Here is a 57,671-nt window from a genome sequence, read left to right on the forward strand (position 1 = left end):
GTTCCGAAGTTAAAAAGTTTTTGGCTGGTGGTGGCATAGTTATTTTCAATCGACTCTGCATTTATATTATGCAGCTTAAATGCCGATTAGCTTAGGCTTGACTGCTGACTCAGGAGGCTACCAATTAATTGCTGTTAAAATTGTTACCTTCGCAAACTCTTGATCGGCAGTCACCAAAGTTGCTGAATTTTGGCTCGCCATTGCTGCAATAATTGCATCTGGTAGTTTCAACCGATATTGCTGGCGAATTTCAATGATTTTCTTAATCAAAACAGCATCACTCGCCACTAAATTGACAACCTCAACTCGTTGCAAAAACTGCTCAAAAAGCTGACGATCCTCTTGAATCAGCCCAGAAAACACGCGCGAGAAATTCAATTTTGCTAATAACTGAAACTCCAATCCAATCAGCATCTTGGAGTATTGAATAAGTTGAGAATTTCCTTGAATTTGACAAACTAATAGAAACTAAGCACAATTCTAATCACTTTGTCCCTAGTTCTCTCATTTCTTGGTGGCGCATGAGCATAATATCAGTTTTTTTTCTCAAAAACTTCCGCCTGCACTCTTTATAGTGTGAGGGCATTTTTCTGGAAAATCATCCAGCCACAATTAACGGTTTTGTGTGTGCGTAGAGCCCAAACCAGCCCCAGTCTCGCACATTTAAAATAACTATATCCAGCTTGAGGCTGGACAATAGCTAGAGATATTTTTGAGATTCAATGTTTACTTGGTTTTTAACTTACTAAATCAACTAAGGCGTTGCTCTGAAAACGGACAATAGATGAAACTGAGCAACCCCGATAATTCTCAGAGGTGAATACTGATAGTGTGATATTAGCTTGACCAGGATCTAAGATGCGTTTTACCTTGCAAATTTGCATTTTATTGTTGCAGTAAGCAACAATGCGATCGCCAGCCTTGACTTCCAACGCTTGAATTTTCAATTAATACCAACCTTGCCAGGAATTTGCTTCGTTAAAGAAAAAATATATTGTTATATTTCACTTTCCTCAACAATAGCAATGTTTATTTAACTATAACACAAAAATTAAAGTTTTTAATCTTATCAATTTAATCTTGATGATGTCAAGTTTATTTATGCTCAAAACACTATCTAAATGCTGGATTTTCAGAAAATAAGGATAAAATCCCGACCTTCGCGCAGCCTCTAGACCGGAAGCCTCATCTGAAAAATCCAGATGGTGGGAAACCTCCGCTCCAATTCTCTGGAGCTAAATTTTTTCGAGTCCAGATTTTTTCCTTCTATGTTTTTGTTACAATCGATGAAATTTTTACATAAAAATACCACTATGGCTTTATATGCTGAATTACATAGACATCTAGGCGGCTCGGTCGTACCAAGAGTTTTATGGCGATATTTCGAGCGACATTCTTCGGAGTTGATTTCGCGCTTTGCTGACTATTCACAATTTGAAGATTTTTACACCCGTCCACGCAACACCTTGGATGAGTATCTAGAATTACACACCCTGGTAGAAAGTGTGCAAACTGTGGAGACTTTGCCTTACTTTATCTATCGCTTGGTGCGGGGTGCTTACATCTTTGAAAATTTGGCTTATCTAGAACTGCGCTACACTCCCTATTTGCGGACACCTGAGCATCTGAGTCAATCAGAAAGAATTGACAAGATGGCAGAAATCGTGCAAGTAGTAGGGCTTGCTAGCCACCAGCCAGAATATCCGATTGTTACTAGCCAAATTCTCTGTATGCACACGCGCCTACCTTATGAGGTGAACAAGGCGATTGTTGATTTGGCGGCACAAAATAAGCAGTATGTCTGTGCAGTAGATGTAGCCGGGGGTGATACCTATTATGCCGATCGCTTAGAAGAATGGATTAGCTTATATGATTATGCGCGATCGCAGGGCGTTAAAACCACCGGACATCTATATGAAACCACTGCTGGCTGTTACCCTGAACTGTTACCCTATCTCATGCGAATCGGTCACGGCATCCAAATTCCCCTACTGTATCCAGAGCTACTTAATGATGTGGCGAAACGCGGACAGTGTTTAGAGGTTTGCCCCACAACTTACCTGAAAACTGGTACTTTGCAGGATATCCGTCAACTCAAATTAGTTTTTGACCGTTGTTTTGAAGCTGGGGTAGATATTGCTATCTGTACTGATAATGCTGGATTGCACAATGTGCGTCTACCGTTTGAGTATGAGAATCTCTTGACTTACAACATTATCAGTTTTGCACAACTACAAGCTTGTCAGGATGCAGCTTTCCGTCATGCTTTTGCTTGGCCTTACACTCAACGTCCCGCATCTCTGTTAAATGGGTTACTGAAACCTGAACCACCTAAAGTTTTGGCAACCAGTGATAGTAATTAACTACATCTAGAGGTAAGCAGAAAGTCAGATGATTTAATGTTAATTAATGTTGCACTCAGGTGTTTTTTTCATGCTGTAGAGAAAGCTGTAATGCACAGTAGATATCTTGCAAAAGTCAATTTTTTAGGGATTAAACCACAGATTTACGCAGAGAATTTATCGGTGTTTATCTGTGGTTTCCTTTTCGCTAATTCAGAGTTTTGTTAGAAGTCTAATGTGCAGCACAAAAAAGCAGCAATTATGCAATAAATAGACTTGGATTGATATACCTGGGTTAAGTTTAAGCAGCAACACCTTCTGTAGCACCACCGACTGAAATCCAAGCTGTAAGACCACCTTGAATTTCCGCTACCTCAACAAACCCTTCTGCTCTCAGAATTTGTGCAGCCTGGGTTGATTGTTCATCACTGTCGCCATAAATATAAATATGGCGTTCTTTATGTAGAGCATATTTGGCTTTAGATGCCAAATCGTCTAATGGGATGGGTATTGCTCCATTGATGCGACCGTGATTGTAGGTGTGGCGATGCCTAACGGCGGGCTGCGCCTACGCGCACATCAACAATTGTAAAACCTGGTTGACCCCATTGCAAACGGGTCTTTAACTCATGGACATCAGCAACTGAATTATTACTCATAAGTTTTTTTGGCTTATCATCTCACAAGCAATTTATCAAAAATCCCCGTTTAATTGAGTTTTCTTTACAATTAATAAAAATTTCTCGTTAATTCGCCTTCTTAAGCTGTTGCGCCTTTAATTTGCACTAATATTTTTTCAAGATGATTGTGGGGTGGGCATCCTGCCCGCCCTGATAATGCAAGTTATATACGTAACAGCTTATCTCCTCTACTTAGCTTGCACCCAGAAGCTATAAACTATAATTTATGGCATCTACTATTCAAGCTCTACCAACAGAAGTCGTATATCTCATTACAGCTGGTGAGGTAATCGACTGTTTCGCTTCTGTGGTGCGGGAATTGGTAGAAAATTCCCTAGACGCAGGTGCAACGCGAATTGTGGTTTCTTTATGGCCACAGCAATGGCGAATTCGTGTTGCAGATAATGGTTGTGGAATGAATCTAGATGATTTACAACAAGCAGCCACAGCCCACAGCACCAGTAAAATTCGCTCTAGTGCCGATTTATGGAAAATTAACAGTTTAGGATTTCGTGGTGAGGCGTTACATAGCTTAACAACTCTGGCAGATTTAGAAATTTTGAGTCGTCCTGTGGGTGGAAAATTAGGATGGCGAATTAGCTATGGCGATGGTGGGGAAGTTGTGCAAGTTGAAGTAACTGCGATCGCACCTGGTACAGTAGTGACAGTTTCTCATCTTTTCGGTAATTGCTCATCTCGTCGTCAGGGATTGCCCACAGCAGCACAGCAAATGAAAGCCGTGCAAGCCACAATTCACCAAATCGCTATGTGTCATCCTCACCTCACCTGGCAGATTTGGCAAAATGATCGTCAATGGTTCACCATCTCTCCAGCTTCGACAACTGGGCAACTGCTACCGCAGATTTTACCGCAAGTGCGACAAGGTGACTTGCAAGAGGTGAAACTCGAAATACCCAACCCTCCCAACTCTTGTACAGACGCGATTAATCGTGTCTGTACTCCCCACTCCGCACTAAACTTAGTGGTAGGACTACCCGATCGCTGTCATCGTCATCGCCCAGATTGGGTACGTGTAGCTATCAACGGACGGATGGTTAAGACACCGGAATTAGAGCAAACAATATTATCAGCATTTCATAGAACATTACCACGCGATCGCTATCCAATTTGTTTCCTACATCTTGCCATTTCTCCCGATCAAATTAACTGGAATCGCAATCCAGCAAAAACAGAAATTTACCTCAACGAAATCATTTATTGGCAAGAGCAAATTACCCAAGCAATTAACCAAGCACTCAGCATTTCTTCTAACAATCTCAAAGAAGCTGTCCACACCACACGCGTTAGTAAATTACTCAAAGCCGCAGAAGCCAAAGGCAGCTATAATTTCAATTCTCAAAATCCTAACGAAAATCCTAACCCTTCTACAGACGCGATTAATCGCGTCTCTCCTAATTCCTTGAAGGCTGTCGCTCAAGTTAGCAACACCTATATTGTGGTGGAACATTCAGGTGGTATGTGGTTGGTAGAACAGCACATTGCCCATGAGCGAGTTTTATATGAGCAATTATGTGATAATTGGCAACTTGTCCCCGTCGAACCGTCAATCATTCTTTATCAATTGTCACCAGCGCAAGTATCGCAACTGCAACGCATCGGTTTAGAAATAGAACCCTTTGGCGAACAACTTTGGGCAGTGCGAAACATCCCTGCACCTTTGCAACAGAGGGACGACTGTGCAGAAGCAATTTTAGAGCTTAGTTGGGGAGGCGATTTACAAACAGCCCAAGTAGCCGTCGCCTGTCGCAGTGCCATTCGTAATGGTACACCCATGAACCAACAAGAAATGCAGACACTTTTAGATAATTGGCAACGCACTCGCAACCCTCGCACCTGTCCCCACGGACGCCCAATTTATTTATCCTTAGAAGAATCAGCTTTAGCCCGGTTTTTCCGGCGTAATTGGGTAGTTGGTAAAAGTCATGGAATTTGACTTTTTATTTAAATTACTTTAACTGTTAATAATTGTCGGTTGCCAAATTATTTGTCCGTGTTGACAGATAAATGTCCACATTATCTTGAAGCTTGGTTCGCTCAAGTTTTCGGTCAATCTATGCTTTCAAAGAGAAGAACCGTGTTTTCTGCTTCAAATAAGGACACGGAAATTGCATGAAAAATTTTGGGCTAATTTCTCACAAAGTCAACACCCTAGTATGAGGGTCATTATCTGCTTCAGTATTAATTTGCTCGACTTGTTCAAAACCTATTTGTTACTTGTCTACCTACTGGACGTTATTTTTGTAAGCATGCTAATATCAACATAGTTGTTGAAGGTACATAAAACTCTAAATGCATTTACGTATAAACACATAAGACCTTATCTCAAATTTAAATAAATTCATGGCTAAACTAGGGACATTCTTTAATATCCGCCCCAGAGTATCAGTTCTTGCTTGCGCTATTGCTAGTGCAGTGCTTGGTGTAGGATTTAGCCTAACTAAGAGCTTGTCACAAAACAACCTTCCTTCTTTTTAGTTATAAATACTTTCTCAGTAACCTTTTTAGGTCGCAAATTGTAAAAATTCTTTCTTAACAGGCTCTAAGCAATCTTTTGACGCTGAAATACTTCCCCCCTCACCAGTTATTGTTCTCTCGTGTCCAGTAAAAGAGCAGACAGCTACCTTAATTCTGAAAAACGTTATGACCCACAACTCTAAAACCTCTCAAGTGGAAGCAGCGTTGTTAATCGCTCCTTTCATTGAAGATTGTCGAGTACTGTTGAGAGAAACAGAAACTAACAGCCAACAACTAGTAGCTTACATAGTTTCAAAAGAAGGCTTTTTTCCACAACAGTTGCAATCTCATTTACAAGCATTTTTACCCGCCGAACTGTTACCATCAGCCTATGTATCGTTGTCTAGCTTACCAGTTTTGGCTACAGGTGAGGTGGACGAACAAGCTCTGACGCTGCTGAAGATAATTGACTTTAATGTAGTGCAGAAATGGGAAACACAATTGCAAGCACTGCCCGAAATTGACCAAGTGGCGGTGGTAGTTCAACAGCAGGCTCAAACTTTACCGCCGTTACATCTGATGGATTTGCTTCCTGATTGGAAAGCCGCCGTTATAAGTAGTGACCTAACAAATAAAACAAAAGCCCATCTGAGAGAGATAAGCAAAGACAAGTTGCAGTCAAACAGGCCAGCCATTAGTCAGGGTGAAGCGTTACATCTAGATGAAGATGCGCCAAAAAATTTAGCACAAGTATTATACAGAGCAGCCAAAGATAGCCCAACCCAAAAAATCGTAATCATCAACTCAGATAGTAGCCAACGTACTCAAACATATGAAGAATTACTCAATGAGGCACAGCGAATCAAAGCAGGATTGAGCAAGCAGGGATTAAAGCCTCAAGACAAAGTAATTTTCCAACTACAGGAAAATCATGATTTTATCGCCGCATTTTGGGGTTGCGTACTGGGGGGATTTGTTCCAGTACCAATCGCTGTTGCACCCAGCTATGAACTCAGCAACGCAACCACCAGTAAACTAGAGAATGCCTGGCACATGCTAGGGCAACCAACAGTACTCACCACAGCAAAGCTAGCACAAGCAATTAGTTCTTGGTCACAAGGATTAAACTTAAAAAACTTGCAAATTCAACTCATAGATGACTTGCGTCGCTGTGAACCAGACCAGAATTGGCATATTAGCCAGCCAGAAGATTTAGCAATCTTACTACTGACCTCCGGCAGTACAGGCATACCCAAAGCAGTGATGCAGACTCATCAGGCTTTATTAAGCCGTTCGGCTGCTACGGCAATTATGAATAACTTTACCAGCAATGATATCTCTTTGAATTGGTTGCCACTAGACCATGTAGGAGGTTTAGTAATGTTCCATATTCGTGATGTGTATGTTGGTTGTCAACAAATTCACGCTGCAACTGAATTAGTTTTGGCAAATCCTTTATTATGGTTGGATTGGATAGAGCAGTATAAAGCCACGATTACTTGGGCGCCAAACTTTGCTTATAGCTTAATTAACGATAGGGCGCAAGAACTCATTCAGCGCAGTTGGGATTTGTCTTCCATGCGATTTATTCTCAACGCTGGCGAGGCAATTGTAGCCAAACACGCCCGTAAGTTTTTGCAGTTGCTTGCTGGTCATGGGTTGTCTGCAACTGCCATGCATCCATCATGGGGGATGTCTGAAACCTGTTCTGCGGTGGTTTTCTCTGATAACTTTTCTCTAGACTCAACCACAGATGATGATTCGTTTGTCGAAGTGGGAGCGCCAATTCCAGGGTTTGAGGTGCGAATTGTAGATACACATCAACAAGTTGTAACAGAGAAAACAATTGGAAGCGTACAGGTCAAAGGAACTTCCCTTACCTGTGGTTATTATCAAAACCCAAAAGCGAACCAAGAAGCTTTCACCGAAGACGGTTGGTTGAATACAGGAGATTTAGGATTTCTCCACCTTGGATGTTTGTCGATTACTGGTCGTCAAAAAGATGTAATTATCATCAATGGTATCAACTACTACAGTCATGAAATCGAAGCAATAGTTGAAGAGCTATCTGGCATAGAAGTTTCATACACTGCTGCCGTTGCGGTGCGTGGTGCTTTTGACAACACTGATAAATTAGCAATCTTTTTCAGTTCAGTTATTGCCGATCAAGCAAACCTTGTTAAACTCACTGGGGAAATTCGTAGCCAGGTTGTAGAAAAGATTGGCATCAATCCTGATTATCTAATTCCTGTTGAAAAAGAACAAATACCTAAAACTTCCATTGGCAAAATCCAGCGATCGCAACTGAAAAATTCCTTTGAAGCTGGTGAATTCCATCATATCCTCAAACAACTTGATATTTTACTCGCCAATGCCAACACCATTCCTGACTGGTTCTACCAAAAAGTTTGGCGGTGTAAAAAAGCTAGGATATTGAATCCTAACCCTTGGACAAACCTGACTCTAGTATTTCTCGATGAATTAGGATTAGGGACTTTTTTATGCCAGCAACTAAAACAACAAAATCTGCCTTATGTGTGTGTTTCTTTGGGTTCAGATTTTGCTCAACTCAGCGCCAACTGTTATACTTTAGCTCCCGAAAATCCAGATCATTATCAGCGTTTGCTCTCGACCTTAAAAGCAGATAATCTAGCGATCGGACAGATTCTTCACTTGTGGAATTATCAGGAGTATAGCGGTGAAATCAAGAGTTTAGAAGCGCTTGAGGTGACACAAGACTTAGGAATTTATAGTTTGTTATTCCTCGTTCAAGCCTTAGCAAAAATTCAGGGTTCTGAACATACAGTTAAATTGTTGTTTGTTTCCAGCTACACCCAGACTACACAGCCAACAGACAAAGTAGCTTATGAAAAATCCCCAGTTTTAGGTGTCGTTAAAACTATTCCCCAAGAAATACCTTGGTTGAACTGTCGTCATCTCGATTTACAGCCAAACCAGGTAGAAGAAAATGGCAATTTTATCCTGCAAGAACTTCAGGTTGTATCAAAAGAACAAGAAATTGCTTACCGCGACGGAAAGCGTTTAATTGCAGGTTTGGAAAAAGTAGATTTCCAAAAGCACTCAAAGCAAGAACTTGTCTTCAAACAAGGAGGAATGTATTTAATCACCGGCGGACTTGGCGGCGTTGGTGTTGAAATTGCTAAATATCTGATTAAGTCCTTTAACGCCAAATTGCTTTTAGTCGGTCGAACTCCTCTACCTAATCAAAACCTTGTATCCGACATCTCTACAGACATATCAGCAAAAATTCAGGCTTACCAAGAATTAAAACAGCTTGGGGACGCAGTAATTTATGAAGCGGTGGATATCTGCGATCTCAGCAAATTACAACAAGTGGTAGAACAGACAAAGTTACGCTGGGGATGCAAACTCGAAGGAGTAATCCATTTAGCAGGAATTTACCACGAGCATTTACTCTTAGATGAAACACGGCAGAGTTTAACCGCCATACTTCGTCCGAAAGTATTCGGTACTTGGGTGCTACATCAGATATTGATGAACCAAAAGCAAGGAGTTTTCATTAGCTTTTCATCTTTGATGAGTTTCTTTGGCGGCGCTACTATTGGCGGTTACACTGCTGCTAACACTTTTCTAGAAAGTTTGAATCAATATCAGCGCTGTGTTGGTTTATTGCAGAGTTATTGCTTCGCTTGGACAATTTGGCGAGAAATAGGGATTAACAAAGGTTATCAAAGGCAAGACCTAACCCGCGCCCAAGGTTACTATGACATGAAACCTCAGCAAGGAGTGTATTCTTTAATAGCTGGTTTATACCATGACCAAACACCGCTGTTTGTTGGTTTAGACGGCAGCAATCGCAAAATTCGCCGCTTTTCTGGGGAGTTTAGTGAGTTAGAGAAATTAACTGCCTATTACACCAACAGCAATGATTTAGAAGTCCTGGGGTTATCAGATGTGATGGTGCAAGATTGCTTCCAAGCAACTGTCAACTGTGACTTTGTGCAAATCCCAGAAATGCCACTGACTGCAAGCGGGGAAATTGATCGCAACTTACTGATTAAAGGCATAACTCACACAGGTGACGGTTTAGGCACAAAAGAATTTGTCGCTCCTATAAACGAGATGGAACGACAGATTGCTCAAAGCTGGCAAGAAGTTTTAGGAATTGAGCAAATCAGCATTTACGACAACTTCTTTGAACTGGGGGGAAATTCTTTGCTCGCCTTCCAAGTTATTGCTCGTTTGCGCGAGTCTTTCTCTATAGAGTTGTCCGTAAATCGTTTTTTTGCATCTCCTACTGTAGTTGATTTGCAACAGAGCATTGAAGCGTTGCGAATTGCAGCTCAAGAGTGGAATGTATCTATTGACTACGCAGAAGAAAACATAGAAGAAGGAGTACTATAAATGACAACTCTAGAATTTGTTTCTTACTTGAATAGTTTAGGCATCAAACTTTCCCTTGAAGGAAATCAGCTAAGTTATCGCGCTCCCAAGGGAGTGATAAACCAAGACCTGAAAAAAGAACTGTTGGGACGCAAAACAGAAATTGTTGCCTTTCTCGAAGAAGCTAAGAATGCAATACTCTGCAATGCCGATCCGATAGTGCGTGTGGAGCGATCGCACGGTTTACCTTTATCCTTTGCCCAAGAAAGAATGTGGTTTGTCTCTCAAGCAGAAAGCGAAATACCATATTATAACACCAATTTCGGGTTAAATTTTCAAGGTGCGTTGAATATTCCAGCTTTAGAGTGGAGTCTCAACGAAATTATTCGCCGTCACGAAAGTTTGCGGACTACATATCCCGCAAAAGATGGTAAACCTGTGCAAGTAATTGCCGAAGACTTCAAAATTACCTTGCCAGTGATGGATATGCAAGGTTTACCAGCAGCAAAGCTGCAAGAAATCATTGACGAAGAAGTTAGCCAGCTTTTTGACTTAAGTAACGGCCCTTTATTGCGAGCTAACTTGCTGCGCTTAGGATCGCAATCCCATACGCTGATCTTGACTATGCACCACATCATTATAGATGGCTGGTCAATGTCGATATTCTTTAAGGAACTGTCTACCTTTTATCGCAGCTTCATAGAAGGAAATCCTGTATCCCTCCCCGAATTATCCATCCAATACGCTGATTTTGCAGTTTGGCAAAGACAATGGTTAACTGGGGAAGTATTAGAAAAACAACTAAACTACTGGAAACAACAGTTAGCTGGTGCTACACCCTCCATAGAAATACTCCCAGACAAACCACGCCCTTCAGTCAAGACTTACCAAGGTGATAGCAAGCAATTTGAAATTGATCGCAATTTGACCGAGCAACTCAATAGCTTAAGCCAAAAGCTAGGAGTGTCTTTATATCAGATATTGCTTAGTGCTTACGTAATATTACTTTATCGTTACAGCGGACAAGAAGATATATGTGTTGGCTGTGCGATCGCCAACCGCAATCATCGGGCTCTTGAACCAATTGTCGGCTTTTTTGCCAACACTCTAGTGCTACGTAACCAGATTCAAGGAAACCCTACTTATTCTCAATTCCTCACTCAGCTACGGCAAGTTGCAATGTCTGCTTATGCTCACCAGGATGTTTCCTTTCAACAAGTAGTAGCAGCCTTGCAACCAGAACGCTCTCTAAGCTACCATCCTCTCTTCCAAACCATGTTTGTCTTAGAGAATTTCTCACTAGATGCATTCGAGTTAGCTGATGTCACTTTGACTCCGCAAATGCTAGATTCTGCAACAGCTGGCAGTGATTTGGGCTTGTTGATTTGGGAGACAAAAAACGGACTACTAGGTTGGTGGCAATATAGCAGCGATTTGTTTGACGCAGACACCACTACTAGGATGGTAAATAATTACCAGACTTTACTTGCAGCTATTGTTGCTAATCCTAACCAAACTATTGGTGAATTAGGTTTGCTAACAGAGGAAGAACAGCATCAACTGTTAGTAAAATGGAATCTTCAACTAAATGAATTTACGGCAAATCAATGTATCCATGAGTTGTTTGAAAAGCAAGTACAACTCCAGCCCAATGCAATAGCAGTAGTTTGGCAAGACCAGCAATTAACCTACCAAGAGTTAAACGCCAAGGCAAATCAACTCGCGCACTATTTGCGAAAACTAGGAGTTGGCCCAGAAACTGTAGTTGGCATTTGTGTAGAGCGTTCGTCGGAGACGTTGCCGGAGGCATCGCTTTTAACGATCATCGGGTTGTTGGGTATTCTCAAGGCAGGAGGTGCATATGTGCCTTTAGACCCAACTGAGCCAAGGGAGCGATCGCTATTGATTTTAGGAGAAACTCAGTTATCAGTGTTGTTGACTCAAGAGCATCTAGTACAACATCTTCCAGAACATCAGGCGCAGGTAATTTGCTTAGACTCACATTGGCAGGAGATTGCACAACAAAGCGAGGAAAACCTGCCTCATCAAACAACACCCGCAAACCTTGCCTATGTCATATACTCGTCACAGCGAGGGATTTTAGTAGAACATGGCGCAGTTAGTCAACGTCTGAATTGGCTGCAAAAAACCTTTGCTTTGTCACAGTCTGATGTAGTGCTGCACAAAGCTCCTTTAACTCAGGATACCGCCGTTAGGGAAATCTTTTGGCCTTTGGTTGTGGGAGGACGTTTGCTCATTGCTGCCCACAATCAAGACAATCCAACAGACTTAGAGCATTTGATTGTTAGTCAACAAGTGAGTGTAATTAATTTTGTTCCCACTGCGCTGTCAGCTTTGATTACCTACTTAAGTAAAGAGAAAAAAGTAGAATTGCGATCGCTACGTTTAGTGTTGTGCAGTGGCGAACCATTGCAACAATCTGTAGTTGAAGCGTTCAGAGCGCATTTTACAGCTGAGTTACACAATCTTTACGGCTTACCTGAAACTGCGGGAGAATTGACAAGCTTAAAAGTTCAATCCCTCGGCACACAACCAACTCTGCCCATTGGTCATCCCACTTACAGGTCTGTTTACATTTTGGATCAGCACTTGCAACCAGTACCAATCGGGGTGAAAGGGGAAATTTATGTCGGCGGCACAAATTTAGCTAGGGGTTATCTCAACGTTGATGAAGAAACAGCCCAACGCTTGATCAAAAATCCCTTGGAACAAACCTCTGATCAGTGGTTGTTCAAAACAGGTGAATTGGCACGCCGTCTTAACGATGGTACCTTAGAACTACTAGGGAGCATAGAGAGGCAGACTTGGATTAAAGGTTATCGGGTAGAACTCGCAGAAGTGGAAACAGCCTTGTTAGCGTCTCCTGCTGTAGATGATGCTTGGGTGCTGGTGCAGGAAACAGAAACAGCAGGGCCACAACTAATAGCTTACGTAGTTGTGTCAGGAACCTTCTCTCCAGAGCAACTACAATTGCACTTGCAAACTCTTTTACCGACTCACTTACTCCCCTCTGCCTATGTACCGATATCTGCTCTACCCCTCACACCAACTGGACAAGTAGATGAACAAGCTTTATCCCGTCTAGAAGTTATTGACTTTGACTTGGTGCAAAGATGGGAAGAAAAACTACAAGCATTGCCGGAAATAGATAAAGTCGCAGTGGTGGTGCAACAGCAAGTTCCTGCCCTCCTACCAATCCATTTGTCTGATTTGCTTCCTGATAATCAAGTCACCACCCGCGAAAAAAGCGATCGGCAAGTCCTCACGTCAGCGTATTTAAAGGAGGTGAGCAACAATAAATCAGGGTCAAACAGACTAGCTATTAGTCATGGTGAACCACTACATCTAGATGAAAATACCCCAACTTTAGTACAAGCCCTACACCGAGCAGCTAAAGATAACCCAAGCAAAGGAATTGTTTACATCCAATCAGATTGCAACCAACGTACTCAATTATATGGGGATTTGCTCTTGGAGGCACAGCGAATTCTCGCAGGTTTGAGAAAGCTGGGTTTAAAGCCTCAAGACAAGGTAATTTTCCAGTTAGAGGAAAATCAAGATTTCATCTCAGCGTTCTGGGCTTGCGTGTTGGGGGGCTTTGTGCCAGTACCGATCGCGATCGCTCCAACTTATGAGCGAGGTAACACCAACACTAGTAAGCTGGAAAATGCTTGGCAGATGCTAGGACGACCAACGGTACTGACTACAGCAAAGCTAGCTTCAGCAATTCGTTCTTGGTCAGAGGTATTAAACTTAGAAAACTTTCAAATTGAAGCTATCGATGAATTACGCCGTTGTCAACCCGACCAGAATTGGCATGTTAGCCAGCCAGAAGATTTAGCAATCTTGCTGTTGACTTCTGGCAGTACAGGCATTCCCAAAGCAGTCATGCAGAGCCATCATGCTTTGTTAAGCCGTTCAGCTGCTACCGCGATCATGAATAATTTTAGTGGTAATGATGTCTCCTTGAATTGGTTAGCACTAGACCATGTAGGAGGTTTGGTGATGTTCCATATTCGGGATGTCTATCTTGGTTGCCAACAGATTCATGCACCGACGGAACTATTTTTGCAGAATCCTCTTTTATGGTTGGATTGGATAGAGCAGTATCGAGCCACGATTACTTGGGCACCTAACTTTGCTTATGGGCTAATTAACGACCGGGCGCAAGAAATAAGCAAGCGTAGTTGGGATCTCTCTTCCATGCGATTTATTCTCAATGGCGGCGAGGCAATTGTAGCCAAACACGCCAGACAGTTTTTGCACTTGCTTGCCCCTTATGGGCTGTGTGCAACTGCTATGCATCCATCATGGGGTATGTCTGAAACCAGTTCTGGCGTGGTTTTCTCTCACAACTTTTCCCTGTCCTCAACCACAGATGATGATTCGTTTGTGGAAGTGGGAGCGCCTATTCCTAGTTTTCAGGTGCGGATTGTAGATGCACAAGAGCAGGTTGTGGAAGAGGAAACAATTGGACGTGTGCAGGTCAAAGGAGCTTCAGTGACTTGTGGTTATTATCAAAACCCGGAAGCTAACCAAGAAGCTTTCACTGAGGATGGCTGGTTGAATACGGGAGACTTAGGATTTTTACACCAAGGGCGTTTGTCCATTACTGGTCGCCAGAAGGATGTAATTATCATTAATGGTATTAACTACTACAGTCATGAAATCGAATCAACAGTTGAAGAGCTTTCTGGCATTGAAGTTTCATATACTGCTGCCGTTGCTGTCCGTAGTGCCTTTGACAACACTGATAAATTAGCAATCTTTTTCAGTCCAGTTGTTGCTGAAGAAGCAAACGTTGTCAAGTTGACTCAGGAAATTCGCAGCCTGGTTGTTGAAAATATTGGCGTTAATCCAGATTATCTGATTCCTGTTGAAAAACAGATTATTCCTAAGACTACCATTGGCAAGATCCAACGTTCCCAACTCAAAGAGCGTTTTCAAGTCGGTGAATTTAAAGACATTCTCAAACGGCTTGACATCCTCAAAGGCAACGCCAACACAGTTCCAGACTGGTTTTACCGTAAGATTTGGCAGTTCAAGGAAGCAGCAAAGAATAGCGATCGCCTTCAGTCAGGTTCTTACCTAGTTTTTGTTGATCGCTTGGGATTAGGGCAATTGATTTGTAGAGAACTGAATCAACCTTGTGTTTGTGTGGAAGCTGGTTCAAAATTTGCCAAACTGAATAGTGAAGTAGGAGGCGATCGCATCCTTCGCTATTGCATTAATCCTGATGAACCCGATGACTATCGCCTTTTACTAGAATCTTTAGCAGCCGATAACTTCCACATCGCCCAAATTCTGCACCTATGGACTTATGATGAGTATGCCGGAGAAGTTTCTACCTTAGAATCCCTGGAACAAGCCCAAAAGCAGGGAATCTATAGTTTGCTATTTTTGGTGCAAGCTCTAGCTAAAATTCAAGGTTCTGAACATTCGGTTAAGTTGCAAGTTATTTCCAGCCATGCACAGTTTACCTCAAGTGCCGATAAAATTGCTTATGAAAAATCTACTCTCATTGGATTTTTGAAGACAATTCCTCTAGAGTTGTCTTGGTTGCAATGTCGGCACATCGACTTAGAAGTTGAATCTGTGGAGGTGAATGCACAGCATATTCTGCGAGAACTTCACGTTTCTAGCAGTGATACAGAAATTGCCTATCGTCACAATCGGCGTTTGGTATCATCTCTTGCCAAAGTAGATATGTGTCAGCAACCAACTCAGGAGATTCCCCTTAAGCAGGGCGGAACTTATTTGGTAACAGGGGGATTGGGTGGAATAGGTACATATCTGTGCCAATTTTTAATCAAGGAGTACTCTGCAAAACTGATTATTGTAGGTAGAACAGAGTTACCAAATCGAAGTGAATGGTCGAAGTATATTGGCCAACAAACACATATTGGGAAGCGGATTAAAAATTATCAAGCAATTGAAGAGTCTGGTGGTGAATTTATTTACCAAGCTATCGATACATGTGATTTTGATGGATTGCAAAAAGCTGTTGCCCAAGCTGAGACAAAGTGGAATCAACCGCTCTCAGGGATTATCCATTTAGCAGGTGAAGGTAATTTAGAATACCACTGGAAAGTCATTGATAACCACTACATCACAGTGGAAACTTTGCAGACCTTTAATTCTATGTTGCGACCCAAAGTTCATGGTACTTGGACACTCTATCAACTGATTAAAAATCACCCTCAAACGGTTTTTATTTCTTTCTCTTCAATAAATAGTGTATTTGGAGGAGCTAGTTTTAGTGCATATTCTGCTGCCAATAGCTTTTTAGATAGTTGTTCTTTGTATCAGCGCTCTCATTTTCATCCTCAGACCTACTGTTTAAACTGGACAATGTGGGATGAGGTAGGTATGAGTCAGGGAAATCCAGTATATGCAAGGGATGCTGCTCGTAGTATGGGGTATCATATCATCTCCAAAGAGCAGGCATTAACTTCCTTAATCGCTGCTTTATATCGTAATCAGACACAGTTGATTGTTGGTTTAGATAGCAGCAATCGCAATATTCGACGCTACACGCACAACGAATTTTATAGCATTCAGAAATTAGCTGCTTACTTTACCAGCGATAGCAATGATTCCTCTATTGATAGCTTCTCAGAAATTGTAGTGCGCGATCGCTTTAGCACTAAGAGCATCTGCGATTTTGTAGAGCTTGAAGAAATGCCATTAACCGAAACAGGAGCAATTGAGCGAGAGCAACTGCTGACTTTAAGCACTCAGGGTAGTCAACAACCTAGTAAATGGGTAGCACCCCGGACAGAAATTGAACGTCAGCTTGCTAGTATCTGGCAACAAATTCTTAGTGTCCCACTCATAAGCATTCACGATAATTTCTTTGAATTGGGGGGACATTCCTTACTGGCAACTCAGCTAATGTCTCGCGTGCAAGATGTCTTCCAGTTGCAGTTACCACTAGGCAGCTTATTTGAGAATCCAACAGTGGCACAACTGTCTATTGTCATAGTACAAAAACTAGCTGAACAAACAGATGATGATATCTTGGCACAGTTAGAACAACTTGATGAAGAGCAAGTAAAAGCAATGCTTACAGCCGTAAATACTTGAGCCTTCCTTCAAACAAATAAGACTTACACACATTCTACAATTCTTCTCTTCTCCTTCGGAGACGCTAGCGCGAACGAGACGCTGCGCGTTAGCGTTCTCTGCGTCTTCTTTGCGAGACGAAAGCGTTGGCAGAAGCCTCTCGTAGAGAATGCGTAAGTCCTGACAATAATCCAACAGACAACAATACTTTAGTATTTTGACGTTTTCGCCAATCTTTGAATTCACAGAGGATACTCACTTGACCAATATCTCTAAAAAAATTGCAGAGTTATCTCCAGAGAAATTAGAACTTCTCTTAAAACTACGTGACAAAAAACAAGAAAACTCACAAAAAAAAGAAATAACCCCTCAAAGCAGAGAAACTGGCTTATTTCCTTTATCCTTTGCTCAACAACGCTTGTGGTTCATAGACCAGTTGATACCGGTTAACCCGTTCTACAACATACCTTTTGCATTGCGTCTTGTTGGTAGCTTAGATATCTTAGCTCTCAAGCGCAGCTTTAATGAAATCATCCGTCGTCACGAAAGCTTGCGTACCTGCTTTCAGACAATTGAAGCAAAGCCGATGCAGCTAATAGCCTGCACCTTGGAGTTAACACTTGCCACTATCGACCTGCAAGATTTACCTCAAGGAAAATGCGAGGATGAAGTCCGCAAACTGGCAACCATTGAAGCCTCCCAACCGTTTGATTTAACTCAGCTACCCTTGCTGCGTGTGAAGTTGTTGCGCCTAGCACCCACTGAGCATGTGTTGCTGTTAGTCATGCACCACATTATCTCAGACGGCTGGTCAATGGGAGTGTTCACCCACGAACTCGCTGTACTCTACGAAGCCTTTGTAACTGGCAAGCCTTCACCCTTACCAGAACTTCCCATCCAGTATGCTGATTTTAGCGTGTGGCAGCGCCAATGGTTACAACAAGCACAAACTGAACAACTCCAATACTGGCGCAAACAGTTGGCAGATATTACTGTACTACAATTGCCCACCGATTACCTGCGCTCTCCAGCGCAGTCTTTTGCTGGAGCCAATAAAATTCTCGAACTCCCCCAAAATCTCAAACAGGCGCTAGTGCAACTCAGCCAGCAACATGATGTGACTCTTTTCATGACCTTGCTTGCTGCTTTCAAAGTCTTATTGCATCGCTACACGGGTCAAACAGATATTGTAGTGGGTTCGCCAATTGCCAACCGTAATCATAGTCAAATAGAAGGGCTAATTGGCTTTTTTGTCAATTCTTTAGTGATGCGAACCGACCTTGACGGCAACCCTAGCTTCAGCGATTTGCTTACCAGAGTGCGGAAAATAGCTTTAGATGCCTATGCTCATCAGGATTTACCCTTTGAAAAACTGGTGGAGGAACTGCAACCAGAGCGCAATCTGAGTCAAAACCCATTATTTCAGGTGACATTTGCTGTACAAAATGTGCCAATCCGAGATTTACAACTAAAAGGGCTGCAACTAAGTCCGCTAGAGTTCGAGTACAACATGACCCGTTTAGACCTAGAATGGCACATTTGGGAGCATTCCCAAGGGCTTCGGGTTATAGTAGCTTACTCAACTGATTTGTTTGCTCCAGAAACTATCGATCGCATGGCAGGGCATTTTCAGACATTACTTGAAGGAATTGTTGCCAACCCACAGCAGCCCATTTCGCAATTGCCAATGTTAACAGAAGTTGAGCAACGACAGTTACTTGTAGAATGGAACTCGATTCCAGCAGATTATCCCTCTATTCAATGTATCCATCAAATATTTGAGGAGCAGGTTGAGCGTACCCCAGATGCAGTGGCAGTTGTGTTTGAAAATCAACAACTGACTTATTATGAGTTGAATTATCGTGCTAACCAATTGGCGCATTACTTGTGCTCATTGGGTGTGGGAGCCGATGTACTAGTGGGTATTTGTGTGGAGCGCTCACTAGAAATGGTGGTGGGACTGTTGGGGATTCTCAAGGCAGGTGGTGCTTATGTGCCACTTGACCCAGAGTATCCCCAAGAGCGTTTGAGTTTTATGTTAGAAGATGCTCAACTTTCGGTGCTGTTAACCCAACAGCAATTAGTAGAATGTGTTCCTAAACATCAGGCGCGTGTCGTCTGCTTAGACACCGACTGGGAAAAAATTGCTCAAAATAGCGAGTCAAACCCTCTAAACGCAGCAACACCCAATAACCTAGCATACGTCATCTACACTTCTGGTTCCACAGGTAAACCCAAAGGCGTTTTAGTCAACCATTATAATGTTGTGCGTCTGTTTGAAGCAACAGAGCTTTGGTATCACTTCAACTCTCAAGATGTGTGGACACTATTCCACTCTTACGCCTTCGATTTCTCTGTTTGGGAAATTTGGGGTGCTTTGCTTTATGGTGGACGACTTGTAGTAGTACCTTACTTAATGACGCGATCGCCAGAATCCTTCTATAAGTTATTGTGTCAAGAGAAAGTAACAATTCTCAATCAAACACCTTCAGCCTTTCGCCAGTTAATTCAAGCAGAACAGTCTCAAGCAACTGTTGGTGATTTGAAGTTACGCCTGGTTATTTTCGGTGGAGAAGCCTTGGATCTGTTGAGTTTGAAGCCGTGGTTTGAGCGGCACGGTGACCAGTCGCCCCAGTTAGTGAATATGTACGGGATTACGGAAACCACTGTACACGTCACTTATCGTCCATTGAGCAAAGCCGATTTGAATTGCACGGCAAGTGTAATTGGTCGTCCGATTCCAGACTTACAAATGTATCTGCTAGATAAGCATTTACAACCAGTGCCCATTGGGGTTCCAGGTGAAATGTACATCGGTGGTGCCGGGGTAGCTCGTGGCTATCTCAATCGTCCCGAACTGACAGCAGGACGGTTTATCTTTAACCCCTTCAACGACAATCCAAAAGCAATACTATATAAGTCTGGCGACTTAGCTCGTTATTTGCCAAATGGCGAGTTGGAGTATTTAGGGCGAATTGACCAGCAAGTGAAGATTCGTGGCTTCCGTATTGAGTTGGGAGAAATTGAGGCATTACTGGTGCAACACCCAGCCGTCTTGGAAAGCGTGGTAGTGGTTCGGGAGGATGAACCAAGCGATAAACGTTTAGTGGCTTACGTTATACCCAAGGTGGAACAATCTTCTCAAGCTGGAGAACTGCGTCGCTTTCTAAAGGAAAAACTCCCAGAGTACATGGTGCCAAATGCTTTTGTAATGTTGGAGTCGCTGCCATTAACTCTTAATGGGAAAGTAGACCGCCGTGCATTAAGACCACCAGATTTAGACAGCGAACTCAAAGACAAATATGTAGCCCCACGCACCCCCGTTGAAGAAATACTGGTACAAATTTGGGCACAGGTTCTAAAAGTAGAGCAAGTGGGCATTCATGATAACTTCTTTGAACTTGGGGGACACTCACTACTAGCAACGCAACTGGTTTCACGCATTGGCAACATTTTCAAAGTAGAACTACCCTTGCGTAGCCTGTTTGTAGCAGCGACAGTTGCCGAATTAGCGCAATCAATTCAGCAGTTGCAGCAACAAAACTTAGAACTGACCTCCCTGCCCATTTTACCAAGGGCAAGGGATGCAGAATTACCACTGTCATTTGCCCAAAATCGGCTGTGGTTTTTAGATCAGTTCGAGCCGAACAGTGCCTTATACAACATACCTTTAGCTTTGTGTCTAGTAGGAACTCTTAATCAAGCTGCCTTAGAACAAAGCTTACAAGAAATTATTCATCGCCACGAAGCGTTACGCACCAATTTAATTACAGTTGATGGAAAACCTTCTCAAATCATTCAAACACAAACGAATTGGACACTATCAATTGTTGAATTGAAGCATTTATCTACAACTGAACAAGAAATTGCTTCTAAGCTTTTAGCACAACAACAAGCTATTCAACCTTTTGGCCTGGCAACGGAAGCATTAGTTAGAGCGACATTAGTCGTGCTCAATAACACAGAACACATGTTGTTAGTTTCTATGCATCATGTTGTCTCTGATGGTTGGTCAATAGGTGTGTTTGTGCAAGAATTATCAGCCCTGTACAATGCTTATTCTCAGGGTCAGCCCTCACCTTTAGCGCCACTGCCAATTCAATATGCAGATTTCGCAATTTGGCAGCGACACTGGTTACAAGGAAATGTACTGCAAAGCCAACTGAGTTACTGGCAACAACAACTGGCTTCGGCACCAGCTTTATTGTCGCTCCCCACAGACCGGCCCAGACCATCTGTGCAGACTTTCACAGGGGCATATCAAGAGTTTGCACTCTCTGTTGAGCTAACTAATGGATTAACACAACTGAGTCAGCAGCAAGGAGCCACTTTGTTCATGACGCTGTTGGCAGCGTTTGATACATTACTTTACCGCTACACAGGTGTGGCAGACATTCTGGTTGGATCTCCCATTGCTAACCGCAATCGTAGTGAAATTGAAGGGTTAATTGGCTTTTTTATCAACACCTTAGTTCTGCGTACAGACTTATCAGGCAATCCTAGCTTTAGCGAATTACTCACTCGTGTTCGTGAAATGGCAATGGATGCATACTCTCATCAAGACTTACCATTTGAAATGTTGGTGGAAACATTACAACCGCAACGAGACCTCAGCCATACACCACTGTTTCAGGTAATGTTTGTCCTCCAGAATGCTCCCATATCGACCATAGAGTTAACTGGGTTAACTATCAGTTTATTGCCCACAGAAAGTGCAACTGCAAAGTTTGATCTGACCTTGGCAATGCAGAACACTCCTACCGGACTAGTGGGAGTATGGGAGTACAATACTGATTTGTTTGATGCAGGCACTATTGAGCGAATGACAGATCATTTTGTGACACTGCTTGAGGGAATTGTGGCGAATCCACAGCAGCCCATTTCCCAATTGCCCCTACTGACAGAATTTGAGCAACAGCAGTTATTAGTTGAGTGGAATGATACTCAGGTAGATTATCCTCAAGATCAGTGTATTCATCAGTTGTTTGAGGAGCAGGTTGAGCGTACCCCAGATGCAGTGGCAGTCGTATTTGAAAATCAACAACTGACTTACTATGAATTGAACTGTCGCGCTAACCAGTTGGCGCACTACCTGAAGTCTTTGGGTGTGAAAGCCGATGTGCTGGTAGGTATTTGCGTCGAGCGTTCTTTAGAAATGGTTGTGGGACTGTTGGGCATTCTCAAGGCTGGTGGTGCTTATGTGCCACTTGACCCAGAGTATCCTCAAGACCGCTTGAGCTTCATCCTAGAAGACACTCAAGTTCAAGTACTGCTGACTCAACAGCCACTCCTTGACAAACTACCTGAGCTTCAAGGAAACGTTGTCTGTTTGGATACTGATTGGCAAATGATTTCTCAGTCAAGCCAAGAGAATCTAATCACTGCTACCAAAGCTAGTAACTTAGCTTATGTGATTTATACCTCTGGTTCTACAGGTCAGCCAAAGGGAGTATTAGTTGCCCATCATGGACTGCTAAATCTAGTGTTCTGGCATCAACGTGCTTTTGAAATCACTTCATTAGACAAAGCCACTCAGTTAGCCGGAACAGCATTTGATGCTGCTGTATGGGAATTGTGGCCTTACCTAACCGCAGGAGCAAGTATTTATTTAGTCAAACCTGAAATCCTTGTGTCTCCAGTGGATTTACAAGATTGGTTGAAATCGAAAAAGGTCACTATCAGTTTTCTGCCAACACCGCTGGCAGAGCAATTATTGTCTCTGGAATGGACAGAAACTACAGCGTTGCGAACTATACTAACTGGGGGAGATAAGCTTCATCGATATCCATCAAAGTTAGTCCCTTTCCAGATAGTGAATAATTATGGCCCAACTGAAAATACTGTTGTCACAACTTCAGGGATAGTAGTTTCTTATGGACAGGATAATAATATCTCACCACCTATCGGTCGTCCCATAGCCAACACACAAATCTACATCCTAGATAAGTATTTACGACCAGTTCCCATTGGTGTACCAGGAGAGTTACACATCGGTGGTGCTGGGTTGGCACGAGGCTACCTCAACCGCCCAGAATTAACACAAGAGAAATTTATCCCCAACCTCTTCAGTGCTGATCCCGATTCCCGGCTTTACAAAACCGGGGATTTAGCACGCTACTTAAGTGACGGCAATATCGAATATTTAGGACGCATTGACCATCAAGTAAAAATTCGGGGCTTCCGCATCGAATTGGGTGAGATAGAAGCATTACTGAGTCAACACCCTCAAGTCCACTCAGTTGTAGTCACAGCCAGAGTGGATACTTCCAAAAATCAACGCTTAGTCGCCTACATTGTGCCACAACACCAAGCAACACCCACAACTAGCGAATTGCGGCACTTTCTCAAGCAGAAGTTGCCAGAATATATGCTGCCAAACGCTTTTGTTATCCTGGAGTCTCTACCCCTGACCCCCAACGGCAAAGTAGACCGCCGCGCCTTACCAGCACCAGATTTGGAAGTCAATCGCTTGGTCAGCTTTGTCCCACCTCGTGACACAATAGAACTGCAACTAACACAAATCTGGTCAGAGGTTCTAGAAGTTGACTGCATCGGATTACAGGACAACTTTTTTGAGGTTGGTGGTCATTCCCTTTTAGCCGTTCGCTTGATGGCTAAGATTCAGCAGCAGTTTGGGAAAAATCTGCCTTTAGCAACTCTGTTCCAAGCCCCGACGATTGAGCAATTAGCAGCTATTCTCCGACAGGATTTAGATTTCTCTGATTCCTCTGTCTCGTCATCTTTGGTAGCGATTCAACCAGGCGGTTCAAAGCAGCCTTTCTTCTGCGTACCTGGAGCCAATGGAAATGTCATTTATTTATATGATTTGGCACGTTATCTTGGCCCAGACCAACCATTTTACGGTTTACAAGCACCAGGCCTTGATGACGGAAAGTTCTACACCAGAATTGAGGACATAGCACTGCATTACATTGAAGAAATACAGGCTGTTCAACCCCAAGGTCCCTATTTGTTAGGAGGTCATTCATTTGGGGGTAAGGTAGCTTTTGAGATGGCAATTCAGTTGCAAAAGCAAGGACATGAGGTGGGTCTACTTGCCATTTTCGACACCGAAGCACCGATTGTTGGCTCCAGTAAACTAGTAACCGATGATTGGGATGATGCTCAATGGTTGACTCAGTTTTCAAAAGCGGCAGAACTTCTATTCAAAAAGAACCTGAAAGTGTCTTACGCTGATCTCCAGCCCCTTGATTTAGATGAGCAATTCAAGTATCTCCTAGAACATTTTGAAATGGCTAAGGCTTTACCTCTGGGAACGGACATCAGGCAATTTCGCAATTGGGTACAAGTTTTCAAAGCTAATTGTCAAATTGATTATGTTTCACAAGAGGTCTATCCAAACCGAATTACTCTTTTTCGTGCCAGCGAGATGATTACTGACGAGACTATTAGTGAGATGACTTTCGATATTGTAGAAGATTCAGCGTGGGGTTGGGACAAACTTTCTGCCCAACCTGTGGATATTCATTTCGTTCCAGGCAATCATATTACGATGGTGGCTAAGCCTCATGTCCAAGTCCTAGCTGAACTATTGACAAAGACCGCAACGGTTAACGGATGGCTGAGTAGTGGGACTTAGACAAAAAACACTTAAAAAATAGCCTCAAATTGCCATTGCCTTTTTTTAAAATCCTGTAATCTTGACCTTGTAGCGAAACAGTGGTGCAAAAACTTAGCAAGAAAAAGTCTAAAATCAGAGGCAACATTGTTTGAAGTACTCGATTTTGTTCAAAAGAAATGCCCGGTGTGCGGGAAAGCAATGTGGAATGAATACAATAATCCTCGACATATAAGAACGTTAGATGGGGTAATAGGCTAGACTGTGCCAAAACGGGAAATCTGTACGCTAAGAAAACCGCAACAACCTGAAATCCTTAACTATCAATAGTTTCAGAAATGCGATCGCTGATTTTGACCTTGCGAGGGGGAATTATGTCTTACACAGCTTAAGTTCGAGATCATAAAGGAATTCAGGCATTTTCATTGCGGAAAGAATCTGTTTTTGAAGCTGGTTGATGGGGGTAATAAAGACGGTAGAATCAGGGAGGAAATAAATAGTTAGGTTACAAAAAGCCTTAAGCATAAGTTCTGTCGAAGGGCGGTCAGTTTTTCGCTTGGGATTACCATCGTAAAGACCTTGCAAAGAATCTTGAGCTTTCTGGAGTGCGAGTTTAACAACAAACTCCATGAGGGTAAAAACTCGCAAAGCGATGTTTAACAAAAACATTAAGCCAGTGATTCGGTTTTGATTTTGGAAATAAATCGGTAAGGCAGGCAATGAACCCCTCTTGAAACGATGGAAACCGCGTCCCTTGAATCCACTCATCCCTAGCTGGGTGCGGTGAAAGCCGCACGCCCAGATTTAACAGAGAGGTGCCCCGGATAATACCGGGCATCGACTCTACCTGCGATCGCCGACCAACAGTAAGACAGCAAAATTATATTACTGTTTTAATTGGCACTAAGCCCGGATTTCTCATAAACTCTGAAAAAAAGGAGATAAAAACTGCTAAAATGCGTACATGTGCAATTACCTTAACCTCTCACTGATGGTTTTTACCTCCTGTACTTTGCAAGCAAGCGCATTTAAAACTCTCAAACACTCTTCTTTATTAACTGAAATATTAATTTTATATGTGATATTAAACACTAATAAATTTAATATTGCAGACTTTCTTTGCTCTATTCCGTAGGAGCGTAGTATGAAGCTAAAGTACACTTGAGCAGGTAAATCTTAATTTTTAAACAAGTATTTTTACTGAAGATAACACGTTTATTAACCGTTAATATTTAGATATCTAATTTTGTTAGATATTGTCGTTAATTTTTATCAAAAAATTGATATTAGCATCAGTTAGATAATTTTTAGAAAATGGTATTACAACCCCAAAAATATCTAGATAAAGTGAGTTGTCAGCCTGTAGATTTACTACAAATAGAAACATTTAAAGCAGCTGAATCTCAGAGAATTATTGCTATCACCGTTGAAAAAATTCGTCAGTCTCTTGACTTAGAATATATTTTTCAGACAACCACTCAAGAAATTAGACAATTATTTAACTCTGACCGCGTTGTTTTATATCGTTTCAATCCAGATTGGAGTGGAACATTGGTGTCTGAATCCTTAGCACAAGGGTGGCTACCTCTGATTCAGCAACAGATGCATCAACCAGAATTAGTAGAAAATGTCAGTGATTGTAGCCTGAAAAATTTATCTATTCCTCCAATTGTAGATACTTACTTGCAAGATACCCAGGGAGGACGCTTTTCTCAAAATGAAACGTATCGTGTTTGCCACGATGTTTACAGTGCTGGCTTTAGTAAATGCTACCTCCAAATTCTAGAGCAATGTCAGGCAAGAGCTTATGTAATTACTGCTATTTATCAAAGTCAACAGCTTTGGGGACTGCTTGCAGTTTACCAAAACGATGAGCCTCGAAAATGGCAAACAGATGAAGTATATATACTTAGCCAAATTGCTTCTCAGCTAGGTGTAGCATTACAGCAAGCAGAATTACTCAAACAAACTCGAAATCAGAAAGAAGAACTTGCCGCAACTCTTAAAGAGTTACAGCAGGCTCAAGCTCAGTTAATTCAAAATGAGAAAATGGTCAGCTTAGGGCATTTAGTAGCTGGAGTTGCCCATGAAATTAACAACCCAGTTAGCTTTATTTACGGTAATCTCAAACTGGCTGATGAATACACCCAAAATTTATTTTCATTATTAGACCTATACCAAAAACATTATCCTCAATCAGTCAAAGCAGTTGAGGAATTTGCAGATTTAATTGAACTAGATTTCTTAAGGTCAGATTTACCCAAATTATTCAAATCGATGATCGTAGGAGCAGAACGAATTCGAGATATTGTGCTTTCCCTGCGGACTTTCTCACGCTTAGACGAAGCTGAAATTAAAGCAGTTGATATTCATGAGGGAATTGATAGTACGATAATGCTCATCCAAAGCCGCCTTAAGCCTACTGACCAGCACCTACAAATTGAGGTGATCAAAGAATACGGTAACCTCCCCTTGGTTGAATGTTATGCTGGGCAATTGAACCAAGTATTTCTGAATATTTTAGTGAATGCAATCGATGCTTTACAGGATTCAGCTCTTAAAGGTCGATGGACAACAAAAAAATACAATAAGATAGATAATCCCCGAATTTATATTCGCACCCAATTCCTCGCACCAGATCAAGTCACAATTCGTATTGCCGATAATGGGCTGGGAATACCAGAAGATGCTTTAAAGCAAGTATTTAATCCCTTTTTTACGACCAAGCCTGTTGGACAAGGCACAGGGATGGGACTGGCTATTAGTTACCAAATTATCACACAAAGACATGGCGGTTCTTTAGAATGTATTTCGCAACAAGGAGTTGGTGCTGAGTTTATTATTCGTATTCCCCTCATTCAACAACGTCAAATTCTTAATATTTGAGATCATCTCCTTGAATTGCTTAGGCATCACGTAAAAATGAGTTGTATAAATTTAATTTTAAATTAGGTATTAGCCTTAATTCTCAATCAAAAATGTTTAACTTGTTTTTGCGTGGCTCCTTACAATAGCTACAATCTTAACCAAGACTACTTGTGCAATAAAAAACTGCGCGCACAATCTAGCGATCGCAAATCAGCCCGTAAATTATTGATAGACCAATTGCGCTGTGCTTCAATTTGGCTGGCAAGAAGCATCCAATGCCCAATTCTTCTGTGCATCACGTCTGCCTGTCTCTCTATCAATGCGAATGAGAAAGGCAGTTATTTCATTTTTTTAAAGAATCTTCTCCTTGATGCGACGGGCATTGGTTTCGGCGTAACCTTAACCCAATGATAATTTCTGTAAAAAATTACCAATTCCAAATAAGATATTCATAAAAGGTTACCAGCATCTAAAAACGGTAATGAGTATTAATAATCATCCAATGCCTCCGACCCTATCCTTTCCCCCGATAGAAGATTATGGGATGATTGGCAATTGCCATACAGCAGCTCTTGTCAGTAGTTGTGGTTCGATTGACTGGCTTTGCTTACCTCGGTTTGATTCTCCGTCTTTGTTTGCTCGGATTTTGGATCTAGAACGTGGCGGAAGCTGGAGTATTCAGCCAGTCACTGCTTGGTCAAGTAGTCATCAGTACTTAAATGAAACCAATGTACTAGAAACTATTTTTACGTGTGAGTCAGGACGAATTTCGCTGCTGGATTTTATGGATATTACCAACCAGGGGCAGCAACAAAACCAAATGGCACCTGGTAGGCTTCACCGAATTGTCGAGGTTAGTGAAGGGACAGTTGAAATTATTAGTACTTGCTCTCCTCGCCCTGACTATGGGCGGACAATTCCCAAGTTACTCAACTCTGGTAACGAAGTCAGGTTTGGTTCATTCACCGTGACTGGTCCGGCTCAATGGCATTTGGACACAACAAGCAATACATTTATATGTCACATTATCCTCCACGCCGGAGAGCGAGTTGCATTCACGCTTTCTCTTCAAGAGGATGCACAATTGCCAAACCTAGCACCGCTCGATGCCCTGGAATCAACAATCACTTTTTGGCGGCGTTGGGTGAATAAGTGTACTTATCAAGGAGCATACCGAGACGCAGTTGTCCGCAGTGCGCTCACCTTACAGTTGATGACTTATGCCCCTTCAGGGGCAATTGTGGCTGCACCAACAACCTCCTTGCCTGAAGAAATTGGTGGAGAGCGGAACTGGGATTATCGCTTCACCTGGATTCGCGACTCATCATTTACTCTTTATGCATTGCTATTAGCAGGTTATCTCGATGATGAGTATCAATACTTCAATTGGATTGCCCAGGCTGTGAAGATAGAAGGAACTGGAATCAAAATCCTTTACCCGATTACATCAAGTGGACAGATTGTTGAGCAAACCTTAGATCACTTGCGAGGATACCGGGGATCGCAGCCAGTTCGGATCGGCAATGGTGCGGCAGGGCAAGTTCAGCTTGATGTCTATGGTGAGGCGCTTAGTGCCTTACATTTCGCTTGGAAGGTTGGAAAGTACGATCCAACTGCAATTTGGGAACACATTTGCCCACTGGTAGATTGGGCTGCTGCTCACTGGCGCGAACCGGACAGCGGTATCTGGGAAGTACGTGGGGGTTTGCGGCATTTTGTTTACGGTAAAGTTATGCTATGGGTGGCGTTAGATTGTGGCATCGAAATGGCTGAGGCCCTTGAATTAGCTGGTGATACTAGCCGTTGGCGACAGGAGCGCGAACTAATCCACAATGAAGTATTTGAAAAAGGATGGAGCGAAAAACTTGGTGCGTTCAAGCAATCCTACGAGGACGAAACTCTTGATGCCTCAAATTTACTCATGTCTAGTGTTGGGTTCATTGATGGAACTGACCCGCGCATGGTGTCAACGATTGATGCTACTATTGAGCATTTAGTTGAGAATGGACTGTGTTATCGTTACCGAGATGCGCCAGAAGGTGTTAGGGGTAAGGAGGCATCCTTTGTCCTTTGCACCTTCTGGCTGATTAACGCGCTCATTTTGGCTCAGAGGACAACAGAAGCTCGTATTTGGTTTGAGCAAATGCTGGCGCGAAGTAGTCCGCTGGGACTATTTGCAGAAGAAATTGATTTAGAGACAGGAGCGCATCTTGGCAACTTTCCCCAAGCTTTTTCGCACATTGGCGTGATTAACGTTGCTGTTTCATTAGCACACGCAGGTAATACTGGAACAGTTGAACGTAGGCATATTGATGCAGCAAATGCTGCATCAAGAGGTGGCGGTGGTATTCAAAAACTCAAAAAGTCGGAGCGGCGTCAGCCGCCGCTCTGAACTTTTCAAGACAGACATCGCTTTGAGTTCTGCAAACTAAACCAAGTGAGAAATACTGATTATGAGCATTGATTCTTAATCTAAGTCATAGTCAAGAGTAATTTAGATGCGTTTGCCCTGAAACTTAAAGTTATTTATTAGCGATAGTCATACTCATGTCTTAAGCGCCATTCACGTCTTTCATATTGTCTATGTTGCCATTCACGACGCTCACGTTGTTCGCGCTCTCTACGTAAGAATGCCAGCCTCGCTTGTTCTCGTTCGCGCCACTCATGTCGGTGATTGTTTCCCAAAATTACTTCTACTTGAGCAGATGCACGCTCTGCTAAAACACTCGAAGTTAGCAAAACGCCTAAAACACCTGATAAGAGAATTGTTTTCATGTTCATAAAGACATACCTTTGATTGGATCACAAATCTATAGTTTTAGTCTTCTTTCCTTCACAAAAGGTTCAATTAGGGGAGACCTCTTTCAGTCCTATAGCAGTCGTGTTCTTAATTGAAAACCGTAGTTACCTCGCCTATCACTCTTTTATTACTCTCATTAGAGAATATTTAAAACCTGATTTGTCCGTGCTTGGTTCCAAACAAAGATTTTTTTGGCAATGCTCATCAACAGAGGCTTAAAAAAAATTCCAGGTCAACATCTTATTTTTCTCTCTTCAGAGATATAAAAGAGTCCTATGCCTAAACTTCTAACCCATTTGAACCTTTTTCCCATTCATCCGGTCTAATAAATACAAGCAACGAAACGGATAGAGGAGAATGCCTCAGGTATTAGTTGTGTCAGCCAAGGTTAATAAAGCAAATCAATTCATTAACGAATCAAAAAGCGAATCTGACAGTTATTTAGTACAGCAGTGCCTGCGGGGTGATACCCAAAGTTATGGTCAGCTTTACCGACGCCATCAGCAAAGAGTCAGGTCAATCCTGTACAAACTATGTACTCCAGCCTCTCTTGATGATGTAGTGCAGGAAGTGTTTGTGCAAGCCTGGAAAGGATTGCCCAAGTTTCGCCAAACAGCAAAATTCTCCACCTGGCTGTACCGAATCGCTTGGAACGTTGCTTATGACCAGCGACAGGCAGATGTTCAAAGGCGAACTCAATTACAGATTCTGAGTGAAAAAACTCCTACCCAACAGTCAGCCCCAGAGTTAATGAATATGCATTATCAAGACCTTGTACAACGGGGACTAGCAAACCTAAGTTTTGACCATCGTACGATTTTGGTTTTGCATGATTTGGAAGAAGTACCTCAAAAAGAGGTAGCAAAAATCCTGGACATTCCTCTAGGAACGGTCAAGTCACGCCTATTCCATGCTCGTGTTGCTATGCGTCAATTTCTCCAAAGCCAAGGAATACAGCTATGACTAAGTTCCCCAAAGATGATCCTGACCTAATTAATTTTTTATCTCAACATTGTCCAGAAGTTCCGCCAGCCTCGCCGGATTTAGAACAACAAATTTTACAACAGGTGAAGGCTCGTCCTCAAGCACCTTTACGCCACTATCCAAAGCTGAGATTAGTTCTGCCTGCTCTTGCTGCTGGATTAGTAGCTGTTATAGTTGGCTACCGCGCCTTGATACCTCCTCAACCAAGTGCAGCTGAACTTGCCGAATTGGAAACTTTTATTGAAAGCAATTGGCAAGCTACAGCCAGTAGCAAACATCTGGAAAGTGATATCTGGCATTTGACAGAATTAGATACTGAATAGGAGATTTTTGATGTTTTGTAGTCGTGTTTCCATTTTGGCGATCGCAATGATTACCGTTAGTAGCACTATTGCTCTAGCCAAGCCAACTTTACTTTCACGCCAAGTCATTGCCCAAACCCCCACAAGTGTACCTCAGACAAATGGTGCTAAATCTGGGGGATGGCTCAAGGATTTAAATTTGACATCCCAACAACTGCAACAGATTAAGCAAATTCATAATCAATCTAAACAGCAGATAGCCGAAAAATCACAGGTGATACGTCAAGAGCAACAAGAATTACATGACCTAATCGCAGGGACAGCTACTAAAGGGCAAGTGCTTAGTAAATATAACCAAATCAAGCTTGTAAAGCAGCAGCTTGCTGATGTCCAGTTTGAAAATACCCTTGCGATTCGGGAAATATTGAACCCAGAGCAACGGCTGAAATTTGCCGATCGGATGTACAAGAAAAATCATCCACATTAAGCACAGCACAATTAAGTCTATGACTGTAAAGCCTAAATATTGGGTGTTGTTGCTGTTTATCTTACTGGGGGGAATTGACCCCAGTTATGCAGCCTCCACACCTGTTGAGCCAAAAGTATTACATATAATTAATCGTCTGAGCTTTGGCCCTGCTCCGGGAGATGTGCAAAGAGTGGAATCTATGGGTGTAGAGCGATACATTCAAGAGCAACTCTCACCCGATTCCATTCCCGAACCGCAAAATCTCACCAGCCAACTAAACCAGTTAGATACTCTCCACTTGAATCCAGTGGAACTATCAAAACATGGCACAACTCATCTCCCAGGACAAAAACCCAGCCTTGAAGAAAGAAAAGCTGCCAATAAGTGGGCTAAACAGGTGCTAGATCAGGCAGTGCAAGCACGGTTATTACAGGCAACTAGCAGTCAGCGACAACTTCAGGAAGTGATGGTGGACTTTTGGTATAACCATTTTAACGTGGATGCTGGTAAAGGACGCGTTAGCCTCTGGGTGGGAGCTTATGAACAACAGGCGATTCGACCTTACGCTTTGGGTCGCTTTCGCGATCTGTTGGGGGCAACAGCTCATCATCCAGCCATGCAGTATTATCTAGACAACTTCCAAAATCGGGCTGACAGCCGCCCTGATGCTCAGGGGAATGTCCGAGGTTTGAATGAGAACTATGCCCGCGAGCTGATGGAGTTACACACTCTCGGCGTAGATGGAGGTTATACTCAGCAAGATGTAATTGTTCTGGCGCGGATTTTGAGTGGCTGGGGTTTCAGTCGTGCGAGTCAGCAGACAGATAATAATTTTGGGTTTTACTTCAACTCGAAGCGTCATGATTTTAGCGACAAAGTTTTCCTGGGACACACAATTAAAGGTAGTGGTGAAGCCGAAGGTGATGAAGCTCTAGATATTTTGGCTCAAAGTCCAGCAACTGCACGTCACATCAGCTATCAGATAGCTCAATATTTTGTCAGCGATCGCCCCCCCATTTCTCTGGTAAACAATCTCACACAACGTTATCTTGCCACCGATGGCAATATTCATGAGGTTCTCAACACCCTATTCCACAGCCGGGAATTCTGGGATACAAAAAACTTTAATGCCAAGTTTAAAACACCACTTCAATACGCGATCTCGGCGGTGCGGGCTACAGGTATGGAAGTGAATAACACAAGACCCATCTCCAACCTGCTGCAACAATTAGCAATGCCTCTATACCGTTGTCAAACTCCAGATGGTTACAAAAATACAGCAGATGTGTGGTTAAATCCCGACGCGATGAACCGCCGCCTCAGCTTTGCAACTGCGATCGCCAATGGAAATTTACCCTTATCAAGCATCCCAACAAATATGGAACAGGGCGACAGGACACTACAAAAATCCCCCAGTATTCCTGTAGATGCTTCGCAACTAACCAATACATTGGGCAATTCTTTTTCAGTGAAAACCCAAAAGGCGATCGCCTCTAGTTCCCCTCAAATTCGCAGTGTTTTAATTTTGGGCAGTCCAGAATTTATGCGGCGTTAGCTACAGACTTCCAAAAAAATACTCAACTGGCCGGCTTATAGCGAAATGCAGGTAAGATGCCCTCTTAGGACAGAGATAACTTGTATTTTACTAAATTGAAAACGATCGTAATTTAATACTTTTAAAGATGAAAAGACGTAATTTTCTCATCCAAAGTGGAATTTTTTCAGCTACCGCCATCACAGCCATAAGTAGCAATGCTATTGTAGCTAGATCCACGAACCCAAACAGCAACCAGAAGCGCTTAATTGTAATCTTTCTTCGGGGGGCGGTAGACGGTTTAAACGTTGTAGTCCCTTACTCAGAAACAGCTTACTATCAAGCCCGACCGCAAATTGCGATTCCCCAACCAGGGAAGGAAGGGGGGGTAATAGATTTAGATGGGCGCTTTGGGTTGCATCCAGCATTAGCTCCTCTGATGCCCGAATGGCAGGAGAATAGTCTGGCATTTGTTCATGCTTGTGGTTCCCCCGATCCAACTCGTTCTCACTTTGATGCTCAACAGTATATGGAAAACGCTACTCCTGGTGACAAACACACTCAGGATGGTTGGATGAATCGTTTACTAGGAGTAATTTCTCAAAAAACACCCATCCAAGCAGTCAGTGTTGGAGAAACAACACCCGGGATTTTTTCTGGTCGGATGCCTGTAGCTAACATCGCATCAGGGAGAAATGCTAGCAGAGCTTTGCCAATAGATCGGACTCAATTATCAGCAGCATTTGACCAACTTTATGGCGGTAATGATGCCCTAAGTCAGACCTATCGCCAAGGACGGATGGCGCATGAAGCGATCGTGAAGGACTTGGATAGTGAAATGAATTTGGCGAATAATGGTGCGCCTTTACCTGATGGCTTCGCTGGCGATGCCCAACGATTGGCTCAACTAATGGTTTTAGACCCCAGAATTGAGTTAGGGTTTATGGCTTTGGGAGGTTGGGATACCCATGTCAATCAAGGTAACACCCAAGGACAATTAGCTCGGAACTTAAAAAAATTGGGTTCAGGTTTAGCAACTTTGGTCGAAGGTTTGGGGAGCGTTTACCAGAATACGACAATTGTCGTTATGTCCGAGTTTGGTCGTACAGTCAAGCAAAATGATAACGGTGGTACTGACCACGGTCATGGGAATGTTATGTGGGTCTTGGGTGGTAAAATTCGCGGTGGTAAAGTTTACGGTGAATGGCCTGGTCTATCTACAGACCAACTTTATCAAGGCAGGGACTTGGCAATTACCACTGATTTTCGGGATGTTATCTCTGCGGTGTTGTCAGATCATCTGCATCTCAATCAAGCAAAATTGAATCAAGTGTTGCCAAATTACACCTCTACGATTAAAGTAGCATTATAAAGAGTATTGCAACCATAATGGGTGCGGTTGCTTTCAATTGCATTTTTTCATCTTTTCTTATGCATTCAGAGAAGAAAAATAAAAAGTTACATTTATACTCAGAAGCCATAGGTGGCAAGCGCTTGAGGGAGGTTTGTCTAGTTTGGTGAAGGTTGATCCTTGTCAGCGATAGCTGTTTCTACGTCTAAGGATACAAGTTTATTTAATTTTGCAATGGGATTGATCTGGTTGCAAGTTTCCCCTTGGTGTTTTATTTTCTGATAATCAACCGGGGTCTAACGTTGCCCTTAGGTGTGTAGATGTCTTGGGTGAACGGGAGCAACGCGATTTTGTAAGGTCGGACAAAAAAGGTGCGATCGCTAAAAATTAGCTTCAGTACAATACAAATATTTATAACAACAAAAATAGTATTAACACTGCTAAAGTTTGATTTTTCTTCTCAGATATAAATATAATTTATTGTTTCTGCCAAAAAAAAGGTAGGATTCCCGAATAGTAAAGGTTTTGATATCTGACATCAAAACAGGGCGTGCCTACGCTGAATGAAAAATTATATATATTCTACTTTCGATTTAAGTAAATCATAGGACTTACGCATTGACAGAAAAGCCTAAATGACAGATAGACCTTTCAAGGCTTTTAGCTAGATTTTTCAATTATCTTTTTGCGATCGCAATTAACAAAGGATGCTTTGTAAAAGCCTGAAACAATCTATTTAGGTTAATACACAAGATGATTCATTTGTACAGTGCGTAAGTCCTAGCCTAGTAAAAAATAGACTTCTTGGGTTATTTAATCGTTCGATTGAACATCTATTCCAGTTTCAACTCCAACTGATATCAGCTTATCTGACGGCGTAAACTCATCAATAAGCGTAATTATCACTGCTGCCGCAGGCACTGCAAGCAGCACACCAATAAATCCAAATAGCTTACCCATTACCAAAAATGTCACAATCACCATCACTGGATGAATATTAACTTGCTGACCCATTACCAAAGGCTGAACAACATGGGCATCTATTTGATTCATTACAAAGAAAAGTATCAACACAAATACTAGTTTTAGCGGTGAAATACTCAATGCTACTAATGCTGGTAAAAAAGCACCAATGATCGAACCAAAGTAAGGAATTATTTCAAATAATCCTGCAATAATCCCAAATGGTAGAGCTGACGGAATCCCCAAAATCAAAAGTCCAAATGTTGCTCCAACACCCAGAAATATCATCGCTATTCCTGTCCCGAAAATCCAGCCTCGTAATCTTGTCTCACAAGCCTTAAGGATTCGTTTAGACCGTTGATGATGTCGCCTTGGAACTAATCTTAAAATCCCTTTCACTAAGGAATTAGGATCGTAAGCCATGTAAAGCGCTAAAATTAACGTTGCTACCAACTCTACAGTTAAACTCAAAGCTTCACCTAAGAAAACTGGTACTCCCCCTAGTAACTGGTCGGTCAAATTTCGTAATTGTATTAGTGCTTGGGAAATGTCAGGAATAAAAGTAAATTTCTGACGCAGTTGCTCAACATCTCCTGTCAATCTATTGAGATAAGTTGGTAATGTTCTGATTAATTTTTGAGATTCAAATGTCACACTAGGTAGGACTACAGTGGCTAGTACTACAACAAATCCGATGATTAATCCAATTAGTAGCAAAACAGCAATATCCTGTGATTTGACTAACTTTTGCAAAAACCTTAATAGGGTTCGCAAAATTAAAGCAATCAATGCTGCAACAACTAAAAGTTCTAATACTGGTAGAAGTTGGTATAAAATGTAGATTACCACCGCTACCATTACTGCCAATGGCGCACCACGAGTCAATTGCGACCATCCATTCTCTGTATCTCTGGGATTCGCCATTACTATCACTTATCTTCTGTTTTAATTTTACAAATTTAGTGCCTGGGATGGCGCAGAATTTTTATTTTTAAGAGTAACTGTAAGCCTGATTAACACAAGTCTCGTTTTTCTCTTTTGTTTGTGCCCATATAGTCAAGTCAATTTTAATTTGTTCAGATATTTCACTTCATAGCTAAAATTTTATTTTATTTACCCTCACATAAATTATCTTTCTTGAGAAATAAGTTTACCATTTTTTGCGTCTGCATCAAATTATCCTGTTTTCTTGAGTTGAGCTATTTCAAATAGTGTCGCAGCCATGACCACAGGTGATTTTTGAATTGAACAGGCTCTGGTGATGGTAAATAAGTTGATGGTTTTGTTTGAGCAATATTATTCATTGAAAGTACACAAATAGTTAGTTCACCATCTGTATAATATCTGTCACCTCCTCCGTTACGACCAACCCATGTGGCCCCTACACCTGTGACTTGATATAATTGGGCAATCTGGTGTGTCTTTTCAATACTTTTAATTACGTTATCTCTTTCTTGATCAATGTCTGCATTAATATGGTGAGTAATCTGTCCTGTGCGGTGGCTAAGTTCCACACTTTGGTCAAATGTTGCTGAACCTAGCCATAGGGGTCTACTATCAGCATTCAGGTTGTTTGATTGCCACAAGCGAACGTGATGTCTAGTTTTGGCATTATTTCCTATAGGTAGTTCAAAAGCTAAATCCTGTTTGCGTCCCCACAGATATAAATTACTTACAGGTGCAGTTGGGTAAGAATCCTTGAGGAGAACACTTTTAGCAATTCCAACACTTGAGCGTAAGGTGATCGGGTCTGCCGGATACCAGCCTGCTGCCAGTAGCGCCTGTACCACTTCTGCTGTTGTACCGACAAATCCAATATTCAAAGGATCTCCAGAAATCCCTTCTGCCGTTTGCGTCGTTTTCGGAGAATGTTCCAGCTTGGGGCTATGTTCGTAGTGACGCCACAGTGCTGGTAAAACGACATAACTCACCAGGCCATATAAGCCGAGTAAACCAACTGAGGTTCCAAAAATATACCAAAACCAATGTCGATGTTTTAGGCGTGCGTCACTATTTGAGTTAGAGGCTTGTTGCATTTGAATCCGGCGACCAAGCTATATTGACTTTTTTAATTAATCATCGCACTCTTGTCAACAATTGAGAAATCCAAACAGCGCTAAACGTTTCTTAGGCAACAATATTCAGTGCGTCCCCTTCGACTTTACCAATATATCAACCAATTTCATTTTATAAAAGCGTAATCTATTTCCTCTGACAGGGCGGCCACATCATGTCAATAAGTAAATTTTATTCTCAATAAAATTAAAAATAATGTCATTAACTATTGCTTATTGCAAAAATTTTAGGCGTAAGCAAAGCCCGCCGCAGGCATCGCTTTGGGGCTTAAAAAATAATCAAGCGCGAAATCCTGATTTTTTCGTTGGTTTTTAACCTTGGTTGCGATCAAGAGTAATTTAGATGCGTTTGCCCTGCTATATATTTAACCTTTACCGTCCAAAAATCGTAGCATCGAGCGAATAAGCACCAGGGCCTAAAACCGCGATCGCAATTAGCATAACGCAATACATAAAAGCCTTTTCCCAACTTGGGGGTTCACCTTGTCCTAAAGCACCCTGATACTGTTCTTGAGGAATTAAGTATGGATCTTGGGCTACAAAAGGCTTACTTCCAGAAATGTGCAAATATATCGCAAAAATCATTGAGCAGAGAATGGGCAAAGTTGCTAAGAGTGTGAGGAATCCAATAATCAGAAAAATTCCGCCGCCTAACATAGATGCAGCTGATAAAAAGCAAAGAAAGACAGGCGTTTTTAAAGACTCAGCCCACCGTCGAAGATGCGTTATCTTGGGATAGCCATGTAATATAAACAACCAGCCAAGGCTAAATCTGAGAAGTAAAAGTGCCAATCCTGGAAATCCGTCAGGATACACAGGAGAAAGTGAACTTAACAAGTGTGGACTTAGCTGTGGGAAATTAAATGCAGCTAGGAAAAAAGCGAGTTCCTTCGGAATAGCCCCGCTTAACGCTACACCCAACCCAAATTGATAAATCATAGTTGTACACCACGGGTATTAAGGTCGATAACATATAACGAATGACCGGCTGTGATAAATAAACGATCGCTTTCCTTACCACCGAAAGTCAGGTTAGCGGATGTCTCCGGTACAAAAATTTTTCCTAAGCGAGTTCCGTCGGGGGCGTATATCTGCACACTATCTTGAGAACTAGTAAAAATATTGCCATGTTCGTCAACCCGCAGTCCATCTGGTTGTCCTGGCTCAATGACTGCAAATACACGCCCATTCTTTACATAGCGGTCGCCCACAACCTCATAGACACGAATATGATGAGGCCCCCCAGGAATATTAAACGCAGCTGTATCTGAAACATACAAAAGGCTTTCGTCTGGACTGAAAGCCAACCCATTCGGGCGCACCATGTCTGTTACTACAGGATAAATCTCACCTGTTGCCGGGTCAAAGCAATAGACGTAACTTCCGGGTTGTTCCTGTTCGCCGCCATAACCTTGGTTTGGTTCGGTAATCCCATAAGGCGGATCGGTGAACCAAATTGTACCGTCGCTTTTGACTACCAAATCATTTGGACTGTTCAGGCATTTGCCTTGGTAGCGATCGACTAAAACCTTCCATTCACCATTGTCTTCGCGTCGGATGATAGCACGCAAACCAGATGAACACGCAACTAGACGACCCTCTAAGTCGCGGTAATTACCACTTTGGTAATCAGATGGATCTCGTAGGACACTCACATTGTCAGTGGGACTCCACTGCAACAGGCGATTGCCGTGAGCATCGCTCCACACAACATTATCATCTTCATGGAAGTAAACAGGCCCCTCGCTATGGACTGCACCGTTGGCAAGCTTTTGAAGTGAGGCTCCTGGGCGTACAATAGCACGCAGGCGATCGTCATAAATTTCAATAGCTTCAGGCATAGAAATCTCGTGTTATTTAACTTGGCTACTGACGGTAAATAGCAGGTTTAAATTAATACTAAAATACTGTAGATGTATATCTAATCTCGTGCAACAACCTGAGTACGCCACGGCGGAAATAGAGCAACCATTTAAAACCCCTAAAAAGCTGATTCCATAATACTTTTGACTTCCACCTTGCGGTACTGAGTGTAAAATTTCTAGCTATTTTCATCAGTTACTAAATACAATATTGAAGTTAATTATTATAAAGCTAATTCTTACTTTATTGATTTCCATTAACATTGAACCATAGATATAGATTGCACCAAAAGACTATTTCTATTCAAAACAAAAATATTCATTTTCAAAAATAAATATTTTTTAACACAATCAAATTAATAGCTTCATCAAAAATGCCAAACAATCCCCATTTATTACTTTTATCAATAGATTGCATGGCTAATTCACACAATAGAAATAAAAAATGAAATTAAAATGAAATACTAACCTGTCTTTAGGCATAAATAAATATTAATCCATTAGAGAGAAGCAATATTGTAATTAAAGCTTTAGTCTAAGCATAAGAATCTGTCTTTAGAGCTATTTAAATTTTGATAAAACTTATAAAATAACTTAGAATATCGCGAAATTACTTTATGGCATCAAAGAAATTAAACCGTAATTAATATGAAATTACTAATTATCAATTATGACTAGCATCACAGAACATTACGACATCATTATTATCGGTACAGGAGCCGGTGGAGGTACATTAGCCCACCGCCTTGCACCCACAGGTAAAAAAATTCTAGTACTGGAAAGAGGCGATTTTTTACCGAGAGAAAAAGCTAACTGGAATCCAGAGGAAGTCTATCAAAAACATCGTTATCATACTGATGAGGAATGGTATAACAAAGAAGATAAAGCGTTTAAGCCTCAGACAGGCTACTGGGTTGGCGGCAATACTAAACTCTACGGTGCAGCCTTAATTCGATTCCGGGAGCGAGATTTTGAAAGGGTAATTCATAAAGGAGGAATTTCTCCAGAATGGCCTTTGAAGTATCAAGACTTTGAGCCATACTACACGCAAGCAGAAAAGCTATATGATGTGCATGGACAGGAAGGAGAAGACCCCACCGAACCAGCTCGCAGCGAACCATATCCTTATCCGCCAGTCAGCCATGAGCCGGATATGCAGTCTCTTGCTGATGGTATCCGCGAACTGGGTTATTACCCATTTCACCTACCACTAGGATTAAAGCTTAATGAAAGCGATCGCACCAAGAGTCCCTGCATTCGCTGCGATACCTTTGACGGATACCCCTGTCTGGTACATGCAAAAGCCGATGCCGATGTTAACGCTATTCGTCCGGCTCGTGAAAAGTATACCAATGTTACTCTTTTAACTAATGCCAAAGTCTTGCGGCTGCATACCAGTGAGTCGGGGCGAGAAGTTACGAAGATAGAAACTGAAATTAGAGGAGAGCAACATTGGTTCACAAGCGATATTGTGGTTGTTGCCTGTGGTTCTGTCAACTCAGCTGCTTTACTGTTACGCTCTGCTAATGACAAACATCCCAACGGATTAGCAAATAGTTCCGATCAGGTGGGGCGGAATTTTATGAAACAACTGGAAACCGCTATAGTTTCCATACACCTAGAGGTGAATCACGCTAACTTTCAAAAAACGATCGCTGTCAACGATTTTTACTGGGGAGAGCCAGATTTTCCTTATCCGATGGGCATGGTGCAGAATACAGGTAATGTCCTAGCCGATATGATTCCCGGAGAAGCACCGCCACTGATGGCTCCATTTGTCAAACTGATTCCTCATTTTGAGCGCCATTTGCTGGCCGAGCGATCGGTTGGTTGGTGGTTGCAAACAGAGGATTTACCAGATCCAAATAATCGGATTCGGGTGGTGGGCGACAAGATTCATGTTGACTATACACTGAACAATACCGAAGCAAGCGATCGCTTAATTCACCGATGGACATCTGTACTCAAGTCAATCCCTCACTCTGCTAAAAGCGTCCTACCATTTAGCCTTTATCCCCGCACTCATCTACCAGAACAAGCAGTTGCTCATCAATGCGGTAGTTGTCGATTTGGCACAGATCCCAAAACCTCAGTCCTTGACATCAATTGCCGTACTCATGATGTCGATAATCTTTATGTGGTAGATAGTAGTTTCTTTCCGTCAAATTCCGGTGCTAACCCAACACTCACAATTATGGCGAATGCGTTGCGTGTTGGCGATCTACTTGCAGCACGCTTTGCGTAGCAAGGTTCGACCTTGGCATCCCGTAGGGAAGGGTACACTAACGCATATCTTAACGATTGAAATAAACAGGTTATTGGTCAAGAGTAAATAGCAAAAAGGAGAAACATTATGACGAAGGATGAACGACAAATTACACCAGAAGAGAAACCACAGATTCAATCTCAACAGAACGAGTCAGAACAGATAGATTCTGATCCCTTAGCGACAGGTCTAGGTGTTGTGGGAGGTGGCTTTGCAGGAGCCGCACTGGGCCGCTCAATTGGTGGTAAGATGGGTGCTGCAATTGGTGGGCTTGCAGGGGCAATTACTGGTGGGCTTGCAGCCAATAAGTTGGCAGAATATGTAGAGGAATTTACTGAAGAACTCGAACCGACAGTTGGATTGGGATTAGGAGCAAATCACAAACCAATTGAATTACCTAGTCACTATAGTTGGGAAGAACTACAAGCACTATCAAAACCTCAAGGTGAAAAAATGCAAGCTACATAAACAAAAAATTAATTACGAATTACGGATTAATCCAAAATAATTATGTCAATAAAGGCAAACCACAGTCACAATTGAGTCATATTATTACTAAAAAAATGTTTTTGTGACAACTATCAATAACATAGTTGTCACATCGTTTATAAAAGGGAGCATCCACTTTCGGCGGATCTACTTTTTTAGATGAACTATATAGTAGGGTTTTTGGAGTACCAAAATTATGTTTCTTCCAAAAATGGATGCTCCCTTTATAAAATAGCTATACCAGTCCTAAATCATTAGTGAAAATACCTATTTATTACCTCTTCGTGTTCTCTACATCTCTGTGGTTCGATTAAAAAAATATTTTTCAAAACTCATTTATGATTGCTATCTAAAGTTTGCTTTCTACTATTGAGATAATAAGTATTGATAAATCAACAAGCATAAAAACTTTATTTTTGTATAAATCAAAAACTATAGAGGCATCAATATTTATTTCTTAAATAGAATAAAAATTTCATAATTATTTCACTTTTTTGTGAAAGCGTATTTAAAGAAGGCTTTTAGCATTGGGTTGACTATGCGGCTGATATTAGTTGAGGATGAGGCAGATTTAGGCGCAGCAATTAAACAAGTCCTGAGCCATGAGGCGTATATAGTTGACTGGTTTCTAGATGGTACTCAGGCATGGCAATATTTAGAAACTGGCTGGACTGAGTACACACTTGCGATTTTTGATTGGATGCTGCCTGGAGTATCGGGGATAGAATTGTGTAAATGGTTGCGCGATCGCCAATTAACTCTACCTGTATTAATGCTAACGGCTAAAGACCGAATGGAGGAAAAGATTATTGGTCTAGATAGCGGTGCAGATGATTATTTGGTTAAACCCTTTGATATGGCAGAACTGCTGGCAAGATTGCGGGCATTACAACGGCGATCCTCTTACGTAGGAACAACGCTGACACCTCAAGTCCAACCCCGCCGCTTACAAGTAGGTTGCCTGACGCTCAATTACAGTACTCATCAACTTACTCGTCAGTATTGTCATGGAGAAAATGAAGTATTCTCTTTAACTGTCAAGGAATTTCAATTGTTGGAATATTTCATGAGACATCCTAACCAAATTGTCAGCCGCGACCAAATTATTAATCAGCTTTGGGAAATTGGTGCAGAACCAGTTAGCAATGTCGTAGCAGCACAAATTCGCTTATTGAGACGTAAATTAGGAGAAGAAGAGAACGAATCTTTAATTGAAACTGTTTATGGTGTGGGCTATCGTCTCAATATTCCAACTGCGGAAATAGGCAGATGATTTCTGCTAACTGGACAGCGATACTTTCAGTAAGATTATAAAAATATGGAACGCAATCCCATTTTCCACCAGACTCGGTTGCGGCTGGCAGCTTGGTATACCCTCGTCATGGGCGGTATTTTAGGGCTGTCTAGTTTGGGGGTTTATAGTGTGGTTGCCCATGCCTACTATGAAACCATAGACCAGGGATTGCAATCAGCCGCAAATGCACTCCATAAAAGTATTGAACCGGCTTGGCAACAACCCGGACAATTACAACGCCTTGCTAAAGAACTTTCTTTAGAATTATGTGTGGGTCAGACAAGTTGTTTGCCTAAAATAACATCTATTAAAAAATCAATCACAGAGGCGGCGAATCCAGTTAATTACTATATACGCTTATTGGATCGCTCAGGAAAACTTTTTGCTAGTGAAGGCATGGAATTTGACCATTTACCGATTACCTCAGAATTACAGTATTGGCAAATTTTAACAGATTCCTCTGGCGCTCGATACCGCGAAATCACTTTACCTTTGTATACTCAAAAACAGGTTTCGGGTTATCTACAAGTGGCGCGTAGTATCACTGATTTAGATCAACATCTGGCTTATTTAAGATTAGCTTTGGTGTTGGGATTACCAATTTCGATGATTTTCGTTGGGTTGTCTAGTTGGTGGTTGGCAGGAAGGGCAATGCAACCTGTATATCTTTCCTACCAACAAATGCAACAATTTACTGCTGATGCTGCCCATGAGTTTCGCACACCTTTAGCAGCAATGTACTCTACTATTGAAGCTGCTATCAAGTTACAGCAAGAACCAAAATCCAATGGTGGAATTTTAGATGTACTCAAACGCCAAAATCGGCGATTATCACAATTAGTAGGAGATTTGCTGTTATTAACGAGGATAGATCAAAAACAAATAACAGGAGAATATCAGTCTTGCTGTTTGAATGATTTAATTAGCGATTTAATTGAGGAATTAGCATTTTTGGCAGTAGAAACTAAAGTCAATCTCTCTAAACAGGTGCAAGTCTCAGAAAAACTGTATGTGATGGGAAATGAAGAACAGCTTTATCGCTTAATTTCTAACTTAATTGCCAATGCAATTCAAGCTACATCTAGCGGTGAAAAAGTCACGGTTTTTTTAGAAAAGAGTGAGCTTTACGCCATGATTAAAGTTGAAGATACAGGAATTGGTATTGCTGTTGAACATCAACAGCGAATTTTTGATCGCTTCTACCGAGTAGATCGCGACCGCTCTCGTACCTCTGGCGGTTCGGGTTTGGGATTAGCCATCGCAATCGCGATCGCCAGAGCGCATAAAGGCAATATTCACGTTCAAAGTCAACCTGGGCTAGGTAGTATATTTACAGTTCGGCTTCCTCTTTCATCGTGAATTCTTACAATAAATGTTTGCTATACCGAAGAAATCGTTAAAATGCCTCATTGGAGACGTTTATCTAGCTATTCCGCAATTAGCAATATTGCGTGTCCGTCAGGATCTTTAACTAAACAACCTTGCCGATAAGGAAATGAGCGATCGCTAAACTGTACAATCCGCGACGATACAAACTCAACTCCGTTACGCCGTAGCTTATCCACTAACTGCTCAAGATTATTTACAAGTAGCTCAATTTGGATATGTGCAATATCGCAACTTTTCCAGTCACTCGGCATTGGGCGGCCTTTTCCAGGCACAATATAGTCTAACAGTTCAATTCCCACACCATCTTGAACAGGTCGCAATGCTGTAATTTTGACTTCGGCTCCTGGTAAATTATCCAAGCGAGATTGGGTTGCACGCCAGTTGAGGCTGCGGCTATCAATTTGCATTCCCAGGAGGTCGCAGTAAAAGTGTAGACTCTGCTCGGTATTGGAAATAGCGTAGGCGTAGCCCGTCGTAGACATCGCACTATGATCGATTCCCAAAAACAAGCGATGACTATTTTGATGCCATTTATCTTTTCCTTTATCAGGCGGAAACCAAATTAACTCTAAATCATGACCATCGGGGTCTTTAAACTTAAAAGCGCGGACACCACCAGATGCTTTATTCTCAAGTGGTATTGTCTGGGGAGCAACTGAAATTGGTTCAATGGGAAATGAACGCAAGTGAGCATAAGCACGATCCATATCACTCACTACAATAGCCAGATGTTGAAACCACAAATCATTACTTTGTGAATCGCTGGGGATGGGTTTACCCTGAATATTAAGATACTCCATCAACTCGATAAGTTCATCACCTAATCTTAAAGTGACAATGCGAATTTTTGCTCCAGGTACACCTTCTAAATCGCTGTAATCCTGTCCTTCAACAGTAATGTCAGAAACAAGTTCAAACAAGAGTGCTTGTGTATAGAAATCCAAAGAGCGATTGCAGTTTGTTACTGTTAAGCCAATAGCTCTAATTTTTTGTACTTGTACATCGGTTTGACTAGACATATTCAACAGCCTCTGTACTTATAATTAACGTTCTGTTAAAGGAGTTCTGTCAAGGTTAAAAGCTTTTTCCCACTCCCCGCTCCTTATTTATTTTTCTCCTCGTCTCCCAACATTTTTAATAATTTTCTGGCAACTAAAACACCTACAACTCCTGCACCAACTACTTCCACTGCTTGCACAACTTTTTTACCTACATCGTGAGGGTCAAGGTGGTGATGGAAAATCTTTTCATCCACCCATTCAGTTGTTGCTTTAAAGTCATGAATTGGTGTTGGTAATAGCGTTAAATAAGTGCCTTGACGGATTAAATGCCCAGATTCGCCTGCAACTTCAAAAACATTAAAAAGGTTAGCGGCTGCATCATTTAACCCCAATTTTAAGAGAGTTCCTCGGATGTTAACCTTAACAGGTTTGAGTTCTTCTCCGAGAGCGATCGCTTTCAAATTATGAGCAATATTAGCTCCTTGTTGATAAGCAGCTTGGGCTGTAGGTGATAGTGAACTACCCTGAACTGCTGCACAATCACCGCCTGCAAAAACTTCTGGAAAGTCGAGCAGTTGCATAGTAGGAGTGACTAAGGGACGGTTATGATGATCCCGATGTTCTTTAGGAATTGGTAAGTCTTGAATTAGTGGATGAATGGAAGTACCAGCAGTCCAAATTGTGGTGTATGTTGGCAGTATGTTAACTTGATTATTGCTCTTATATTCAATTGTGTTAGGGTGAATAGCAGTGGCTTCTGATCCCGTAAGAATTTCAATTGGTATAGTGCGTTTTTGTAATTCTTTCTCAGCAGTTGGGCGTAGTGGATCGTTAATATCGCCATCAAGGATTTTTTGACCATGATTAAGCAATACCACCCGAATTTCACTTGAATTACCTCCTAAAGCGCTATACCAATGTGGTAGAAAATCCCCTAGAGTAGCTGCCATTTCTACACCAGTTGCACCACCACCAACTATGACTACTGTTAATAGTTTTTGGCGTTGTTCTAAATCTTCAGTTTGGATGGCTTTTTGCAAACAATCGTGTAAATGATGTTCAAGAGCGATCGCATCTGCTTGCGTCCAGAAAGGAAAGGCATTTTCTCTAGCACCTTCAACTTGATGATAGCCAGTAACACTGCCCAAAGCTAATACTAAGTTACTGTAATTATAGGAGTCTCCAGAAGCTAATTTAACTTCTCTTTGATGCAAGTCTATTGATTGCACTGTATCTTGCACAAAGATGACACCACTATCTTTAAGTAGTTCCGAAAAACGCGGGACTACCTGAAAGCTATCCATTTCGCCGTCGAAATATTCATATAGTAGCGGCTTAAAGCAAAAGCGCTCATCTTTATCAATCAAGATAACAGAACGAGGATAATGTTCGTGAGCTAAATGTAAGGCTGTAAATAGCCCGGTAAAACCACCGCCGATAATCACAGTTTGATAAACTGGGTTGTTCATAAAATCCCTCACAAATCTTGTTAAATTAGAATGTTTTATTAATGAGAGCTTCTACTAGATGAGTAAAAATAAAGCCATCAAAATAGCGCTGAGGAACACAGCAAATCCAATAGCATATTCCACTCTGCGACTAAAAAATCCGACAGCAGCAATTAGAGCGATCGCTAACCCAATAATGCCAGCATATTGCTCTTTTTGTAATCCGCGTGCAATTAGTGGATCTTGACCTGGTGCTGGAGTTTCTTGAATTGCTTTTGGTGCGAGTTCTGAGGCTGGTATGTCTTGTAAGAATAGATTTATCACATTACTCCTTAAAATACTGAAATTTCTGAATGTTTTTATGCTCGCCAAAGGTAGAGAAGCGAGAAAAGAAAGACCCAAACTACATCAACAAAGTGCCAAAACAGAGTAGTCGCACTTGTCCCGAAATGAGTTTTATTATAGTTGCCTGGGATGAATGAACGAATCAGCATAATTATCTGAAGCACAACACCAGCCAGGACGTGTAGACCGTGGAAGCCTGTTAGTAAGTAAAATGTCGAACCAACTAACCCTGTAGTAATCTTAAAATCGAGATTTTTCCACTCAATTAGCAGACCAACTAAGAAGTAACTACCCATTGCGATCGTTATTAGCCATAGCCAACGAAATTTCTTGAGTTGATTACGTTTGAGGGCATTTTCTGCTGGTTGAATGACTAAGCTACTAGAAAGTAATACTACCGTATTAATAATCACAAGTGTAGACAATTCTGGCCCAGAAATCCCAGGTGGTAGCCAATTAGTAGTATTCAGTCGCAGAGCTACATAAGTAAAGATAAAACTCAAAAAAATGATGCTTTCTGACAGCAGGAACACGGTAAACCCGAACATTCCTTTACCATGATGATCTTCATGACTACCGCCACCACTTGGTAGGAAGCGCTGTAACCAATTTGGCAAGCGTCGCCGCCACAGATCAAAACGGATAGGACTTTCATCTATATGAGTGCGACGTTGCATAATTCGTAATTCGTAATTAAAATTTGTCTAACTCCTTACTCAATGTTGTTAGAATTTTCGATTACTGAGTAAATTGGATTGCCGTAGTCATAAGGAGGTCTTGTGACAATTGGAATCTCTTCAAAGTTATCTCGTGGAGGTGGTGAAGAGGTTGTCCATTCCAATCCAGTAGCGTGCCAAGGATTGTCAACTGCCCTCGGCCCGTAAAGCCAAGAGCCTACTATGTTAGCAATAAAAGGAAGTGTGGATGCTCCTAGTAAAAATGAAGCCAAGCTAGCGATGACGTTCCATCCTTGATATTGCGGATCGTAGGAAGAAACTCGGCGTAGCATTCCTTGTAAACCTAATGGGTGCATAGAGAAGAAGGTAATATTGGCAGGAATAAAGGTCAGCCAAAAATGTAACTTGCCCCAACCCTCAGCATACATTCTTCCAGTTATTTTGGGAAACCAGTAGTAAATTGCCGCGAAGATTGCCATTGTGATCGTGTTAAAAACGATGTAGTGGAAGTGTCCCACAACAAAGTAGGTGTTATTAACATGGATATCAAATGGCGTGGCAGCAAGCATTACACCAGTAACACCGCCAAAAATAAACATGGCTGCACCTCCCATTGCAAACAGCATTGGTGTCTCTAGATGTAGCTTGCTTCTCCAGATGGTGGCAGTCCAAGCGAAGGCTTTAATACCAGTTGGTATAGCAACTAACATTGAGGTAGCCATGAAAGTCATCCGCATCCAACCGGGGGTAGCACTGGTGAACATGTGATGTACCCAAACGAAGATGCTGATGAAAGCAATACCCAATGTGGCGATCGCAACTGACCGATAACCAAATAGGGGATTGCGAGAAAATGCAGGTAAAATCTCAGCAAAAATACCGAAGGCTGGTAGTGCCATGATATAAACTGCTGGGTGAGAGTAGAACCAAAATAGGTGTTGATAAATGATCGGATCGCCATTCCCATCAGGTTTAAAAAATTGTGTACCAAAGGATAAGTCAAGCAACAGCAGGATCAATGCACCCGTCAAGGCAGGTAAATTAATCAGTTGCAATAACTGGGCACTGAAAACTGACCAAACAAACACAGGCATCCGAAAAAATGTCATTCCTGGGGCCCGCATCCAAAAGATGGTTGTCACAAAGTTGACAGCCCCCATGATTGAAGAAATGCCTATCAAAACTAAACTGACTATCCATAAGAATTCACCGTTAATCAGTTCACCGCCTGGAACTTGCAGACTAATTGGCGGATAAGACCACCACCCAGCTTGTGCAGTGCCGTTTGGGACGAAGAAGCTAGATAGTAGTAAAAGACCTGCGGGTGGCAAAATCCAAAAAGAGATGGCGTTGAGCAAGGGAAAAGCCATATCCCGCGCTCCAATCATTAGTGGTACTAAGTAGTTAGAAAGACCTGCATTGAAGGGAATAATCCACAGGAAAATCATGATTGTCCCGTGCATGGTGAACAAACCATTATAAAGCGGGCGATCGACCAAATTTGATTCTGGGGTGAGTAACTCAGCCCGAATCAGCATCGCCAACAGCCCGCCAATCAGGAAGAACATGAAGGTCATCACCATGTACTGAATTCCAATCACCTTATGATCGGTGTTGAAACTGAAATATTCCCGCCAATTATTACCCTCTTGATTCTGGGAATTTTTCGATTCTTGATCCCCGGTAATTTCTTGACTAAAATCATGTGTCATTATTTAGCTTCCTTTTATTGGCAATGCCAGGTTGAGCAGGTGTAACGGTGTACCAGCCGCTATTAAACAATGTTTTTGGTGGTTGGATATTTTCGGCAACTGCTTGATTTACTGGAGTTTGTTCGCTAGTAGCAGTTTGCGTGAGCCACTGGTTATATTGATCGAGGGATTCAACATATACATCCGTTTCCATTAAGGCAAAGTAAGTACCGCTAAATTGAGAATCTTTCAACCGATATTTGCCTGCACGAATGGGTGTTAGCACAATATCAATCTTGCGCCCTGGAATAATATCCTGCTTTAAGCGAAACTCAGGGACATAGAAACCGTGGATCACATCCTGCGCTTGCAGATTTAAGCGAGTGCTTTGATTGATAGGCAGATGCAGTTGATTGCTAGTAACGTTATTTGGATAACGAAAAGACCAATCCCATTGCTTAACGAAAACATTAATAGTTTCAGATGCAGGTTTAGGGACATCGCTGATGGTTTCGGCATAAGCGGGTGCAGATTCTAAGGGTGTATGCAAATGCACAATTTGCTTTAGACCCAAAATATCTAATTGCTGATAAATATTGAAGCTTTGCAAAGCAATCCACACTACTAACAAAGTTGGGGTTGCTGTCCACAATATTTCTAGCCTCGCATCACCTCTAGAGGGGTGTCCTTCGGTGTAGTCTTCTGGAGGGGCGCGATGGAATGCGATCGCATAAACCATAACGCCAATTAGCCCAAGTAAGATAAATGCTCCAATTGAGACTAAGAAGCTAAACAAATCATCTACCCGTTGTGCTTCTGCTGTAGCTTGGGGAGGCATCCAAGAAAAGGCCTGTTGCCCAATCCACCGACTGACGACGAGCAACACTGCTACATAAACCGCTATTAATACATATTCAAAAACACTAAACATAAAATTCAATAAATTCTCGTTTAATTATTTGGTATAAACATTTTTAGAAATAGGATTAGCAGCAGTAACATGAATCCCAAATTCTTCTCCCAAATGCGCCCCCAATGTTCCGTGAACGAATAATATGCCTAGTATTGCAATCCCTGCTAACAAGTAACTCCACTGCACCTGTCTGGAAGCATCCTGACGCCAGCGATAGCGTTGCAAACCTCTCCATACAGTCATGGCGACAATGATCCCCAACAGCAAAACGCCACCCAAACCATGTAAAAGCATCGTCCAACCAGCACTCAATCCCCAAGCACTTTTTTGATCGACTGGTGGATTTGCCAAAAGTAGCTCAAAAAAACCAGCCGCAACCGTGAAAAATGTAATAGCTGCTGCTGCTATGAGGTTGTACCAGCCGACATCAAAAAAGCTAGAACGGATGGCAGCCAATCCCAAAAATTTGAAAATTGGTTTTTCTAAAGAAAACAGCACTCCTGCTATATCAAAAATGATGGCAATGATAAACAAACCCAGCGTTAGATGCACCAACTGCGGATGTACAGGAATCTCGTAAGGCAATCCGTTAGCACCTAGCCGCAATCTCAACTGCTCAATCAGTTGCGGGTTCATGGTGAAACTCCCTGTTTCATGGCTTGAACTACAGGTTCGACGTGCAACCCATACACCCAAAACAGTTTACTCCCTAAATACACTTGCAAAAACACTAAGCAGACTAAAAATGTTGCAGCCCCCAAGTAAGCAGGTGGTACTTTTCGGGGGCTGCGGTTGCGAATCACAAAACGCCAAGCTGCGATCGCCGCAACAATCGCCGCCAATGACCAACCCAAGACGGTATGATAATTAAGTGTTGACTGGGCTGCTTTCTGGGCTTGTGCTAGTCCTGCTTCAAATTGGCCAAAGATCACCGCTAAGAAAATTGCGATCGCAGCAACAAACATATTCCAGAAACTCACCTCAAATAAACGCACGTTGCGGGTGAAATAGCCTAAAATATCACAGAAAAAAGAAAAAAACACCATCGCAATCACAAAGTGAACGATAATTGGGTGCAAAGGATCGGGGTATGGTAGATTCTGGCTATTGAGAGGTAAGGCAGACATCGCTTTTTCCTTGGGGTATCACGATCGGTGATTACTAAAGAAATCCATTGAATTTTATCATCAATAATCATACACCCCTAAAAATATTCATCTCTACAAGATTAATAAATAACTTTAGTAAATGGTTACTTGTCATTAATCAAACTCTTATATAAATAAATCTATATCAAAAAATCAAAATTATTATAAAATCTATCTCCTGCTTAAGAAAGACATGCAAATCACTTCATCCTTTAAAGATTTCATCCAATAATGAAATCGTGATGAAATTTTTATAGTTCTTTCGGTAGAGATATTTTTTATTCCAATGGCTAGAAGCGTTAATTCTTGCAAACCTCTAAAGTAATGCCAGAATCACAAAAATAACTGTCAAAAATTAAACACATAAGCAAAATGTGTAATTGGTATAAGAATTTCAATATAGGACAGCTTGCTTCAATTTGGATTCAATCATAAGTTTTCAATATCAGCTATCCTCAAACTTTGCAAATGAAAATACATAGCAAAAATTCTGAAAAAGTATTATGGTTTATTCCCCTTATCTGCTTAAAGGTCAAAAAGCACTTGTGACAGGTGCTAGTTCTGGAATTGGTGAAGCGATCGCTCGCTATTTAGCATTATCAGGTGCAGCTGTCGCTGTAAACTATCATTCTGAAGCCGAATCAGCCCAAAAACTTGTTGATGATATCAAAGCCGCTAATGGTGAAGCATTTGCCATTCAAGCTGATGTCAGCAAAGAAGACGAAATAAAGGCGATGTTCAGCCAGACACTCCAGCAATTCGGCACTCTTGACATTTTAATCAACAACGCGGGTCTTCAAAAAGATTCACCCTTTGTAGATATGACCCTTGACCAATGGAATACAGTCATTGGGGTAAACCTGACAGGACAATTCTTATGTGCTAGGGAAGCTGCAAAAGAATTCTTACGCCGAGGCGTACAGCCCGATATTTCATCTGCCGCAGGTAAGATTATTTGTATAAGTTCAGTGCATCAGGTAATTCCTTGGGCAGGTCATGTTAATTATGCCGCAAGTAAGGGCGGTATAAATATGATGATGCAAAGTATTGCTCAAGAACTTGCACCCCACAAAATTCGCGTCAATAGTATTGCCCCTGGCGCAATCAAAACTCCAATCAATAAATCAGCTTGGGATACTCCAGAAGCAGAAGCGAAGTTACTAAAACTGATTCCAGCCAAACGTGTGGGAGATGTGGAAGACATCGCCAAAGCAGCAGTTTGGTTAGCTTCTGATGACTCCGATTATGTCACCGGTACAACACTGTTTGTAGACGGTGGTATGACCTTGTATCCAGGTTTTACAGAGAATGGTTAATTGACAATGCCTACAAAAGTTACTGTCGATCCTAGTTTGATAACAGCAACAATGGTTCGGCTTTTCTAGTAGAAGTTACCCATCTCAATGGTGAATTAGAAGTTTATACATAATTATTATTTACTCTTATGGCATCTGATTCGTCTAATAAAGCTATATATGCGGCGATGGGTGCTAACTTAGCGATCGCTATTACTAAATTTCTCGCCGCCTCTATTACTGGCAGTTCGGCTATGATATCTGAAGGGATTCATTCAATTGTAGATACTGTCGATCAACTGGTACTTTTGCTGGGAATTCGCAGGAGCCAAAAGCCAGCAGATGCTAGCCATCCCTTTGGTTACGGACAAGAACTTTACTTCTGGACTTTCATCGTTGCTCTCCTCGTCTTTGCCCTTGGCGGCGGTATGTCAATTTACCAAGGAATCATTCATTTAATTAATCCCAGTCCTTTAGAAGACCCAAAATGGAATTATATTGTGTTAGCTATAGCAATATTATTGGAAGGTTTTTCTTGGATTGTAGCTTTAAGAGAGTTTTTGCCAACCAAGGGTAAACAAAATTTTTGGCAAGCAATCAAAAATAGTAAAGACCCCACAGTATTGACAATATTATTTGAGGATACTGCGGCAATTTTAGGTTTATTCGTTGCCTTCATCGGAATCTTTTTAGGACATTTATTTAATAATGTTTATTTTGATGGCATCGCCTCGATTATTATTGGCATTATCTTGGCTATAGTAGCGGTGGTACTAGCGAGAGAAAGTAAAGGATTATTAGTTGGTGAAAGTGCTGCTCCTAAAACCATAGCTAATATCCGTTCTTTGTCAAAAACAGAACCAGGAGTCAAAGAAGTTATCCGTATACTAACAATGCAGCTTGCTCCACAGGAAGTATTACTCAACTTAGAAATTCAATTTGCTCAAAATCTGACAGGTGAAGAAATAGCATTAACTGTAGAAAGTTTAGAAATAAAAATTCGCCAAATGCATCCTGAAATAAAACAAATTTTTATTGAAGCTAAATCCTTAGCTGCTGCTCGAAAAACTTCTCAAATTCCTCAATAAATTTTAATCAAATAAATATCAATTACAGCAATAAACTGCACAATAAATTATGATAAAAATTATTGGTCAAGGACAGGCTTTCGGCTCACCGGGTATCGAGCCTCGATGGACTCATGCGAATAAAGATGGAGTCGGAACAGCTTACTCTACTTCTAGTAACATTTGGTTTACTATCTGGAATGGTGTTGTTACTGAAATTTACCATCCCACAGTAGATAAACCACAAGTTCGGGATTTACAGTATCTAATTTCTGATGGAAAAAGCTTTTTTCACGAAGAGAAACGCCATCTCGAATCAAAAGTTGAACCGATGTGGACTCATGGTTTAGGATATCGCATCACTAATTCCGATCCACAAGGGCGTTATGCTGTAATCAAAGAAGTAATTGCTGACCCGCATTTATCCTGTATTTTACAACATACAAAGTTAACAGGAAATAGCGATTTTATTTCCCAACTCCAGCTATACGCTTTGTGTGCGCCGCATCTAGAAGTTGGAGGTAGAGGTAATAATGGTTATGCTGTACAAGTTGCTGGACATCGGATTCTCACAGCCGAGAAACAAGGAACATGGTTAGCGCTGGGTGCAACAATTCCATTTACCCGGCTTTCTTGTGGCTACGTCGGTGAAAGTGATGGCTGGACAGATTTAGCTGATAATTTTCAGATGGATTGGGAGTTTGACAGTGCTGTAGATGGCAACCTGGCTCTGACTGGAGAACTAAATTTAGATAGCACTAAAGAGTTTACTTTAGGATTAGCATTTGGCACAAATCTGCACAATGCAATTTCTACACTGTTTCAGTCACTCAATATTCCTTTTGAAAAGCAGAAGCAGCTATATAACGAACAGTGGAAGCGATCGCGCGATCGCATCAAACCATTAGAAAATAGTTCTTATGATCATGGGAAGTTGTATCACAACAGCATTAGTCTGTTGTTGGCACATGAAGACAAGACTTATCCCGGTGCCTTAATTGCATCTCTGGCTATCCCTTGGGGTGAAGCTAAAGACGACCAAGATCAAGGAGGATATCACCTTGTCTGGACGCGGGATATGGTTAGCAGTGTATCAGGTTTATTGGCTGCTGGTGAGACAGAAACAGCAGTGCGATCGCTAATTTATCTCGCCACTAGTCAGCAGGAAGATGGAGGTTTTCCCCAAAATTTCTGGGTTGATGGTAAACCTTATTGGAAAGGTATCCAGCTTGATGAGGTGGCATTTCCCATTCTGTTAGCATGGCTATTGCACCAGCAAAAAAATTGTTTAAATTTTGATATTTATCCGATGATTTTGCGGGCGGCTGGTTATTTAATTCGTCACGGCCCAGCTACCCAACAAGAACGCTGGGAAGAAAATAGTGGTTATTCACCATCAACATTAGCATCTAATATTGCCGCCTTAATTTGTGCTGCTCAATTTGTTCGTGAACGTGGGGATGAAGCAACAGCAAAGTTTATAGAAGAATACGCTGATTTTTTAGAATCTCATATCGAAGCTTGGACAGTTACTACTGAAGGAACTTTAGTTTCTGGCATCAAACGCCATTACATTCGGATTACTCCTACAGATATAAATAATCCTCAACCCAACGAAAATCCTAACCAAGGGACTCTTTTTATTAGCAGTCAACCTCCTGGTGAACCGTCAGAATTTCCCGCGAAGGAAATTGTTGATGGTGGGTTTTTACAATTAGTACGCTATGGAATTCGCAAACCTGATGATCCGATTATTGTTGATTCTGTCAAAGTAATTGACGCAGTTTTAAAAGTTGATACACCTGCTGGCCCTTGTTGGCATCGTTATAATCACGACGGTTACGGCCAGCAAGAAGACGGCAGTCCTTATACTGGTTATGGTAAGGGACGCGCTTGGCCTCTCTTAACAGGAGAACGGGGACATTATGAATTAGCTATTGGCGGCGATGTCAAAGCATATATTAAGGCGATGGAAAGATTTGCATCAGATACTTGTTTACTACCCGAACAGGTTTGGAATGAAGCAGACATACCTGAAAACCATCTGTATTTAGGAAAACCAACAGGTTCTGCAATGCCTTTGATGTGGGCGCACGCAGAGTATATCAAGATGTTGCGGTCAAATCATGATGGTCAGGTATTTGATTTAATTCCACAGGTGGCGAATCGATATCTAGGCGAAAGACAAGAGTGTAAATCATTTGAAATCTGGAAGTTTAACCGACAAATAGACCAAGTTAAAAAAGGTTATACATTGCGAATTCACGCTTTAGCATCTTTTCAGTTGCACTGGTCAGATGATAATTGGCAAACTGTCAAAACTACACCTGCTACTTCTACAAAGATAGGAGTTAGCTTTGTAGATATTTCTATTTCTGATAATCAGGAACAACCAATCAACTTTACATTTTTCTGGATTGAAAGCAGCAAATGGGAAGGACACAATTATACGGTTAGAATTGCGTAATTCCTAATTTATAATTCGCCTTTCAATACATTTCAGATCAAAAAGAGCCATTATTATGCAGAATAACTCATCACCCAAACCAACAATTGAATATTGGCACGTCTGGACTGACAACGACGGTATAAGTCACCAATCTCGTTGTCAAATTGAAGACTTTATGGAAAAGGGCATAGCCCCGGATACCTCACCGCAGTGGCTTTCTAATTTGAAACAGTCCGGTGCTACAATCACCTTTACTGTGCTACCCGTAGGATGGGTTGGTAACTGGCATGAGAACCCGAAACCCCAGTGGATCATCCCTTTGTCGGGACGCTGGTTTGTGGAGACTATGGACGGACAGCGAGTCGAGATGGGGGAAGGCGAAATTTCCTTTGGAGAAGATCAGGGTACGAAAGCAGACGCGCAAGGTCATAAAGGTCACTTATCTGGAACAGTAGGCGATGCAC

At 41.8% G+C, this 57,671-nt stretch carries 34 protein-coding genes and 4 pseudogenes (1 of these 38 running past the window's edge); 20 read left to right on the forward strand and 18 right to left on the reverse strand.

Going from position 1 to position 57,671, the window contains the following annotated elements:
* Positions 1-117: 117 nt before the first annotated feature.
* Entirely contained in the window at positions 118-414 is a 297-nt protein-coding gene (locus V7K25_RS25100; RefSeq protein WP_335161652.1) for a PIN domain-containing protein, read from the reverse strand.
* A gap of 323 nt (positions 415-737) precedes the next feature.
* Complete coding sequence (locus V7K25_RS25105) at positions 738-947, reverse strand: hypothetical protein (protein WP_190890347.1); 210 nt, start codon at positions 945-947, stop codon at positions 738-740.
* Between the two features lie 366 nt (positions 948-1,313).
* Here V7K25_RS25105 and V7K25_RS25110 point away from each other — a divergent pair, with 366 nt between their 5' ends.
* Entirely contained in the window at positions 1,314-2,363 is a 1,050-nt protein-coding gene (locus V7K25_RS25110) for an adenosine deaminase (protein ID WP_335161655.1), read from the forward strand.
* 280 nt (positions 2,364-2,643) lie between these two features.
* On the opposite strand, the pseudogene V7K25_RS25115 reads toward V7K25_RS25110, so the two are convergent.
* A pseudogene (locus V7K25_RS25115) lies at positions 2,644-3,001 on the reverse strand (rhodanese-like domain-containing protein).
* 247 nt (positions 3,002-3,248) lie between these two features.
* On the opposite strand from V7K25_RS25115, the gene mutL reads away from it, so the two are divergent.
* The 4 genes and pseudogenes from mutL to V7K25_RS25135 form a co-directional block, all read left to right on the forward strand.
* Positions 3,249-4,976: a DNA mismatch repair endonuclease MutL gene (gene mutL / locus V7K25_RS25120; RefSeq protein ID WP_335161657.1), complete on the forward strand. Its 1,728-nt coding sequence runs from the start codon at positions 3,249-3,251 to the stop codon at positions 4,974-4,976.
* Between the two features lie 707 nt (positions 4,977-5,683).
* Positions 5,684-9,883, forward strand: coding sequence for an SDR family NAD(P)-dependent oxidoreductase (locus V7K25_RS25125; protein ID WP_335161659.1), 4,200 nt, complete (start codon positions 5,684-5,686; stop codon positions 9,881-9,883).
* Positions 9,884-16,969 carry an amino acid adenylation domain-containing protein gene (locus V7K25_RS25130; RefSeq protein ID WP_335161661.1) on the forward strand — a complete coding sequence of 2,362 codons (7,086 nt, stop codon included), beginning with the start codon at positions 9,884-9,886 and terminating at the stop codon, positions 16,967-16,969.
* Between the two features lie 238 nt (positions 16,970-17,207).
* A pseudogene (locus V7K25_RS25135) lies at positions 17,208-24,548 on the forward strand (amino acid adenylation domain-containing protein); the annotation flags it as partial.
* Between the two features lie 351 nt (positions 24,549-24,899).
* On the opposite strand, the pseudogene V7K25_RS25140 reads toward V7K25_RS25135, so the two are convergent.
* Positions 24,900-25,302, reverse strand: a pseudogene (locus V7K25_RS25140) (IS1634 family transposase); the annotation flags it as partial.
* Positions 25,303-25,841: 539 nt separating this feature from the next.
* Between V7K25_RS25140 and V7K25_RS25145 the strand changes: the two are divergent.
* Positions 25,842-27,413 (forward strand): GAF domain-containing sensor histidine kinase, encoded by a 1,572-nt coding sequence (locus tag V7K25_RS25145; protein WP_335161664.1) that lies wholly within the window; start codon positions 25,842-25,844, stop codon positions 27,411-27,413.
* A gap of 179 nt (positions 27,414-27,592) precedes the next feature.
* Here the strand turns inward: V7K25_RS25145 and V7K25_RS25150 are convergent.
* Positions 27,593-27,794, reverse strand: a pseudogene (locus V7K25_RS25150) (hypothetical protein); the annotation flags it as partial.
* Between the two features lie 103 nt (positions 27,795-27,897).
* Here V7K25_RS25150 and V7K25_RS25155 point away from each other — a divergent pair.
* Entirely contained in the window at positions 27,898-29,787 is a 1,890-nt protein-coding gene (locus tag V7K25_RS25155; protein WP_335161666.1) for a glycoside hydrolase family 15 protein, read from the forward strand.
* A gap of 137 nt (positions 29,788-29,924) precedes the next feature.
* On the opposite strand, the gene V7K25_RS25160 is transcribed toward V7K25_RS25155, so the two are convergent.
* The gene (locus V7K25_RS25160; protein ID WP_335161668.1) at positions 29,925-30,176 is read right to left on the reverse strand and encodes a hypothetical protein; all 252 of its coding nucleotides are present in this window, start codon (positions 30,174-30,176) and stop codon (positions 29,925-29,927) included.
* A gap of 376 nt (positions 30,177-30,552) precedes the next feature.
* Between V7K25_RS25160 and V7K25_RS25165 the strand changes: the two genes are divergently transcribed.
* The 5 genes from V7K25_RS25165 (at position 30,553) to V7K25_RS25185 (ending at position 34,856) form a co-directional block, all read left to right on the forward strand.
* Complete coding sequence (locus V7K25_RS25165) at positions 30,553-31,158, forward strand: sigma-70 family RNA polymerase sigma factor (protein ID WP_335161670.1); 606 nt, start codon at positions 30,553-30,555, stop codon at positions 31,156-31,158.
* Positions 31,155-31,502 (forward strand): hypothetical protein, encoded by a 348-nt coding sequence (locus V7K25_RS25170; RefSeq protein ID WP_335161672.1) that lies wholly within the window; start codon positions 31,155-31,157, stop codon positions 31,500-31,502. The genes V7K25_RS25165 and V7K25_RS25170 overlap by 4 nt, the downstream gene beginning before the upstream one ends.
* Before the next feature lie 10 nt (positions 31,503-31,512).
* Complete coding sequence (locus V7K25_RS25175) at positions 31,513-31,968, forward strand: Spy/CpxP family protein refolding chaperone (RefSeq protein WP_335161674.1); 456 nt, start codon at positions 31,513-31,515, stop codon at positions 31,966-31,968.
* Between the two features lie 19 nt (positions 31,969-31,987).
* Complete coding sequence (locus tag V7K25_RS25180) at positions 31,988-33,505, forward strand: DUF1800 domain-containing protein (RefSeq protein WP_335161676.1); 1,518 nt, start codon at positions 31,988-31,990, stop codon at positions 33,503-33,505.
* A gap of 127 nt (positions 33,506-33,632) precedes the next feature.
* A complete protein-coding gene (locus V7K25_RS25185) occupies positions 33,633-34,856 on the forward strand; it encodes a DUF1501 domain-containing protein (protein ID WP_335161677.1) in 1,224 nt (407 codons plus the stop codon).
* Positions 34,857-35,648: 792 nt separating this feature from the next.
* Here the strand turns inward: V7K25_RS25185 and V7K25_RS25190 are convergent.
* From V7K25_RS25190 to V7K25_RS25205, 4 genes are all read right to left on the reverse strand, one after another.
* On the reverse strand, positions 35,649-36,722 hold the full coding sequence (locus tag V7K25_RS25190; RefSeq protein WP_335161679.1) for an AI-2E family transporter: 1,074 nt from the start codon (positions 36,720-36,722) through the stop codon (positions 35,649-35,651).
* Positions 36,723-36,997: 275 nt separating this feature from the next.
* Positions 36,998-37,834 carry an LssY C-terminal domain-containing protein gene (locus V7K25_RS25195; RefSeq protein ID WP_335161681.1) on the reverse strand — a complete coding sequence of 279 codons (837 nt, stop codon included), beginning with the start codon at positions 37,832-37,834 and terminating at the stop codon, positions 36,998-37,000.
* A 411-nt stretch (positions 37,835-38,245) separates the two neighbouring features.
* On the reverse strand, positions 38,246-38,812 hold the full coding sequence (locus tag V7K25_RS25200; RefSeq protein ID WP_335161683.1) for a DoxX family protein: 567 nt from the start codon (positions 38,810-38,812) through the stop codon (positions 38,246-38,248).
* The gene (locus V7K25_RS25205; protein ID WP_335161685.1) at positions 38,809-39,714 is read right to left on the reverse strand and encodes an SMP-30/gluconolactonase/LRE family protein; all 906 of its coding nucleotides are present in this window, start codon (positions 39,712-39,714) and stop codon (positions 38,809-38,811) included. The genes V7K25_RS25200 and V7K25_RS25205 overlap by 4 nt, the downstream gene beginning before the upstream one ends.
* 691 nt (positions 39,715-40,405) lie before the next feature.
* Between V7K25_RS25205 and V7K25_RS25210 the strand changes: the two genes are divergently transcribed.
* The 4 genes from V7K25_RS25210 (at position 40,406) to rppB (ending at position 45,143) form a co-directional block, all read left to right on the forward strand.
* Positions 40,406-41,980 carry a GMC family oxidoreductase gene (locus V7K25_RS25210; protein WP_335161687.1) on the forward strand — a complete coding sequence of 525 codons (1,575 nt, stop codon included), beginning with the start codon at positions 40,406-40,408 and terminating at the stop codon, positions 41,978-41,980.
* 108 nt (positions 41,981-42,088) lie between these two features.
* Positions 42,089-42,469, forward strand: a complete 381-nt coding sequence (locus V7K25_RS25215) for a hypothetical protein (protein ID WP_335161689.1) — start codon at positions 42,089-42,091, stop codon at positions 42,467-42,469.
* 559 nt (positions 42,470-43,028) lie between these two features.
* Positions 43,029-43,763 carry a two-component system response regulator RppA gene (rppA, locus tag V7K25_RS25220; protein ID WP_335161691.1) on the forward strand — a complete coding sequence of 245 codons (735 nt, stop codon included), beginning with the start codon at positions 43,029-43,031 and terminating at the stop codon, positions 43,761-43,763.
* Between the two features lie 45 nt (positions 43,764-43,808).
* Positions 43,809-45,143 carry a two-component system sensor histidine kinase RppB gene (gene rppB / locus V7K25_RS25225; RefSeq protein ID WP_335161693.1) on the forward strand — a complete coding sequence of 445 codons (1,335 nt, stop codon included), beginning with the start codon at positions 43,809-43,811 and terminating at the stop codon, positions 45,141-45,143.
* A gap of 68 nt (positions 45,144-45,211) precedes the next feature.
* On the opposite strand, the gene V7K25_RS25230 is transcribed toward rppB, so the two are convergent.
* The 8 genes from V7K25_RS25230 to V7K25_RS25265 form a co-directional block, all read right to left on the reverse strand.
* Complete coding sequence (locus V7K25_RS25230) at positions 45,212-46,192, reverse strand: VOC family protein (RefSeq protein WP_335161695.1); 981 nt, start codon at positions 46,190-46,192, stop codon at positions 45,212-45,214.
* Positions 46,193-46,275: 83 nt separating this feature from the next.
* Positions 46,276-47,643, reverse strand: coding sequence for an NAD(P)/FAD-dependent oxidoreductase (locus tag V7K25_RS25235; protein WP_335161697.1), 1,368 nt, complete (start codon positions 47,641-47,643; stop codon positions 46,276-46,278).
* A gap of 54 nt (positions 47,644-47,697) precedes the next feature.
* On the reverse strand, positions 47,698-47,943 hold the full coding sequence (locus tag V7K25_RS25240) for a hypothetical protein (RefSeq protein WP_335161732.1): 246 nt from the start codon (positions 47,941-47,943) through the stop codon (positions 47,698-47,700).
* A 38-nt stretch (positions 47,944-47,981) separates the two neighbouring features.
* On the reverse strand, positions 47,982-48,644 hold the full coding sequence (locus V7K25_RS25245; protein ID WP_335161699.1) for a cytochrome c oxidase subunit 3: 663 nt from the start codon (positions 48,642-48,644) through the stop codon (positions 47,982-47,984).
* Between the two features lie 35 nt (positions 48,645-48,679).
* A complete protein-coding gene (gene ctaD, locus V7K25_RS25250; protein ID WP_335161701.1) occupies positions 48,680-50,356 on the reverse strand; it encodes a cytochrome c oxidase subunit I in 1,677 nt (558 codons plus the stop codon).
* The gene (locus tag V7K25_RS25255; protein ID WP_335161703.1) at positions 50,346-51,266 is read right to left on the reverse strand and encodes a cytochrome c oxidase subunit II; all 921 of its coding nucleotides are present in this window, start codon (positions 51,264-51,266) and stop codon (positions 50,346-50,348) included. The genes ctaD and V7K25_RS25255 overlap by 11 nt, the downstream gene beginning before the upstream one ends.
* A 24-nt stretch (positions 51,267-51,290) precedes the next feature.
* The gene (locus V7K25_RS25260; RefSeq protein ID WP_335161705.1) at positions 51,291-51,884 is read right to left on the reverse strand and encodes a DUF2231 domain-containing protein; all 594 of its coding nucleotides are present in this window, start codon (positions 51,882-51,884) and stop codon (positions 51,291-51,293) included.
* The gene (locus V7K25_RS25265) at positions 51,881-52,375 is read right to left on the reverse strand and encodes a DUF2231 domain-containing protein (protein WP_335161707.1); all 495 of its coding nucleotides are present in this window, start codon (positions 52,373-52,375) and stop codon (positions 51,881-51,883) included. The genes V7K25_RS25260 and V7K25_RS25265 overlap by 4 nt, the downstream gene beginning before the upstream one ends.
* A 524-nt stretch (positions 52,376-52,899) precedes the next feature.
* On the opposite strand from V7K25_RS25265, the gene V7K25_RS25270 reads away from it, so the two are divergent.
* The 4 genes from V7K25_RS25270 to V7K25_RS25285 form a co-directional block, all read left to right on the forward strand.
* Entirely contained in the window at positions 52,900-53,712 is an 813-nt protein-coding gene (locus tag V7K25_RS25270) for an SDR family oxidoreductase (RefSeq protein ID WP_335161709.1), read from the forward strand.
* Positions 53,713-53,840: 128 nt separating this feature from the next.
* Positions 53,841-54,779, forward strand: coding sequence for a cation diffusion facilitator family transporter (locus tag V7K25_RS25275; RefSeq protein ID WP_335161711.1), 939 nt, complete (start codon positions 53,841-53,843; stop codon positions 54,777-54,779).
* A 49-nt stretch (positions 54,780-54,828) separates the two neighbouring features.
* On the forward strand, positions 54,829-57,225 hold the full coding sequence (locus V7K25_RS25280) for a glycoside hydrolase family 15 protein (RefSeq protein WP_335161713.1): 2,397 nt from the start codon (positions 54,829-54,831) through the stop codon (positions 57,223-57,225).
* A 55-nt stretch (positions 57,226-57,280) separates the two neighbouring features.
* Positions 57,281-57,671, forward strand: the 5' portion of a protein-coding gene (locus V7K25_RS25285; RefSeq protein WP_335161715.1) for a cupin domain-containing protein. 68 nt of this gene lie beyond the right edge of the window; the window shows 391 of its 459 coding nt (coding positions 1-391); the start codon lies at positions 57,281-57,283; its stop codon lies beyond the right edge, outside the window.

This window comes from Nostoc sp., assembly GCF_036919495.1.
Lineage (GTDB): Bacteria > Cyanobacteriota > Cyanobacteriia > Cyanobacteriales > Nostocaceae > Nostoc.

Bases quoted from the DNA above. Each gene is read 5' to 3' on its own strand.
- V7K25_RS25215 (WP_335161689.1), top strand. From the start codon at position 42,089: ATGACGAAGGATGAACGACAAATTACACCAGAAGAGAAACCACAGATT.
- V7K25_RS25275 (WP_335161711.1), top strand. From the start codon at position 53,841: ATGGCATCTGATTCGTCTAATAAAGCTATATATGCGGCGATGGGTGCT.
- V7K25_RS25210 (WP_335161687.1), top strand. From the start codon at position 40,406: ATGACTAGCATCACAGAACATTACGACATCATTATTATCGGTACAGGA.
- V7K25_RS25255 (WP_335161703.1), bottom strand. From the start codon at position 51,266: ATGTTTAGTGTTTTTGAATATGTATTAATAGCGGTTTATGTAGCAGTG.
- V7K25_RS25165 (WP_335161670.1), top strand. From the start codon at position 30,553: ATGCCTCAGGTATTAGTTGTGTCAGCCAAGGTTAATAAAGCAAATCAA.
- V7K25_RS25125 (WP_335161659.1), top strand. From the start codon at position 5,684: ATGACCCACAACTCTAAAACCTCTCAAGTGGAAGCAGCGTTGTTAATC.
- rppB (WP_335161693.1), top strand. From the start codon at position 43,809: ATGGAACGCAATCCCATTTTCCACCAGACTCGGTTGCGGCTGGCAGCT.
- V7K25_RS25100 (WP_335161652.1), bottom strand. From the start codon at position 414: ATGCTGATTGGATTGGAGTTTCAGTTATTAGCAAAATTGAATTTCTCG.
- V7K25_RS25170 (WP_335161672.1), top strand. From the start codon at position 31,155: ATGACTAAGTTCCCCAAAGATGATCCTGACCTAATTAATTTTTTATCT.
- V7K25_RS25185 (WP_335161677.1), top strand. From the start codon at position 33,633: ATGAAAAGACGTAATTTTCTCATCCAAAGTGGAATTTTTTCAGCTACC.
- ctaD (WP_335161701.1), bottom strand. From the start codon at position 50,356: ATGACACATGATTTTAGTCAAGAAATTACCGGGGATCAAGAATCGAAA.
- V7K25_RS25230 (WP_335161695.1), bottom strand. From the start codon at position 46,192: ATGTCTAGTCAAACCGATGTACAAGTACAAAAAATTAGAGCTATTGGC.
- V7K25_RS25160 (WP_335161668.1), bottom strand. From the start codon at position 30,176: ATGAACATGAAAACAATTCTCTTATCAGGTGTTTTAGGCGTTTTGCTA.
- V7K25_RS25110 (WP_335161655.1), top strand. From the start codon at position 1,314: ATGGCTTTATATGCTGAATTACATAGACATCTAGGCGGCTCGGTCGTA.
- V7K25_RS25235 (WP_335161697.1), bottom strand. From the start codon at position 47,643: ATGAACAACCCAGTTTATCAAACTGTGATTATCGGCGGTGGTTTTACC.
- V7K25_RS25175 (WP_335161674.1), top strand. From the start codon at position 31,513: ATGTTTTGTAGTCGTGTTTCCATTTTGGCGATCGCAATGATTACCGTT.
- mutL (WP_335161657.1), top strand. From the start codon at position 3,249: ATGGCATCTACTATTCAAGCTCTACCAACAGAAGTCGTATATCTCATT.
- V7K25_RS25270 (WP_335161709.1), top strand. From the start codon at position 52,900: ATGGTTTATTCCCCTTATCTGCTTAAAGGTCAAAAAGCACTTGTGACA.
- V7K25_RS25205 (WP_335161685.1), bottom strand. From the start codon at position 39,714: ATGCCTGAAGCTATTGAAATTTATGACGATCGCCTGCGTGCTATTGTA.
- V7K25_RS25200 (WP_335161683.1), bottom strand. From the start codon at position 38,812: ATGATTTATCAATTTGGGTTGGGTGTAGCGTTAAGCGGGGCTATTCCG.
- V7K25_RS25155 (WP_335161666.1), top strand. From the start codon at position 27,898: ATGCCTCCGACCCTATCCTTTCCCCCGATAGAAGATTATGGGATGATT.
- V7K25_RS25190 (WP_335161679.1), bottom strand. From the start codon at position 36,722: ATGGCGAATCCCAGAGATACAGAGAATGGATGGTCGCAATTGACTCGT.
- V7K25_RS25265 (WP_335161707.1), bottom strand. From the start codon at position 52,375: ATGTCTGCCTTACCTCTCAATAGCCAGAATCTACCATACCCCGATCCT.
- V7K25_RS25130 (WP_335161661.1), top strand. From the start codon at position 9,884: ATGACAACTCTAGAATTTGTTTCTTACTTGAATAGTTTAGGCATCAAA.
- V7K25_RS25260 (WP_335161705.1), bottom strand. From the start codon at position 51,884: ATGAACCCGCAACTGATTGAGCAGTTGAGATTGCGGCTAGGTGCTAAC.
- V7K25_RS25280 (WP_335161713.1), top strand. From the start codon at position 54,829: ATGATAAAAATTATTGGTCAAGGACAGGCTTTCGGCTCACCGGGTATC.
- V7K25_RS25145 (WP_335161664.1), top strand. From the start codon at position 25,842: ATGGTATTACAACCCCAAAAATATCTAGATAAAGTGAGTTGTCAGCCT.
- V7K25_RS25195 (WP_335161681.1), bottom strand. From the start codon at position 37,834: ATGCAACAAGCCTCTAACTCAAATAGTGACGCACGCCTAAAACATCGA.
- V7K25_RS25245 (WP_335161699.1), bottom strand. From the start codon at position 48,644: ATGCAACGTCGCACTCATATAGATGAAAGTCCTATCCGTTTTGATCTG.
- rppA (WP_335161691.1), top strand. From the start codon at position 43,029: ATGCGGCTGATATTAGTTGAGGATGAGGCAGATTTAGGCGCAGCAATT.
- V7K25_RS25180 (WP_335161676.1), top strand. From the start codon at position 31,988: ATGACTGTAAAGCCTAAATATTGGGTGTTGTTGCTGTTTATCTTACTG.